56 protein-coding genes, 1 tRNA gene and 5 pseudogenes (1 of these 62 running past the window's edge) are annotated in these 55028 nt (G+C 69.2%); 33 read left to right on the top strand and 29 right to left on the bottom strand.

What is annotated here, in order from left to right; all coding sequences use genetic code 11:
* The 3 genes in view from ACFP2V_RS02460 to ACFP2V_RS02450 are tightly spaced (at most 45 nt apart) and all read left to right on the top strand, a layout consistent with a single transcriptional unit that may run on beyond the window.
* Positions 1 to 141: the final stretch of a peroxiredoxin-like family protein gene (locus tag ACFP2V_RS02460; protein ID WP_381204682.1), read on the top strand. 468 nt of this gene lie to the left of the window's left edge; the window shows 141 of its 609 coding nt (coding positions 469-609); its start codon lies off the left edge, out of view; the stop codon is at positions 139 to 141.
* 45 nt (positions 142 to 186) lie between these two features.
* A complete protein-coding gene (locus ACFP2V_RS02455) occupies positions 187 to 516 on the top strand; it encodes a 3-oxoacyl-[acyl-carrier-protein] synthase III C-terminal domain-containing protein (protein ID WP_381204680.1) in 330 nt (109 codons plus the stop codon).
* 22 nt (positions 517 to 538) lie between these two features.
* Positions 539 to 904 (top strand): nuclear transport factor 2 family protein, encoded by a 366-nt coding sequence (locus tag ACFP2V_RS02450; RefSeq protein ID WP_381204678.1) that lies wholly within the window; start codon positions 539 to 541, stop codon positions 902 to 904.
* Here the strand turns inward: ACFP2V_RS02450 and ACFP2V_RS02445 are convergent.
* Entirely contained in the window at positions 883 to 1137 is a 255-nt protein-coding gene (locus ACFP2V_RS02445) for a hypothetical protein (protein ID WP_381204676.1), read from the bottom strand. The genes ACFP2V_RS02450 and ACFP2V_RS02445 overlap by 22 nt on opposite strands.
* 367 nt (positions 1138 to 1504) lie before the next feature.
* On the opposite strand from ACFP2V_RS02445, the gene ACFP2V_RS02440 reads away from it, so the two are divergent.
* Positions 1505 to 1927 carry a 4'-phosphopantetheinyl transferase family protein gene (locus tag ACFP2V_RS02440; protein WP_381204674.1) on the top strand — a complete coding sequence of 141 codons (423 nt, stop codon included), beginning with the start codon at positions 1505 to 1507 and terminating at the stop codon, positions 1925 to 1927.
* A gap of 177 nt (positions 1928 to 2104) precedes the next feature.
* Here ACFP2V_RS02440 and ACFP2V_RS02435 read toward each other — a convergent pair whose 3' ends face one another.
* The 4 genes and pseudogenes from ACFP2V_RS02435 to ACFP2V_RS02415 all read right to left on the bottom strand — a co-directional run bounded on the left by ACFP2V_RS02435 (position 2105) and on the right by ACFP2V_RS02415 (position 5775).
* The gene (locus tag ACFP2V_RS02435; protein ID WP_381204672.1) at positions 2105 to 2686 is read right to left on the bottom strand and encodes a hypothetical protein; all 582 of its coding nucleotides are present in this window, start codon (positions 2684 to 2686) and stop codon (positions 2105 to 2107) included.
* 308 nt (positions 2687 to 2994) lie between these two features.
* Positions 2995 to 4129: pseudogene (locus ACFP2V_RS38670) on the bottom strand (IS630 family transposase).
* Positions 4130 to 4279: 150 nt separating this feature from the next.
* Positions 4280 to 5113 (bottom strand): PIG-L family deacetylase, encoded by an 834-nt coding sequence (locus ACFP2V_RS02420; protein WP_381204666.1) that lies wholly within the window; start codon positions 5111 to 5113, stop codon positions 4280 to 4282.
* Positions 5114 to 5403: 290 nt separating this feature from the next.
* Positions 5404 to 5775: a hypothetical protein gene (locus ACFP2V_RS02415; protein ID WP_381204663.1), complete on the bottom strand. Its 372-nt coding sequence runs from the start codon at positions 5773 to 5775 to the stop codon at positions 5404 to 5406.
* Between the two features lie 328 nt (positions 5776 to 6103).
* On the opposite strand from ACFP2V_RS02415, the pseudogene ACFP2V_RS02410 reads away from it, so the two are divergent.
* The 4 genes and pseudogenes from ACFP2V_RS02410 to ACFP2V_RS02395 form a co-directional block, all read left to right on the top strand.
* Positions 6104 to 6370, top strand: a pseudogene (locus ACFP2V_RS02410) (transposase); the annotation flags it as partial.
* A gap of 97 nt (positions 6371 to 6467) precedes the next feature.
* The gene (locus ACFP2V_RS02405) at positions 6468 to 7418 is read left to right on the top strand and encodes an IS3 family transposase (protein WP_381204661.1); all 951 of its coding nucleotides are present in this window, start codon (positions 6468 to 6470) and stop codon (positions 7416 to 7418) included.
* 242 nt (positions 7419 to 7660) lie between these two features.
* The gene (locus ACFP2V_RS02400; RefSeq protein WP_381204659.1) at positions 7661 to 8746 is read left to right on the top strand and encodes a glycosyltransferase family 2 protein; all 1086 of its coding nucleotides are present in this window, start codon (positions 7661 to 7663) and stop codon (positions 8744 to 8746) included.
* A gap of 204 nt (positions 8747 to 8950) precedes the next feature.
* Positions 8951 to 9079 carry a hypothetical protein gene (locus ACFP2V_RS02395; RefSeq protein ID WP_381204657.1) on the top strand — a complete coding sequence of 43 codons (129 nt, stop codon included), beginning with the start codon at positions 8951 to 8953 and terminating at the stop codon, positions 9077 to 9079.
* 209 nt (positions 9080 to 9288) lie between these two features.
* Here ACFP2V_RS02395 and ACFP2V_RS02390 read toward each other — a convergent pair whose 3' ends face one another.
* Both ACFP2V_RS02390 and ACFP2V_RS02385 read right to left on the bottom strand, forming a co-directional pair.
* Positions 9289 to 9711 carry a PIN domain nuclease gene (locus ACFP2V_RS02390; RefSeq protein WP_381204655.1) on the bottom strand — a complete coding sequence of 141 codons (423 nt, stop codon included), beginning with the start codon at positions 9709 to 9711 and terminating at the stop codon, positions 9289 to 9291.
* Positions 9708 to 9923 carry a type II toxin-antitoxin system VapB family antitoxin gene (locus tag ACFP2V_RS02385; protein ID WP_381204653.1) on the bottom strand — a complete coding sequence of 72 codons (216 nt, stop codon included), beginning with the start codon at positions 9921 to 9923 and terminating at the stop codon, positions 9708 to 9710. Before ACFP2V_RS02385 ends, ACFP2V_RS02390 begins: the two co-directional genes overlap by 4 nt.
* Positions 9924 to 9986: 63 nt before the next feature.
* On the opposite strand from ACFP2V_RS02385, the pseudogene ACFP2V_RS02380 reads away from it, so the two are divergent.
* The 4 genes and pseudogenes from ACFP2V_RS02380 to ACFP2V_RS02365 form a co-directional block, all read left to right on the top strand.
* A pseudogene (locus ACFP2V_RS02380) lies at positions 9987 to 10283 on the top strand (N-6 DNA methylase); the annotation flags it as partial.
* Between the two features lie 192 nt (positions 10284 to 10475).
* Entirely contained in the window at positions 10476 to 11324 is an 849-nt protein-coding gene (locus ACFP2V_RS02375; protein ID WP_381204692.1) for a restriction endonuclease subunit S, read from the top strand.
* Positions 11325 to 11369: 45 nt separating this feature from the next.
* Positions 11370 to 11594, top strand: coding sequence for a hypothetical protein (locus tag ACFP2V_RS02370; RefSeq protein ID WP_381204651.1), 225 nt, complete (start codon positions 11370 to 11372; stop codon positions 11592 to 11594).
* 620 nt (positions 11595 to 12214) lie between these two features.
* Positions 12215 to 13186: a DUF3500 domain-containing protein gene (locus ACFP2V_RS02365; RefSeq protein ID WP_381204649.1), complete on the top strand. Its 972-nt coding sequence runs from the start codon at positions 12215 to 12217 to the stop codon at positions 13184 to 13186.
* A 273-nt stretch (positions 13187 to 13459) separates the two neighbouring features.
* Here ACFP2V_RS02365 and ACFP2V_RS02360 read toward each other — a convergent pair whose 3' ends face one another.
* The 5 genes from ACFP2V_RS02360 to ACFP2V_RS02340 all read right to left on the bottom strand — a co-directional run bounded on the left by ACFP2V_RS02360 (position 13460) and on the right by ACFP2V_RS02340 (position 19049).
* On the bottom strand, positions 13460 to 14653 hold the full coding sequence (locus ACFP2V_RS02360) for an ABC transporter permease (protein WP_381204647.1): 1194 nt from the start codon (positions 14651 to 14653) through the stop codon (positions 13460 to 13462).
* Between the two features lie 95 nt (positions 14654 to 14748).
* On the bottom strand, positions 14749 to 15471 hold the full coding sequence (locus ACFP2V_RS02355) for an ABC transporter ATP-binding protein (protein ID WP_190012268.1): 723 nt from the start codon (positions 15469 to 15471) through the stop codon (positions 14749 to 14751).
* A complete protein-coding gene (locus ACFP2V_RS02350; RefSeq protein WP_381204644.1) occupies positions 15468 to 17003 on the bottom strand; it encodes a peptidoglycan-binding protein in 1536 nt (511 codons plus the stop codon). Before ACFP2V_RS02350 ends, ACFP2V_RS02355 begins: the two co-directional genes overlap by 4 nt.
* Positions 17000 to 17950, bottom strand: coding sequence for a hypothetical protein (locus ACFP2V_RS02345; RefSeq protein WP_381204642.1), 951 nt, complete (start codon positions 17948 to 17950; stop codon positions 17000 to 17002). Before ACFP2V_RS02345 ends, ACFP2V_RS02350 begins: the two co-directional genes overlap by 4 nt.
* A 157-nt stretch (positions 17951 to 18107) precedes the next feature.
* Entirely contained in the window at positions 18108 to 19049 is a 942-nt protein-coding gene (locus ACFP2V_RS02340; protein ID WP_381204640.1) for a DUF3152 domain-containing protein, read from the bottom strand.
* Positions 19050 to 19213: 164 nt separating this feature from the next.
* On the opposite strand from ACFP2V_RS02340, the gene ACFP2V_RS02335 reads away from it, so the two are divergent.
* The 4 genes and pseudogenes from ACFP2V_RS02335 to ACFP2V_RS02320 form a co-directional block, all read left to right on the top strand.
* The gene (locus ACFP2V_RS02335; protein WP_381204638.1) at positions 19214 to 19900 is read left to right on the top strand and encodes a response regulator; all 687 of its coding nucleotides are present in this window, start codon (positions 19214 to 19216) and stop codon (positions 19898 to 19900) included.
* Positions 19897 to 21441 (top strand): ATP-binding protein, encoded by a 1545-nt coding sequence (locus tag ACFP2V_RS02330; RefSeq protein ID WP_381204635.1) that lies wholly within the window; start codon positions 19897 to 19899, stop codon positions 21439 to 21441. The genes ACFP2V_RS02335 and ACFP2V_RS02330 overlap by 4 nt, the downstream gene beginning before the upstream one ends.
* Positions 21438 to 22025, top strand: coding sequence for a hypothetical protein (locus tag ACFP2V_RS02325; protein WP_381204633.1), 588 nt, complete (start codon positions 21438 to 21440; stop codon positions 22023 to 22025). Before ACFP2V_RS02330 ends, ACFP2V_RS02325 begins: the two co-directional genes overlap by 4 nt.
* 196 nt (positions 22026 to 22221) lie before the next feature.
* Positions 22222 to 22524: pseudogene (locus tag ACFP2V_RS02320) on the top strand (tyrosine-type recombinase/integrase); the annotation flags it as partial.
* An 892-nt stretch (positions 22525 to 23416) separates the two neighbouring features.
* On the opposite strand, the gene ACFP2V_RS02315 reads toward ACFP2V_RS02320, so the two are convergent.
* The 4 genes from ACFP2V_RS02315 to ACFP2V_RS02300 all read right to left on the bottom strand — a co-directional run bounded on the left by ACFP2V_RS02315 (position 23417) and on the right by ACFP2V_RS02300 (position 24590).
* A complete protein-coding gene (locus tag ACFP2V_RS02315) occupies positions 23417 to 23575 on the bottom strand; it encodes a hypothetical protein (RefSeq protein WP_381204690.1) in 159 nt (52 codons plus the stop codon).
* A gap of 168 nt (positions 23576 to 23743) precedes the next feature.
* Complete coding sequence (locus ACFP2V_RS02310; RefSeq protein ID WP_381204688.1) at positions 23744 to 24073, bottom strand: DDE-type integrase/transposase/recombinase; 330 nt, start codon at positions 24071 to 24073, stop codon at positions 23744 to 23746.
* Complete coding sequence (locus ACFP2V_RS02305) at positions 24025 to 24288, bottom strand: hypothetical protein (RefSeq protein ID WP_381204631.1); 264 nt, start codon at positions 24286 to 24288, stop codon at positions 24025 to 24027. The genes ACFP2V_RS02310 and ACFP2V_RS02305 overlap by 49 nt, the downstream gene beginning before the upstream one ends.
* Positions 24285 to 24590, bottom strand: coding sequence for a transposase (locus ACFP2V_RS02300; RefSeq protein ID WP_381204629.1), 306 nt, complete (start codon positions 24588 to 24590; stop codon positions 24285 to 24287). The genes ACFP2V_RS02305 and ACFP2V_RS02300 overlap by 4 nt, the downstream gene beginning before the upstream one ends.
* 722 nt (positions 24591 to 25312) lie before the next feature.
* Here ACFP2V_RS02300 and snpA point away from each other — a divergent pair.
* The 5 genes and pseudogenes from snpA to ACFP2V_RS02275 all read left to right on the top strand — a co-directional run bounded on the left by snpA (position 25313) and on the right by ACFP2V_RS02275 (position 28368).
* Positions 25313 to 26077 (top strand): snapalysin, encoded by a 765-nt coding sequence (snpA, locus tag ACFP2V_RS02295; protein WP_381204627.1) that lies wholly within the window; start codon positions 25313 to 25315, stop codon positions 26075 to 26077.
* Positions 26078 to 26206: 129 nt separating this feature from the next.
* Entirely contained in the window at positions 26207 to 26545 is a 339-nt protein-coding gene (locus ACFP2V_RS02290; protein WP_381204625.1) for a transposase, read from the top strand.
* 230 nt (positions 26546 to 26775) lie between these two features.
* Positions 26776 to 26916: pseudogene (locus ACFP2V_RS02285) on the top strand (transcriptional regulator); the annotation flags it as partial.
* A gap of 94 nt (positions 26917 to 27010) precedes the next feature.
* Entirely contained in the window at positions 27011 to 27202 is a 192-nt protein-coding gene (locus ACFP2V_RS02280) for an excisionase family DNA-binding protein (RefSeq protein ID WP_381204623.1), read from the top strand.
* Complete coding sequence (locus ACFP2V_RS02275) at positions 27202 to 28368, top strand: tyrosine-type recombinase/integrase (protein ID WP_381204621.1); 1167 nt, start codon at positions 27202 to 27204, stop codon at positions 28366 to 28368. Before ACFP2V_RS02280 ends, ACFP2V_RS02275 begins: the two co-directional genes overlap by 1 nt.
* A 79-nt stretch (positions 28369 to 28447) precedes the next feature.
* On the opposite strand, the gene ACFP2V_RS02270 is transcribed toward ACFP2V_RS02275, so the two are convergent.
* Positions 28448 to 28521: transfer RNA gene (locus tag ACFP2V_RS02270), tRNA-Gly, on the bottom strand.
* A gap of 527 nt (positions 28522 to 29048) precedes the next feature.
* Between ACFP2V_RS02270 and dcd the strand changes: the two genes are divergently transcribed.
* Entirely contained in the window at positions 29049 to 29624 is a 576-nt protein-coding gene (gene dcd, locus ACFP2V_RS02265; RefSeq protein WP_381204619.1) for a dCTP deaminase, read from the top strand.
* 5 nt (positions 29625 to 29629) lie between these two features.
* Positions 29630 to 30157 (top strand): phosphoribosyltransferase, encoded by a 528-nt coding sequence (locus tag ACFP2V_RS02260; RefSeq protein WP_381204617.1) that lies wholly within the window; start codon positions 29630 to 29632, stop codon positions 30155 to 30157.
* Positions 30158 to 30209: 52 nt separating this feature from the next.
* Here ACFP2V_RS02260 and ACFP2V_RS02255 read toward each other — a convergent pair whose 3' ends face one another.
* From ACFP2V_RS02255 to ACFP2V_RS02245, 3 genes are all read right to left on the bottom strand, one after another.
* Entirely contained in the window at positions 30210 to 30833 is a 624-nt protein-coding gene (locus tag ACFP2V_RS02255; protein WP_381204615.1) for a LysE family translocator, read from the bottom strand.
* 115 nt (positions 30834 to 30948) lie between these two features.
* Positions 30949 to 32013, bottom strand: coding sequence for a Yip1 family protein (locus ACFP2V_RS02250; RefSeq protein ID WP_381204613.1), 1065 nt, complete (start codon positions 32011 to 32013; stop codon positions 30949 to 30951).
* A 205-nt stretch (positions 32014 to 32218) separates the two neighbouring features.
* Entirely contained in the window at positions 32219 to 34525 is a 2307-nt protein-coding gene (locus ACFP2V_RS02245) for a (Fe-S)-binding protein (RefSeq protein ID WP_381204611.1), read from the bottom strand.
* A gap of 606 nt (positions 34526 to 35131) precedes the next feature.
* Here ACFP2V_RS02245 and dnaK point away from each other — a divergent pair.
* The 5 genes from dnaK to ACFP2V_RS02220 all read left to right on the top strand — a co-directional run bounded on the left by dnaK (position 35132) and on the right by ACFP2V_RS02220 (position 41082).
* Positions 35132 to 36985, top strand: coding sequence for a molecular chaperone DnaK (gene dnaK / locus ACFP2V_RS02240; protein ID WP_381204609.1), 1854 nt, complete (start codon positions 35132 to 35134; stop codon positions 36983 to 36985).
* On the top strand, positions 36982 to 37653 hold the full coding sequence (gene grpE, locus ACFP2V_RS02235; protein ID WP_381204606.1) for a nucleotide exchange factor GrpE: 672 nt from the start codon (positions 36982 to 36984) through the stop codon (positions 37651 to 37653). Before dnaK ends, grpE begins: the two co-directional genes overlap by 4 nt.
* Positions 37654 to 37743: 90 nt before the next feature.
* Positions 37744 to 38937, top strand: a complete 1194-nt coding sequence (gene dnaJ, locus ACFP2V_RS02230; RefSeq protein WP_381204604.1) for a molecular chaperone DnaJ — start codon at positions 37744 to 37746, stop codon at positions 38935 to 38937.
* Between the two features lie 5 nt (positions 38938 to 38942).
* Positions 38943 to 39395 carry a heat shock protein transcriptional repressor HspR gene (locus ACFP2V_RS02225; protein ID WP_381204602.1) on the top strand — a complete coding sequence of 151 codons (453 nt, stop codon included), beginning with the start codon at positions 38943 to 38945 and terminating at the stop codon, positions 39393 to 39395.
* Positions 39396 to 39975: 580 nt separating this feature from the next.
* Positions 39976 to 41082, top strand: a complete 1107-nt coding sequence (locus tag ACFP2V_RS02220) for a sugar ABC transporter substrate-binding protein (RefSeq protein WP_381204600.1) — start codon at positions 39976 to 39978, stop codon at positions 41080 to 41082.
* Positions 41083 to 41252: 170 nt separating this feature from the next.
* Here ACFP2V_RS02220 and ACFP2V_RS02215 read toward each other — a convergent pair whose 3' ends face one another.
* From ACFP2V_RS02215 to ACFP2V_RS02190, 6 genes are all read right to left on the bottom strand, one after another.
* The gene (locus ACFP2V_RS02215; protein ID WP_381204598.1) at positions 41253 to 42464 is read right to left on the bottom strand and encodes a DUF418 domain-containing protein; all 1212 of its coding nucleotides are present in this window, start codon (positions 42462 to 42464) and stop codon (positions 41253 to 41255) included.
* Positions 42431 to 43315 (bottom strand): hypothetical protein, encoded by an 885-nt coding sequence (locus ACFP2V_RS02210; protein ID WP_381204596.1) that lies wholly within the window; start codon positions 43313 to 43315, stop codon positions 42431 to 42433. Before ACFP2V_RS02210 ends, ACFP2V_RS02215 begins: the two co-directional genes overlap by 34 nt.
* 8 nt (positions 43316 to 43323) lie before the next feature.
* A complete protein-coding gene (locus ACFP2V_RS02205; protein WP_381204594.1) occupies positions 43324 to 44241 on the bottom strand; it encodes an ABC transporter ATP-binding protein in 918 nt (305 codons plus the stop codon).
* A complete protein-coding gene (locus ACFP2V_RS02200; RefSeq protein WP_381204592.1) occupies positions 44234 to 44500 on the bottom strand; it encodes a hypothetical protein in 267 nt (88 codons plus the stop codon). The genes ACFP2V_RS02205 and ACFP2V_RS02200 overlap by 8 nt, the downstream gene beginning before the upstream one ends.
* Positions 44501 to 44563: 63 nt before the next feature.
* Entirely contained in the window at positions 44564 to 44989 is a 426-nt protein-coding gene (locus ACFP2V_RS02195) for a hypothetical protein (protein ID WP_381204590.1), read from the bottom strand.
* Positions 44990 to 45059: 70 nt separating this feature from the next.
* Positions 45060 to 45482, bottom strand: a complete 423-nt coding sequence (locus ACFP2V_RS02190; RefSeq protein WP_381204588.1) for a helix-turn-helix domain-containing protein — start codon at positions 45480 to 45482, stop codon at positions 45060 to 45062.
* Positions 45483 to 45766: 284 nt separating this feature from the next.
* On the opposite strand from ACFP2V_RS02190, the gene ACFP2V_RS02185 reads away from it, so the two are divergent.
* A complete protein-coding gene (locus ACFP2V_RS02185) occupies positions 45767 to 46807 on the top strand; it encodes a helix-turn-helix transcriptional regulator (protein WP_381204686.1) in 1041 nt (346 codons plus the stop codon).
* Here the strand turns inward: ACFP2V_RS02185 and ACFP2V_RS02180 are convergent.
* Both ACFP2V_RS02180 and ACFP2V_RS02175 read right to left on the bottom strand, forming a co-directional pair.
* Positions 46770 to 47774 carry a helix-turn-helix transcriptional regulator gene (locus ACFP2V_RS02180; protein ID WP_381204585.1) on the bottom strand — a complete coding sequence of 335 codons (1005 nt, stop codon included), beginning with the start codon at positions 47772 to 47774 and terminating at the stop codon, positions 46770 to 46772. The genes ACFP2V_RS02185 and ACFP2V_RS02180 overlap by 38 nt on opposite strands.
* A 9-nt stretch (positions 47775 to 47783) precedes the next feature.
* On the bottom strand, positions 47784 to 48761 hold the full coding sequence (locus tag ACFP2V_RS02175; RefSeq protein ID WP_381204583.1) for a helix-turn-helix transcriptional regulator: 978 nt from the start codon (positions 48759 to 48761) through the stop codon (positions 47784 to 47786).
* A gap of 138 nt (positions 48762 to 48899) precedes the next feature.
* Here ACFP2V_RS02175 and ACFP2V_RS02170 point away from each other — a divergent pair, with 138 nt between their 5' ends.
* From ACFP2V_RS02170 to ACFP2V_RS02155, 4 genes are all read left to right on the top strand, one after another.
* Complete coding sequence (locus ACFP2V_RS02170; protein ID WP_381204581.1) at positions 48900 to 49106, top strand: hypothetical protein; 207 nt, start codon at positions 48900 to 48902, stop codon at positions 49104 to 49106.
* A gap of 3 nt (positions 49107 to 49109) precedes the next feature.
* Positions 49110 to 49445 carry a hypothetical protein gene (locus tag ACFP2V_RS02165; RefSeq protein WP_381204579.1) on the top strand — a complete coding sequence of 112 codons (336 nt, stop codon included), beginning with the start codon at positions 49110 to 49112 and terminating at the stop codon, positions 49443 to 49445.
* Between the two features lie 681 nt (positions 49446 to 50126).
* Positions 50127 to 52724, top strand: coding sequence for an ATP-dependent chaperone ClpB (gene clpB / locus ACFP2V_RS02160; protein WP_381204576.1), 2598 nt, complete (start codon positions 50127 to 50129; stop codon positions 52722 to 52724).
* A 173-nt stretch (positions 52725 to 52897) separates the two neighbouring features.
* Positions 52898 to 53431 (top strand): YbjN domain-containing protein, encoded by a 534-nt coding sequence (locus ACFP2V_RS02155; protein ID WP_381204574.1) that lies wholly within the window; start codon positions 52898 to 52900, stop codon positions 53429 to 53431.
* 124 nt (positions 53432 to 53555) lie between these two features.
* On the opposite strand, the gene ACFP2V_RS02150 is transcribed toward ACFP2V_RS02155, so the two are convergent.
* Positions 53556 to 54752: a serine hydrolase domain-containing protein gene (locus tag ACFP2V_RS02150; RefSeq protein WP_381204572.1), complete on the bottom strand. Its 1197-nt coding sequence runs from the start codon at positions 54750 to 54752 to the stop codon at positions 53556 to 53558.
* Positions 54753 to 55028 lie beyond the last annotated feature (276 nt).

Genomic DNA, 55028 nt, shown 5'->3' with positions numbered 1-55028 from the left:
CTCATCGCGCCTGACGGCCGCGTCCTCGCCGCCAAGTACGGCGAACACGTCTACGACCAGTGGTCGGTCGACGAACTGCTGGAGCTGGCGGCCCGTATGGATACGCAGACGATCGGCCGAACAGCCGATGGCGAACGCTAGGAGCCGATCAGCGCCAGGGGCCGGCCGAGTTCGGCGGTCGACGAAATGCTGGTCGGCCTGGTCGCGGCCCGCCTGGAGCAGCTGTGCACCGACACCTACACCCGTACCGGACTGCGGCCGGAAGACTTCGGCCACCTGGTGCTGGCCAACCTCGGCCTGCCGGTGCTACGCAACTACGCGGCGGTCGCCGGCATTCCGTTCACCCGGGTGCCCACCGGGAATGTCGCCCGCTTCGGGCACTGCTTCGCCTACGACCAGCTGATCACGCTGGCGACCCTGGCCGAGAGCGAGGAGATCACCGCGGGTGAACGCGCCCTCGTCCTGGGCGTCGGCGCCAACCATCTGTTCAGCTCGACCGTCCTGCGCAGGCTGTGACGGGGAGAGGAGAAACCTGACGATGCCGTGGACCGAACCGGAGGCGGTGGCCTTCGTCGAGCACCACATCGAGGTGTGGAACAAGCACGACCTGGAGGAGATCCTCCAGCTGTACACCGAGGACGTCGAGCTGGTCTCCCCGTTCGCCGGACAGGTGGTCGGCAGCGACGTGGTGCGCGGCCGGGAGGGGCTGCGCGAGTACTTCGGCACCGCACTGGCCAAGAACCCCGACCTGCAATTCGAGATCGTCGACGTGCTGCGCTGCGTGGAGAGCGTCACGATCTACATGCGCAGCGTCGGCGGCCGCATGGTGGCCGAGGTGCTGTTCGTCGACGACGAGGGACTGATCAGCAAAGTACTGGCGCACTACACCTGTGCTGCGCCTTGACCACCGTCACCCTGTCCGAGCCCGCCTACGCGGTCGGTGAGCCGGTGCCTGTCGAGCAGGTGGCCGGCCAGGCCGCGCTGGCCGAGCGGCTGCGCGCGCACGGGTTCGCCACCTGCTCGGTCGCAGACCGGCCGCCGTCCGAGCTGGCCGCGGACGCGGTGACCGGCCTGCTGCTCCGCCACGGCCTGACCGGCGGTGACATCGACGCCGTGCTGTACGGCACCTGCAGCCACCGCGGCGAACCGGCCGGCGACCGGGGCGTGCGCGGCATGCTCGACGGGCTCGGGCTGGCCGCAGCCCGGCTGTACGGAGTGTGGCTGGGCGAGTCGGGAGGTACTGCGGCACTCCTCGGCGGGACAGCGCCTGCTGAACGAGGGGGAGCGGGGGCGGGTCGCGCGCTTCCACCGAGAAGGAGCGCGCCGGGACTTCGTCGCTGCGCACGTTCTGGTCCGGCTCTGCGCAGGGCAGCTGCTCGGTATCGCCCCGGCCGGGGTCGCCTTCGCCCAGTACTGCCCGACATGCCGCGGAACCGATCACGGCCGGCCGCTGCTCACCGACCGACCGGACGTGTACCTGAGCCTGTCGCATACCGACGGTTTCGTGGCTGCTGCCGCCGGTCACGTCCCGGTGGGCATCGACGTGGAACGGCGTGCGCGTGGCCGCGGCACCGACGTCATGCAACGCGTGCTCACCGCTGCCGAGGTCGACCTGGTGACCGCACATTCGGACCCGGACCATGCCTTCCTCCGCCAGTGGGTCCGCAAGGAGGCATTGATCAAGGTAGGCCGCACGGAGCTGGACTCACTCGGCCTGCTCGATCTCTCGGCGCTCCCACTGGACGCGGAGGGCATACCGCTGCGCTTCGAAGACCTGTACGTCATGGACCTCATGGACGGTCGCCGAGACGCCTTGGTCACGGTGGTGAGCACCACACCGGCTCGTCTGGTGCCGGGAATCACGGAGCACCCTCGGCAATACATAAGCCCCAGGCTGCTGACCTGGGGCTTCGAGAAGAGCGGGTGACGAGAATCGAACTCGCGCTCCCAGCTTGGGAAGCTGCGGTCATGTGGGCCGAATCAGCCCCTGAACTGGGCGAACGGTGGGGTCGCGGCCTCGGCGGTGATACCTGGCTTCACCGTGATTTGCCGCTGTTCCCCGCCCGTTCCGGTGCGGTTGTGGTGCGGGGCTGACTGGCCACAGCTACTCGTCGACGCCCAGATCGGCGCGCATGGACTGCTTCAGTGCCCCCAGGTAAGGCCAGACCTCGTCGTGGAGTTCACTCTCCAGCGTCGCCAGTTCCTCCGCGTATGTGGAGGGTGCCGCTCCGTACTTCCTGAGCTTGCCGTACGCGGCGTTCAAACGCTTCTTTGCCGTGCCGGAGGCGCGCAACACCGCGTCCGGAACAACCATCTGGGATTCCGCGTAGCTGTCCCGATAAGCCAGCCTGCCCGCCTCCAGATTCTTCAGGGACGTGTCAACGTCCTCGCTGCGTTGAAGCGCGTAGAGATAGTTGGTCATCGCCGTCAGGTACTGGCGTGAGGCAGTGTTCAGCGTGATGTAGCAGGTGCGCCGCCGTTCAAAGCCCTCGCGCTGCCATTGTCTGGCCTGCTCCGCCCGGAGCAACTCCTCGGCATGACCGCGTTCCTCGCGCCGCTGTTCAGCGGCGGCCTGGAGCTCCATGCGCTTGGTGCGGTCCGCGCGGTTCTGTGTCAGCAGCGCGGCTCCCAGCGTTCCCGCCACGCCTACCATGGCGATCAACAACCCCGCCCAACTGGCGTCCATAATGCTCCCTTCGGGAAGTCGGAAGGACTCGCCCCACGGCAGGCACTCCCCCCGGTACGCCTCTGCGGAATCCTCGGACTTCTCCGGGCTGTTGCCGGGAGCCCTGAAGCAGGGTCTCGCCCATCGTGCCGGAGCACACGAACCCTGCATGATCCGAATGAAAGACCCTAACTGCCATTCATAGCAGGCCCGTTGCCAGCGTCTGCGGCTATGGTCTCAAGCGTGCGGTCGGCTTCCAGGGGTTCCAGCTCTGGAGGGAATGGTTGCATCCCCGGCCTGTCCGGGGGGTCCGGAAACACGTCCGGGACCTACTGAGGTTTCCGGCTCGGTGTCGGGTGGCGGCCTCTGATCGTGAGTCCGGTCCCGGTCGGGCAACCGTCGATCAGGGCCGGCCGGTACCGGATCTGTCGCAGGCCACGGCGGACGGTGCGAACGAGGTGATCGGCGCCGGTGAAGGCGGTGTCGGCCGGCAGTCCGCGTCGCAGTAGTGACCAGAGGCCTTCCACAGGATTGAGGTCCGGCGCGTATGCAGGGAGCCGGTAGACGGTCAGCCAGTCGTGTTCGGCCTCGAACCGGCCCATTCCGGCAGTGAGGCGGGTGTTCGAGTTGTCCCACAGCAGCACGACCGGCCCCCCCCCGAGCTGGAGGTGGGCGCACACCGCCAGGTCGCGGTGGTCGGTCCAGCCGAAGCTCTTGCGCTCGTGCTTGAAGCGTCGGTGATCCTTGGGCCGCCAGACCGGCCGGGCGCGTTCACCGGGCTTGTAGCAGGCCCTCGCGGCGATCGACAGCCGGCGCCAGGAGCGGCCCCGCACCCGGATCGGCGGTGTGCGACCACGCCGGCCCCCGGGGGTGCCCCCGGGCGGAGCCCGGGGGAGTCCGGGGGAGTCCGGGCACACGACGGCGTCATCGAGAACCCGGCCTCGTCCTCGAAGACCAGCCAGGCCCCGAGCGCCGCCGCGGTGCTTCCGCGTGCGGCCACACGTCCTTCTTCCCCAGCTCCACCGCCGCCTGGTCACGCTCCAGGGCGTGGCGGGCCGGCGCCTGCCAGGACCGGCCGTGGCGATGCAGCAACCGCCACACTCCCGGCACCGAGCAGGTGAGGTGGAAGCGACGACCGATCGCCGTCCTGATCCGCTCCAACGTCCAGCGCTGGTCCGGCCGGCCGTGCGCGGCCGACCCCTTGGCCGGCTCTTCCTCGAGGACCGCGAACTGCGCGCCGGTAAGCCTGGGACGACCCGCCGACCCCTTCGAGGCCAGGCCCTGCGGGCCGTCCTCGCGCCAGGTTCGGCGCCGGCGCTGCACCGGGCGCTCACTCACCCGCAGGTCCGCAGCGATCACCGAGGTCTTCTCGTCCCGCGCGAAGCGCTCCGCCGCCCGCGACCGGATCCGCTCACGGTCCTGCCGCCGCCCGGAGGCCAGTCCACCACCTTGTGCGTACCGCATCCTCCCGGCCTACCACCGACAGCCCCCGACACCAAGCCGGAAAGTCCAGTAGGTGACGTCTCGGCCTTGCCCGCGCGCCCGCGCCGTGCGCGGGCCTTGATTGCGCCGTGCGGCCGCTGAGCTTTCCCGGCCGCCGGTCGGACGGGTGGATCAGCGCAGTCCGGCGAAGAGATCGTTCTCGGGTACGGCGGCGCCGGTGGCGTCCTTGACACGTACGAAGGTCTCCGTGCCCATCAACTCACCGAACTTCTCCTTGCCCATCTTGAGGAAGAAGATGTTCTCGCCCTGACTGGCGTGCGCGGCCAGCGCATCGAACTTCTGACTGCTGAACGCGGTGGTGTCCACCCACGTGGTGATCTCATCGTCGGGGAGGCCGATCTCGGCCATCGCGGCGGCCTCGGCAGGATCCGGCTCCGGCATGTCCTCATGAAACTCGCGCATGATCTCGCCGAACCGCTGCATCCCCGAGCGGGGCATCGTGGTCCAGTACACCTTCGGTGTCAGCGTGGTCATCTCCAGCGCCGCCATCGTGATGCGGTGGGCCTGGATGTGGTCGGGGTGACCGTAGAAGCCGTTCTCGTCGTAGGTGACGACCACATCGGGTCGGTAGTGCCGCATGAGTTCCGCAAGCCGGGCGGCGCCTTCCTCGACGGGGGTCTGCCAGAAGGATCCGGGGGCGTCATTGCTCGGCCAGCCCATCATCCCGGAGTCGGCGTAGTCCAGCATCTCCAGCTCGCTGACCTTCAGGACGTCACAGCTCGCCTCGAGTTCTTGACGGCGCATCAAGGCGACGGCCGCCGGATCATGCCCGGGATCGCCCGGCTTGACACCCCCCGGCCCGTCACCGCAACCGCCGTCGGTACACGTCACGAGAACCGTGCGGATGCCTTCCGCCGCGTACCGCGCGAGGACCCCTCCGGTTGCGGTGGCCTCGTCGTCGGGGTGGGCGTGTACTGCCATGAGCGTCAGGGGCCGGTCAGTCATGAAACAGTCCTCCTGCAGAGATACGTCTTGGTCCAAGCAGCGCGGCGGGCGTACCGCGATTCTGGGGCCCGGTTCCTGGTGGGGCGGACGACCTTGTGGTCTCCGGGTCCCCCGCCCGCGCGGCGCCGGCGCCTCGATCGATGCAACAGCGCCGCCCCGACCGGCTGTTCCCGGCACGGCCGCTTGGCCCACACGTCGGCGTTTCAACGCGAACGAGATACAGACGCGACCCGCGCATCTCAGCGCCACGTCGGATCCGGCTTCCATCCGGCACCGGCGTATGTGCTGCATCACCGCATCCTGCGGGGCCGATCGTCTTGGCTCGGGGCAGGCGAGACAGCACGCCGGCAGAGGGTGTGGTCGGGCATCGTGGTGGCATCGGCGGGCAGGTCGGCCAGGCGGCGCAGCCGCCACACCAGCACGTCACTGATCGAGTCGGCGGTGCCCAGCTCCCGCCGTTCGGCAGCCTCCGCCGGATCGTGGCCGGCGCTCTCCGTGTCGGTGAGGGTGGTTGCGAGGGCCTGCCGGCCTGGCTCAGTCAGGCGCCGGATCCGGCGGGCGACCGATTCCGCCACGTAGCCGGAAGCGTTGCCCGTGAGCTTGCGGAGCTCCGTCACCTGGTTGCCGGGCAGGGTGACGGTGATGCGAGTCGTCGAGGACATACGGCAAGCATGCTGGAGTATGCGCAGGGTGGGTCGTGAGGCCCTTACGCCTGGCGCAGGGATCGCGTCCCGCCAGGTGGTGCAGCCGATCGAGTACTCGGAATGCGCAGGTCATCGCCGCATCGATGCGGTTCAGGGCCACCCATGGCGCTGACGGCAGGCCAGCCGTGCGCGGTGCGGGAGCCGGGTCCCATGAGGTGGCTGACGCGCGGTTCACCGGAACGCGTCGAGCAAGGTCGCTTACACCACGAGGCGGGGCGCGACCACCACCCCAGGGCAATGACAACTTCGCCTGGGTGCAGTACGTCCTCGGTGAGTTTCCCCCAGGATGCGAAAAGAGATGACAGCGGGTCAGATGGATCGCGTGAGAGGAGATCTCACGATGCCTGCCCCCAGGAAATACCCGCTGGAGTTGCGTGAGCGTGCGGTGCGGAGGCACCGCACGGTCGAGCCGAAGCCCGTGATCCGCCATATGGCCGAGGAACTCTGGGTGCATCCCGAGGTCCTGCGCGGCTGGATCCGGCAGGCCGAGGCGGATGCCGGCGAGTGGGGCGACCTGCTCACCACCGAGGAGGAGGGGGAACTGGCCCGGCTGCGGCGCGAAGTGCGGGAATTACGCCGGGCGAACGAGGTCCTGCGGACGGCCTCGGCTTTTTTCGCCGCACAGCTCGACCCGACCCGACCCGGCCCAGGTGAGAGCGCTCATCGACGAGCACCCGCATCTGGGGGTCGAGCCCGTACTCCGGGAACTGCACATCCCCTCCTCCACCTCCTACCGCCGGCGCCAGGCCGGGACCGAGCCATGCGAACGGTGCTGCCAGGACACCGAGTTGACCGGGCAGATTCGGCAGATTCGGCAGATCCACACCGACTCCGGCGGCATCCACGGCTCACCCCGCGTGCACGCCGTGCTGAAGCGCGGAGGCGTCCGCGTCGGCCGCTGGAGGTGCCCCCGCTTGCGGGGGAGCATCGAGCGGCCGATGCGACAGGCCGGCCTGGCCGGGATCAGCCCCCGCCGGGGCATGGGCTTCACCCGCCGCGATCCAAACGCCGACCTTGCCCCGGACCTGGTGCAACGCGACTTCACCGCCCCCGCGCCGAACCGGCTGCGGTTGACCGACCTGACCATGATCTCCACTGGGGAGGGACCGCTGTGGCTGTCGGCGATCCGGGACGCCTTCTCCCGCCGGGTCGTGGCCTGGGAGACCTCCGCCCGCGCCGACGCCGACCTGGTCCTCACCACCCTCGAATACGCCCTGGCCAGCCGCGAGGTCGGGCCGGGACGACTGATCCATCATGCCGACCACGGCTGTCAATACACGAGCGTCAAGCTCACGACGCGCCTGGTCAGAGCGGGAATCCAGACGTCCATGGGCGCGGTCGGGGACTCGTTCGACAATGCCCTGGCGGAGAACCTGTGGATGCTGGTCAAGACCGAGTGCCTTCGCGGCCGCGTCTTCGCGACCCGGGCTGAGGTGAACCTCGCGCTCTTCGAGTACCTCGACGGTTTCTACACCCCCCGCCGCATCCAGAAGCGGCTCGGCTACCTCAGCCCGATCGAGTTCGAGGAGAAGCACTACGCCGGCCAGGCAACGGCCGAACCGGTGAACCTGAAACCGCATCACCCCGCCCTGATCAGCTAGTCAGTACCTCCCGCACAGCGGGGGAACCTCAGATCGACTCGGCACAGGAGGGAAGGTCCACTGCGGTCATCGCGTCGGCCGACAACAGCCTCCAGGACCGGCTCCGCAGTGAACTCGACAGCATCAACCTCACCTCCGTGCCTGTTCTGCAGCCGCATGAGACTAAAGGCATGAACCGGCCACCGTATCCTTTTCCGGGCCCCCGCCGATTCCATCTCAGAATGACTCCACAGAAGGCACCCATGGGGAAGCATCGAAGACCGGGCCTGGAGCCCGCCGAGATCCGCAACGTGATCGCCCTGGTCCCGGCCCACAACGAGGCCGACGCCATCGCGGACTCCGTCCAGGGGCTGTACGGGCAGACCGTGCCCCCGCAGCGGGTCATCGTGGTCGCGGACAACTGCACCGACGCCACCGTGGCCATCGCGGACTCCCTGGGGGCCGAGGTCTTCGAGTCCCGGGGCAACCGGCACAAGAAGGCCGGAGGGCTGAACCAGGCCCTGGCCGGCCTGCTGCCCGATCTGCACGACGACGACGTGGTCCTCGTGACGGACGCGGACAGTGCCCTGGATCCCGGCTTCGTGGCCTGTGGGGTGGAGCACCTCGCGAAGGGTTACGGGGGAGTGGGCGGCACCTTCCGGGGAGGACCCGGCGGAGGCTTCGTGGGCCACCTCCAGCGCAACGAGTACGCCCGCTACTCGCGGGACGTGAAGCGCCTGGGCGGCAAGTGCCTGGTGCTCACCGGCACGGCGGCCATGTTCCGGGTACAGGTGCTGCGGCAGATCTCCCAGGCCCGCCTGAAGGGCCGTCTCCCGGCCGGGGACGGGCTCGGGGGCATCTACGACACCTCGGTGCTCACCGAGGACAACGAGCTGACCTTCGCGGTGCTGCATCTGGGCTATCAGGTGCTCTCGCCGGAGGGCTGCACGCTCACCACCGAGGTCATGCTGACCTGGAAGGCCCTGTGGGACCAGCGACTGCGCTGGAAGCGGGGAGCGGTGGAGAACTGCGTCCAGTACTGCCTGACGCGCATCACGTGGCGCTACTGGGGCCGTCAGCTCCTGAGCATGGCCGGCCTCCTCGTGACCGCCGTGTACATGGTGGCCATCGCCTACTCCCTGGCCTCGGACTCGTTCCACGTGCACGAGTTCTGGCTCTGGGTCTCGCTCGTCTTCGTGATCGAGCGGGTTGTGACCGTACGGGAGCGCGGCTGGAAGCGGATGCTGCTCGCCGTGTCCATGTACGAGCTGCTCTTCGACTTCCTGCTCCAGGCCTGCCACGCCAAGGCGTACCTGGACTCCGTGTTCCGCCGTGAGCGCGCCTGGTAGCAGGTCGCTTCAGAAACTGTCAGAGATCATTTCGGAGGGACCCTTGTACAACAACCCTGCAGCGACTGTGGGCGGTGGGGCGTTGGCCTCTACCGGTGTCGGACTGATGACCAGCGTGTGGCTGGGCCTGACGGCCTTCGCCCTGGTGGCCCTGGGAACCGCTGTGATGCGGATCGTGCCCCGGGGCCGGAGCCGCTCCTGATCGTGATCCGCGAGACGACCGTGGTGGCCCTCCTGCTCCTGGGAGTGGCCACCCTGGCCGCCTGCCACGGCTCCGAGCACGCGCCGGACTCGAAGGACACGGTGGCCGTCCAGAGCCCGGAGGGGCGATGAACAGCCGAGCACCACCTGCAAGCGGCTATAGCAGCGGACAGAAAGCAGCCCGTCCACGAGCGACTACGGCATCGACTTCTCGCGCAGCTCTGGGAACGGGGAGCACCTTCGCGCGTGCGCCGATTCCCGGTCCCAGCCCCCAGCTCCCGGCCACCACAAGCCGGTGGCCGGGGCTTCCACGGAACAGCCGAACGCTCGGCCCCCTGGGTTCATTTGCCGGGTTCTGGCCCGTACCACTGGAGTGCCTGGCCTGTGACGGCGGCGATGCATTCGAAGTCCCGGTCGCGGTGGAGGAGGGTCAGTCCCTGCAACTCGGCCGTGGCGGCCACCACGAGGTCGACGGCTCCGGCACTGCGGTGCTGTCCGTGCTGGGTGAGGATGCCCTGGACCTGCCAGGCGCGGTCGTAGGCGCGGTCGTCGATCGGCACCCAGCCGAAGAGCATGCGCAGGTCCTCGATGCCTTGTGCACGGTCGGCGGTGGAACGCGCGCTGGAGAAGAACTCCAGCTCGGTGATGGGGCATGTGGCGATGAGCCCGGCTGCCGCCGCCTGGTCCCATCCGTATTGCTCGGCGTCGCCGCGCAACAGCCGGGCGAGTGCGCTGGTGTCGATCAGGAACTGAGCGGCGTTCACCGACGGTAGTTCCCCTTGTCTTCAAGGAGATCGAGATCGAAGGAGCCCTCGGCCGCCGCCGCCCGCAGACGGGTAAGGGCCAGAGCCCGCCGCCGGTTCTCCAGCACCTCGCGCAGCGCGGTGTTCACCGTCTCCTTCTTGGTGCTGGTGCCGAGGGCCTTGGCCACGTCGGCGACCAGCTGATCATCGAGGTCTATTACGGTGCGAGTCATTGATGCACCTCCGTAGATATATTGAGTGTCATCAAGTATATACGAGGACGTCACTCCTGCTGGATGGTGACCGTGGCCGGGCGCTGGTGCTCCCGTGCCCAGCTCTCGAGAAAGGAGACCACGCGCACCGGGCACTGGCCCTACGGCGCCCCTCCTCTGGGTAACGACAACCTGGCCTACCCGCAGTACGTCCTGTCCGTCCTGGCCGAGGGCGGACGCGCCGCACTTGTGATGCCGAACAAGGCGGGCAACTCGGGGAACGCGGCGGAGCGGGCGATTCGCCGTGCGCTGGTGGAGCAGGGCGTGGTGGAGTGCGTTGTCGCGCTGCCCGACAGACTTTTCTCGGGCACTTCGGTGCCGGTGTGTGTGGTTGCTGCGGCACCCCGCCGATGCCGGAGAGCACGTCCTGTTTCTGGACGCACGCGGCTTGGGCACTGTGCAGAGCGGCGGGCGACGTGTGCTCGCGTACGACGACGTCAGCTCCGTCATCGACTCTTACACCCGGCTTTTCGTCCGGGAGACGGCCCCGTCCGACCGCACGACCCCCCTCCGGTGACCGTGCCCGGCGCACGCGTCGACAGGGAGTCCTTGCGCCGTATCGGCTACTCGCTCAATCCGATCGATCACATCGGCGGGTTGCCGGTTCTGGACAGCGGCCCGTCCGGCATCGCGGAAGCGGAAGTCTGGGCCGAGGTTTCATGGCTGGCGGAGCACTGCAGGTACCTGGACGAGCGCACCGCCGACCTGCGGGCCGTGCTCGAGACCGACCGGGTGTGTCAGGCGCCCCGCCGCGAAGCCGTCCTCGCGGAACTGTGTGACATCCAAACCGGCCCGTCTCACGCGCTGCTGGCACCGAAGGATCGAATTCCGCACGGTGAGGTGCCGGTCGTCTTTCCCAGGCACCTGCGGGACGGAGAGGTGAGTGACAGCGGCGACGAGCGCGTCTCGTCCGAACTCGCCGACCGGTTGGGGCGCTACCGACTCAAGGCGGGCGACATCGTTTGCGTCCGCGCAGGCGCCATGGGGCCGCCGGCCCTGGTAGGGAGGGACCGGACGGGATGGCTCATGAGCTCGAACGTGATCAGGCTCCGCTGCCGAGAGGATGCCCCTGTCCTCCCCGGCTATCTGCTCGCCGTTCTGAGCCGTCCGGAGGCCATCGGCTGGGTCAGGGACCGCGCGGCTGCCACCGCTGCCCCGTTCATCACCAAGGCCGTACTGGAGAGCCAGAAAGTCCTGCTGCCGCCCTTCGACGTGCAGCAGGAGATCGTCGAGTCGCTGGTGCTCCTGCGGGAGCGGTCTACCGCCCACCGAGAACTGGCAGCAGCCATCACCCGGACCCGAGCGCTGCTCGTCGAACAGCTCACGGGCTCCCGTACCTCCACCATTCCTCCGACCGCGTGACCCGGCCAACCCAGCCCGCAGAGGCAGTGAAAGGAAGTCCCGGCCATGACCACCTCCGGCACCTCGTGCCCCTCCTCCTCCAGAGCCTGGGCGCGCTGGCTGCTGATCATCGTTCTTTTCTCCACGTTGATCGCTGCGTGTGTCGCCGCGTCGAAGTACGTGACCGGCACGGGAATCGCTGACGCGATCCTGTTCGCGGGGGCTGCGTTCGGTGCGACAGCAGGGCTCTGCTTCGCCGCGGTGGGAGCGGTCACAGCACTGCGGAACTAGAGGGAGAAAAGGCCGGCCGGTGTGTGAGCGCGTGCGCCGGCAGCTCAGGGGAACGATGGTGCGGGCCTACCGGTCGTGCGGGAAGGCCGCGCCGGTCCAACATCATCCCGACGAGGAGCGGCAACGGGAGGTCGCCGGGCTCGACGACGACAACAAAGAACCCCCGGGTTTGTGACCTGGGGGTTTCGCGTGGAGCGGGTGACGAGAATCGAACTCGCGCTCTCAGCTTGGGAAGTGATGGCGCTTGCGTAGCCACACAGCTGCTGACCTGTGTGGTTCCAATGTGTCGACACGGGCGCGCGAGCCTGATCGCACCGCTGTTGACCGTGATTGTCCGCCCTTACGGGCACGCTGTGGGCACAGGCTCCGAAGAGTAACGGTCAGAACGTGTGCGCGAACGTCCACTACCCCTGGCTCGGCTCGTTCGGACGTCCTTCCCTGACGCCCTTCCGCTTGTGCAGACGGCTGCCCGAACCCATGACCGGGTGATGGATCACCCACAGATTGCTCTCAGGGAGGTGGGAGAGAGTCCGTGGTATGCCTGCCGTTTGTGGGACCCGCCGGGGCGCGGTGCGTGTGCTGATCGTCGATGACGAGCCCGAGCTCGCCGAGTTGCTGTCGTGGGCCGTCACCGAGGCGGCCTCAGCGGCGAGCAGAAGGCCTCGACCCAGTTCACCGTCCACTCCACCGAGTGGCGCCTGTGGAGCAACGTCGACGCCTACGACCGCCAGGGCGTCTCCCTCGCCGATCTGAGCGACGACCAGAAGGCTCTCGGAACCGCCCTGCTGAAGGCGGCACTGAGCGCCGACGGCCTGGAGACGACGGAGAAGATCCGCAGGATCAACCAGGCGGCCGGCGAGGCCATCGGCAACACGAACGCCTTCAACGAGGACGCCTTTTACTGGACGGTGTTGGACACCCCGTCCGACACCGAGCCCTGGGGCTTCCAGTTCGACGGCCACCACCTGGTCATCAACTACTTCGTTCTGGGCGACCAGGTCGTGATGAGCCCCTGCTTCTGGGGCTCGGAGCCGACCTCGATGGACATCGACGGCGAGACGGTCACGGTCTGCCATGAGGAGGTCGCGGCGAGCCTGGCCTTCGTCAGCTCCCTCACGGAGGCCCAACGGAAGGCCGCCATCGCCTCCTCGACCAAGTCGAACGAGTCCATGAAGGCGGGCGCGTTCTCCGACAACACGGTCCAGGCGTACGAGGGCCTGCGCTGCAACAAGCTCACCGCCGCGCAGAAGAAGAAGCTCCTCGGCATCGTCGAAGCCTTCGTGGGCCGTGCAAAGTCCGACGCCGCCGAGGTGAGGATGGCCGAAGTCGGCAAGCACCTCGCCGACACCTACGTCACCTGGGCCGGAGGCATCGAGGGCGACTCGGCCTTCTACGTCCGTGTGCACAGCCCCGTCGTGTGGGTCGAGGTCGACTGCCAGGGCCCCGGCCCTCTCGCCGGCGCCTATGGAGCCTCTCAGGGCGACGGCCCGACCCAGAAGCACGTCCACTCCGTCATCCGCACCCCCAACGGCAACGACTACGGAAAAGAGCTCCTCAGGCAGCACTACCTGACCTCGCCCCACCACCGCTGAGGCGCACAGGTGCTCTCCGTCATGACGCAGGGCCGCACCCACTCGGGTGCGGCTCTGCGGATGTTCGCGGCCGATCCGCCGCGGGAACGGCAGGCTGAGGGCTCGCATATGTGAGAGTCGCGATGAGCGCGGCGAACCCACAGGTCAGGGGCGCCCGTCGGTGCCGGGAGCGGTGAAGCCGTCGTGTGGGTGAAGAACTCATGCCTTCCACGTGCCCGAACTTCCCGGAGGCGCGCACAGGCTTTTCCTGCCCGGCCTCCCCGCGAGGCACGACTACGAGCGCAGGGCGTCGACCGGTTCCATGCGGGAGGCCCGCAGTGACGGGTAGAGGCCGGCCAGGAGTCCTACCAGGGCTCCGGCGACCGGGGCTCCGAGGGCGAGGCGGACGTCCAGGACCGGTGTCCACTCCTTGACGGCGGAGACGATCACCACGACGACCATGCCCAGGGCGGCGCCCACGACACCGCCGAGAAGTCCGATCGTCGTCGACTCCACCAGGAACTGGCCGGCGACCTGACGCCGCGAGGCCCCGAGGGCGCGGCGCAGTCCGATCTCCCCGATCCGCTCGATGACCGTCACCAGCGTCACATTGGCGATACCGATGGCCCCGACCACCAGCGAGACCAGCCCGAGGACCAGGAACAGGCCGTTGACGTCGCCCTGCACTCCCTTGCGGGCCTCGGCCGGATCGGTCGGTGCCGTCACGGTCAGGGAAGCCTCGGCGCCGGGGGCCAGCGCGATCGGCGCCTGGCGGGCGACCTGGCCGGCCGCGCCGAGCGCGGTGTTGATCAGCACCCGGGTCACGGTCCCCAGCCCCATCCGGTCCGCGGCCGTCGTGGGCGGCAGGATCACCGCGGTGGCGAGCTGCTGTTCCCGCTCCACTCCGCCGAGTATCCCGATCACCGTGTACGCCTGGCCCTTCAGGAAGACCGCGGGAGCGTTCTCCACCGAGCTGATGCCGAGGAGCCGTGCCGCCTGGTCGCCGAGGACCGCCACCCGGTCGTGCCGGGCGATGTCCCCGTCGTCGAGGAAGCGTCCGGTGGTCATCCCGCCCCGTACCGCGGCCGGCAGCGTGGGGGACGCGGCGACGACCGCCATGGTCTGACCGCTGACCTCGCCGGGAGCGACCACGTCGTTGGCACGCACCTCGACGCCCGCGGTCTCCTGGGAGGCGGCGATCGCCGCCACCGACTCGACCCCGGCCAGCCGGCGCACCGCGTCGACCCCCGACCAGTCCACGAGCGGACCGGAGCCGGCCGAGGCCACGGAGGACACCCCCACCGTGACCGAGGTGGCGGTCAGGGCGTCGAACCGGCCCACGATCTGGTTGCCTGCCGTGGACGAGACCCCGATGGTGATGACCAGGGTGGTGATGCCCAGGACGGTGCCCAGCGTGGTCAGGGCGGAGCGCATCGGGCGGGCGAGCACCCCCGCCAGCGCTTCGGACCACAGGTCCCTGAAGTCCATCCAGGGGCGCTCGACGGTCCCCCCGGCCCGTGCTCTTCCCCCGGCCCGTGCCGTGCCCGTGGAAGCCGCGGCTTGCGGGACGCGTTTCCGGGACCTCATCGGTGCTCCTCGGTGAGCCGTCCGTCGCTGATCCTCACCCGCCTGTGGGCACGCCCGCTGACCGCCTCCTCGTGCGTGATCACCACCAGGGTCATGCCCTGCTCGCCGAGCCGGCCGAAGAGGTCCAGCACCGACTCGGTGTTCTCGCTGTCGAGGTTGCCGGTGGGCTCGTCGCAGAGCAGCAGGGCGGGTTCGCTCATCAGCGCCCGGGCGATCGCCACCCGCTGTCTCTCACCGCCGGAGAGCCGGTCAGGCCGGAAGCCGGCCCGGTGCGCCAGACCCACCCGTCGCAGTGCCTGCTCGGCCCTGGTACGGCGGCCGGCCCGGCCGCGCCCGGGGCGCGGCCGGCGGTAGGTCTCGGCCAGCATGACGTTCTCCTCCACGGTCCGGTACGGCAGCAGGTGGAAGGACTGGAAGACGAACCCGATCCGGCTGCCACGCAACGAGGTGCGCTCCAGGTCGCCGAGCGCGTTGGTCTCCACTCCGTCGAGCCAGTAGGTGCCCGAGGTGGGGCGGTCCAGCAGCCCCAGGGTGTTGAGCAGCGTCGACTTGCCGGAACCGGACGGGCCGACGATCGACAGGTGCTCGCCGCGCCGAACGGTCAGGTTCACCTCGCGCAGGGCGTGCACCGGCGGTTCGGAGTCGAAGGTCCGGTCCACGGCGATCAGCTGGATGACCGTGTCCGCGTCGGGCACGACGGAGAACGGCGGACCGCTCATCGCCCGACCACCACCTGGTCGCCGGACTTCAAGGCGGCACCGGACGACGGGGTGACCTCCACCTGACCGCCCGCGGAGAGCCCGGCCTCGACGGGGACGTCCACCACCTCGCCGCCGCGCACGACCTGCACCCGGGCCTTCCCGTCGGCGGACGTGTGCAGCGCGGCGACGGGCACCGTCAGCACCTTGCCCTCCGACGAGCCCACCTCGATGGTGACCTTCGCGGATTCGGCGGCTTTCTCGGCCAGCGTTCCCGCCGGCACGGAGATCTGCACCGGTACGGGAGCCGAGCTGTCGCCGCTCCCGCCGTCCGAGGTCCCCTGCTGCTTGTCGGTGTCGGCCGGAGCGTCCTTCGGTACGTCGTCGCCGAGTGCCACCACTTCGCCGTCCGCCTCCGTGCCGTCGGTGGTCTCCACCCGGGCCCGCATGCCCTTGTGGAGCAGCTCGGCGTCGTCGGCCGGGGCCACGGCCCGTACCACGACCTTGGAGCTGGTCACCGTGGCGACCGGTCCGGAGGGGGTGTCCCCCGTCTTCACGGACACCTTGTCCAGCCGGGCCGGTAGTTCCGGCAGGAAGACCACCTCACCGGCGGGGACCTTGGTCCCATAACCGGCCTGGAAGGCGGAGAGCGCGGCGTTGGCCGCGTCCAACTGTTGCTGTGCCGACTTGAGCTGCAGCTCAGCGGCGTCCCCGCCGGTGCCCGAGCCGTCTTCGGAGCCGCTGCCGGATTCCCCGGAGCCGCTGCCGGATTTCCCGGAGCCGCCGCCGGATTCCCCGGAACCGCCGCCGGGCTCCTCGGAGCCTCCGGTCCCCCCGGACCCACCGCCCGGGTTCCGTGCCGCGAGGAGGTCCTGCTGCGCGGTGGTCACCGCCGCTTCGAGCGTCCCCAGTTGCTGCTTGTCGGCGACGGTGGGCTCCATGGCGCGGTAGCCCTTGCTCTCGTACCAGCGGCTCACCGCCGCAGCGTCCGACTGCCCGTATGTCCCGCTCGTCGAACCGGGGTTGAAGCCCAGCCGGGTCAGCGCCCGCTGGAGCTGCTCGACATCGTCCCCGGAGGCGCCGGGACCCAGTGTCCGGTACATCGGCACGGTGCCCCGCAGCACCAGGACCGGCCGCCCGCTCACCTGCATCAGCACATCGCCCTCCTTCACCTCCGCCCCGGCCGCCGGTGCCTTGGTGACCCGCTGGGTGACGCTGTCGCCGGCCCCCGCATCGCCGGACCCGGAGTCTGGAGAGCCGACGGGTCCGGCCAGGGTCACGCTCTGCGGCGAGGCGAACTCCACCGAGCCCTGGGCCACCACGCTCGCGGTGAGCGAGCGCCGCTCGACCGTGACGGTGACGGGACCGGCTTCCGGCGGCCGGTGCGCGGCGGCGGCGTCCGCGGGCGACTGCATCCGCGATCCGGCGAACCAGCCGCCCGCTCCGACCAGCGCCACCGCGGTGACGACGACCGTCAGCTGTCCGGAACGGGTGCCGACCAGCCTGCGGAACCGCCCGGGACGGGTGCCGGCCGGTTTGGGATGCTGCCTCACCCGGCACCGCCACCGCTGGTCGGGGCCTTCAGGAACTTCGGGAAGTAGGCGGCCCGGAACTCCTTGCCGCACTCCAGGTCCCGCATCGCCAGCTCGATGTCCGTGGTGAGCAGCGGGAGGGCCTCCTCCTTGCTCAGGGATTCCCGGGCCTTCCCGCTCTCGTCGACGGCGCCACTGGCGCCGGCCGGAGTGGAACTGAACGCCTGGAGCTTGACCATCTCCCCGATGCCGGTCGGCTGCGTGGTCGTGACGGAGATGCCTTCCTTCCTCAGGCACGAGGCGTACGACTGCGCCAGCGCGACCAGCTTCGGATCACCGTTGAGCGCCTGCGCGTTGGCCTGGTTCCGGTTCGCGGTCGCGGTGTCCCGTTCCTGGGCCGACGCGGAGCCGTAGACCTTCTTGTCGGCCTCACCCTGACAGCCGGTCCAGTTCTTCTCACCGGTCTTCGGGTCGGGGATGGCGCCCAACGCCTCGTTGTACGCGGCCTTCTGCTCGGGAGTGAGCGTGTCCACGTAGTCCGCGTTGGGCATCCGGTCCGAGTCCTGCCGGGCGGCCGCACTGCCCGACGCGCCGGCGTCGCCGGGGTAGACGATGCCCGCGTAGATGCCGAAGCCGTACTTCTGCCGGTACTTCTTCGTCAGCTCGTAGTCCGCCCCGTCAGTGCTCCAGGAGGCGGCGGGATCTTCGGGGGCCACGGGGGTGTAGGTGAATCCCTGCTTCTTCATGCAGGCCGCGATCGCGTTCTCCAAGAGGTACTGCTTCTTGAGATCGGCGTTCGCGTCGGCGGGAATGTCGAGCTGCCCCGACGAGCCGTCCGTGGTCTTCTCACCGTCCGACGCGTGGGACTCCGAGCCGGTGTCGGTGTCGGTGCCACAAGCCGCCAGCAGCGGCAGCAAACTGACCGCCGCCGCCGCGGCCAGTCTTCGGACAGTGCGGGATCGAGTCATCTACTTCCATCCGATCGGAAGGGAGGGGGATTCCGCCTGCGGACGCAGGAGAACGCGGAGTTCACAGTGGTGCCGGCAGTTCATGGCCCTGGGGCCGGTACATGACCGAGCTGTAACGGCCGTTCGCCGTGACGGCCGGCCTCGGGACCGGCGCCGGTCATACGGGCGGCCCGGTGACGAAGTCACCGTTCTCGTCGTAGGGCCAGGCGTTGGCGACGCACCCGTGCAGGCCCTTGATCTGCTGCATCATCACGGGGGCCAGTTGCCCGGCGCCCCCGCAGGTCACGTGCGAGTGGCCGAGGAAGTGCCCCACCTCGTGGTTGATGATCAGCGCCCGGTAGTCATGGATCGGCCCGTCGAAGGTGGGCGAGCCCTCGACCCAGCGCTTGAGGTTCACCACCACCCCTCCGGGAACCTCGCAGTTGTACTCGCCTCCGGTGTCCTGCTGGATGCCGGCCCAGCACAGGGCGTCCGCCGTCGCCGGTGTCGCGATCTTTATCGTGATGTCGTGCGGCGATCCCGCGCCCACCAGCTGGAACGCGTTGTCCGGGTCATGGGTCCAGCCCCGCGGGGCGGCGAGTATCCCGGCGATCTCGTTCGCCGCCTGGGACGGCGAGATGTCGAGGCCGGTCTCGACCTCCACGACGTAGCGCACCGGGCGGGAGCCGCTGCCCACCTTCTCCCCACTGGCCTGCGCGGTGACGAACGTCCCGCTGCCCGTCGGGGGAACGTCGATCTCGGTCCGGCTCGCGGAGGGGGAGGGGGAGGGGGAGGGGGAGGAAGGGGGCGGTGTGGGAGTAGGGGAGGGGGAGGAAGGGGGCGGTGTGGGAGTAGGGGTGACGTGCGTGCTCCGCGGGTGCGGCGCACCGCCCGACGCGTCGCTCCGCCCGCCTTCCAGCAAGTACGCCGCCGAACCCAGCAGGCCGGCGGTCACCAGCAGGCCGGTCAGCAGGCTCTGGCCCCGGCGGCGCGGCCGTTCCCGGCGATGGGCGGACCGGCGTCGGCGACCGGCGCGGCGACCGGCGCGGTGACCGGCGCGGTGACCGGTCGTGGTGCTGCCGGTGGCGGGTGCGGATTGCCGCTGTCGTGCCGAATGCATGGCAGCTCAATCTGGTGATCCCAGATGATCCCCATGAGCCGGTGCCGTCACGGAAAGATAACGACGCCCCGCGTTCCCCGGCCCATGTGATCGTTGTGTAACGGCGGTCGGAGAGGGACCTTCCTCGGGACGGTCACCTCATCCGGTCTGCTTACACTGCCGAAATGCCACGGGTCCTGATCGTCGAAGACGACCTAGATGTCCGCAGGGCCGTCCAACTGGGTCTGCGGCACCAGGGGCATGAGGTCTTCGCCGTGGAAACGGGGGAGGAGGGGCTGGAACAGCTCCACCCCTTCCGGCCGGACGTCGTCGTACTCGATCTCATGCTGCCCGGCATGTCCGGCCTGGACGTGTGCCGCCGGATCAGGGACCGCGACCAGGTGCCGATCATCATGGTGACGGCCCGGGGGGACGACGTCGACGTGGTCGTGGGACTGGAGACCGGTGCGGACGACTACGTGGTGAAGCCCGTGCAGGCCCGGGTGCTCGACGCACGGATACGGGCCGTACTGCGCAGACAGGACGCGTCGCTGCCGGACGGCACCCGTCCCCGGGCGGAGACGCACGGCGAGCTGGTCGTCGACCGCGCCGGGCTCGTGGTGACGCACCGCGGCGAACCCGTCACCCTCGCCCCCTCCGAACTGCGGCTGCTGCTGACCCTGTCGGCCTCGCCCGGCCAGGTGTTCAGCCGCCAGCAGCTGCTGGAAGCGGTCTGGGAACACAGCTACCACGGCGACATACGGCTCGTGGACGCCTGTGTGAAGCGACTGCGCAACAAGCTCGGCGAGGGCAGGAATCCCCGTTACGTGCAGACCGTACGCGGATTCGGTTACCGCTTCGGCACCTCATGAGCGACCGGACGTCCGCCGCCGTACCGGGTGCCGGCCCCCGGTGGTTCCTCCGGGCGGCACTGGCGCGCATCCCGCTCCCCCTGCGCGGCCTGCGCCCCCGCCTGCTGACGTCCTTCGTCCTGGTGGCCATGGCCAGCTCCCTGGGCACCGGGGCCCTCGCCTTCCGCGAGGCGCGCACGGGGGTGCTCCAGCAGAGCCAGGACTCCGTCATCAACCAGTTCCGTACGAGCGTCGACGCCGTCGCGCCCTCCATCCCCCTTGCCCCGGACCAGTCGGACCTCCAGTTTGCGGTGGACCAGGTGCTGCGCGCGAACCGTTCGTCGGGCTGGCGGATCATGGCCACGTACGGCGGCCACCGCGCCTATGCGCCGAGCGCCGGTTTCGTCGAGCTGAGCCCCGAAATGCTCCGGTCCGTCCGGGACCGACGTGTCGCGGTGTTCCAGCGGATGAACGTCGACGGGCGTCCTCGTCTCGTCGTCGGCATGCCCGTCACGTACACCTCGGGCGAGGGCACGGAGCCCAGGCTCTCCGGACTCGTGATGTATCTGGAGGTCCCGCAGACCACCGAGGAGGGGTACGTCGAGGCCATGGTCAGCGGCATCGAGCGGGCCACCCTGGTGGCCCTGTGCCTCGCCGTCGTCCTGGCGCTGCTCGCCGCGAGCGGCGTACTGCGACCCGTACGGGCGCTGCGCCGGGCGACGCGCCGGATGGCCGCGGGGCATCTCGACGTCCGGCTGGACGTCACCGGCTCCGACGAACTGGCCGACCTCTCCCAGTCCTTCAACGAGACGGCGGCCGAACTGGAGCGAACCGTACGGGAGCTGCGTCGCCTGGAGGCCCAGGGACGCCGCTTCGTGGCGGACGTCTCCCACGAACTGCGCACGCCGCTGGCGGCGATGTCGGCGGTCACCGACGTGCTGGACCTGGAGGGGGAAGGGGAGACCGGTGAGGCGCTGCGGCTCATCAGCGAGGGAACGAACCGGCTGAGCGGATTGGTGAACGACCTGATGGAGATCTCCCGTTTCGACGCGGGGGCGGCCGAACTCAACCGGGACGAGATCGACCTGGCCGAGTCCGTACGGCGCACCGTCGCCTCCCGGTGGCGGCAGGAGCAGGTGGAGACCCGGCTGCCCGGACCGGGTGAGCTCCGCGCGCGCGTCGATCCGCGCAGACTCGACGTGGTGACGGCCAATCTGATCGGCAACGCGCTGCGGCACGGAGAGCCGCCCGTGCGGCTGACCATGGGGGCACGGGTGGACGGGGCGGGCATGGCGTGGGCCGTCATCGAGGTGACCGACAACGGACCGGGGATCGCCGAGGAGGCCATGCCGCACCTCTTCGAGCGGTTCTACAAGGCGAGCACCTCACGGGCCAGGAGCGAGAGCAGCGGGCTGGGTCTGGCCATCACGGCGGAGAACGTGCGCCTGCACGGGGGGCGCATCCGGGCGGCGAACCTGCCCCGGGGCGGCGCGGTGTTCACGGTCGAACTCCCGCTGCGCCGCGACGACACCGACACCGAGGCCGACGGGGGCACCCGGTGAGGGGCTCGCGGACGGCAGCGCTGCTGTCCGGGCTCACGGCCGTGGCCGCGGTCGCGCTCACGGCGTGCGGAGTCCCCCCGTCCGGTGTCATCGAGACCGGTGCGCCGGCGAGCGGCATGTTCTCCCCCAGTGCGACACCACCCTCGACGCCCGCCACCATCTCCCTCTTCTTCCTGCGCGACGGGGAGCTGACGCCCTATCCCCGCCGGATCGACGACGCCGGGGACCTCGAGGCCGTCGTACTCATGCTGTTCGAGGTGTCGGCCGCGAACGAGGCCGCGACGGCCACCACGGAGCTGCCCCGCCTGACGGACGCGCCGCGAGTGACGATCGACGGCGGCATCCTCTTCGTCAAACTCCCCGGTGAGACGGCTCCGCTGAGCCGTCGGGCCATGCTCCAGCTGACGTGCACGGTGAACCACGCGGAAGCCGCCGGCGGCACCGTGCCCCGTTCCGCCATGTCCCTCAGCCTCCATGTGCTCGGGGACGGATGGACGAGGACGGAGTCGGACCACGCGTGCCCTGTCGTGCCCCAGCCACGGGCGCAACCGGAAGCACCGACCCCGCAGGAGCCCTCCGGCTGACCACCGGCCCCGCCCAGGACCGGAGTCCGCCTTCCGGCCACGGCCACCCGCCTGACCGCGCGGTGGCAGGCCGGCCACGCCGCCCTGCCGGCCCGCCGGAGCACCACGCCGGCCGGGCAGCAGTGGGACGCCACACCCCGACCCCACGCGGACACCGAGGAACACGAGCCGGTTCGCCACCACCCTCGAACCCGCTCGCACCCCGTTCCGGCGGAAGTGGCGGCGGGCTCGTGCGGTTGCCGGTCTCCCGGACGGCTTCCGCTTCTACGACCTTCGTCACACCGGACACACCCTGTCGACCCGCTCAGGTGCCACCCTCCGGGACACGATGGTGCGGGCCGGCCAGTCCTCCGAGAAAGCGGCGCTGATCTACCAGCACTCCGACGAGGAGCGGCAGCGGGAGGTCGCCGCCGGGCTGGACGACCTCGTGCGCGCCGGGCGTGCGAACCGCCACACCGACGACCGTGCGCACCACAGGGGGGAGCCGTCGGCGGGCTGACGGTGCGGTTGTGGTGCGGCACCCGCTCACCGGTCTGGACAACAAAGAACCCCCGGGTCACTGACCTGGGGGTTTCACTTGGAGCGGGTGACGAGAATCGAACTCGCGCTCTCAGCTCGGGAAGCTCGGGTCATCCATGGCTGGTTGCCGAGCGGACCTGCGGCGGAGCAGCCACGGGGCCTGACTGGCTGTCGGCCTGGTCCCCGTCATTCCCCGTGGTTCCCCGCACGATCTGGCACGTGTCTGGCACGCCCCGAGATCCTGCGCCGGGGCCTCTTGGTGCGAACCACGGGTGCGACGGTCGCTGACCGTCGTTGCGCCGGTCGGACAGACAGGTAGGGCTACTGCTGGTCGTTTGTGGTCGCAGCGGTTGCTGTACCTCGCTGCTGTACAGGTCTAGCAAGACTCATCCAGGAGCAACATCGAACGGCCGTCGTCCGATTCAAACTCGTACGCGTTATACACCGGCTCGATCGGCCAATCCGGGCCTTTGACGACCCCTCCCGGACCTTCGTAGCGCTGCTCTGCGCGCGCCCAGGTAACGGCGCGCTGGTCAACGGGGACGTCTTGGAGCCTCGTACTCGCCCCGGGCCTGACGGCCATCAATGATGCTGAGGTGGCCAATCGCCGAGCTACCCGAACGTCCAGAGGACCACGCTTCAGCTGCCACCGAGCTCCGGCGTGCTGGTCGATCACACCAGGCTCAACTACGGGTACCCACTGTTCGCGCGGATCAGCTGGTTCCATCGATGTGAGGAACTGCTGAAACGACTCGCTACGACGCGGCTTGCGAGGCATGGTCCTATTCTGAGTGCTCAGCCGACAGCGAGCCAATCTGCCCAGCCCCCCACGTGGGCTTGTTCCGCTTTGACGGACACCATCGGTGTGGTGGTCAGGCCGCGAGGACGGTTTCGTACTCGGCGGGACTGCGGTGACCGAGGCTGCTGTGCAGCCTTCGCAAGGTGTACCGACTTTCGATCCACTCACAGATCGCAGTGTGGGCGGCTGCCCGGCCGGGCCACGGCCGATCGCCGAGTACTTCCCGCTTCAGTGTGGCGAAGAAGGACTCCGCGAGCGGGTTGTCCCAGCACTGACCGTGCGGCCGACCGACAGACGGGCGCCGAACTCGCGGGCGACATCAGCGAATTCGCGACGGGTGCACGGGCAGTCGCGGTCCGAGTGGAACACCACCGCACTGGCCGGGCGCCGGGTCTGGCAGTCAGCCCGCAGCGCGTCGGCGACCAGTTGGGTCCCGCAGATGGTCGGCGGTGGCCCAGCCGACGACGCGGCGGGAGGCGATGTCGATGACGGTGGCCAGGTGGAGCCGGCCCTCCTCGGTCGGGGTGTAGGTGATGTCGCCGCACCAGCGCTGGCCGACCGCGGCCGGGTCCGGCCGGAAGTCCCGCAGGACCAGGCCGGGACGGGTGGCCGCGTGCGGGTCCGGAATCGTGGTGCGGTGGCGGCGTCTGCGGTGCCGGCCGGTCAGCCCGGCCTGCCGCATCAGCCGCGCGATGTGACGCCGGCCACACCGCTCACCATCGCGTCGCAGGACGGCGTGAATACGCGGAGCCCATAAGCACCGCGCGAGGTGGCGTGAACCTCGGCGATCTTTTCGGTCAGCTCCGCGTCGCGGACCGCCCGGGGGCCGGGCCTGCCGGTGCGGCGGGCGTAGAAGGCGGCACGGGAGACCTTCAGCAGCTCACACGCCCGTTTGACGCTGTGTCCTGCCTGCTTCTCCGCCTCGATGAACAGGTGCACGCTCACCGGGTCTCCGTCGCGAAGAAAGCCGTGGCCCGCTTGAGGATCTCCACGTCCTCCCGCAGCCGGCGGTTCTCCCGCCGCAGCCGGGCCGGCTCCTCGCGCTCACCGCTGGTCAGGCCCTCCCGCTCGCCCGAGTCGACCTCGGCCTGCCTGACCCAGTCCCGCACCGCGGTCTCGGTCAGGTCGAAGTCCCTGGCGACTTGACCGATCGAGCGGTCACCGCGCTGGCACAGCTCGACGATCTCGGCCTTGAACTCCGGCGTGAACGAGCGGCGGGGGCGCGGCTTCTTCCCCCTGCTCTCCATGACGGACATCACCCTTCCGGGGCCGAAGCCCTTGATCTCCGGTGTCCGTCAAAGCGGATCAAGCCCAGACGACAGCCCGGCCCGCGTAGTCCCGAAGCCACTGAGTGCGGCGGACACGCTGCTGGAGGTGGGCGAGGAACCGAGCGACCTCTCCTCCAGCCGCTCGCCGGGCTGCACGGCGGGCCCGGCTTCCCTCCTGATCAGGACTGAGCGGTGGCGGCTCGGCGGTGAGGGGTGCCGCCCAACGTCAACATCGAGGATGACTCCCTGGGGCGACTCGGGGCCGGTGGAGCACAGAAGGGACAGAAGGGCATATTTCATGATGTCGGTCACAGCGCTCCATCAATCAACCGGCGTACTTAGTAGACGCGACGTGGCTAATATCTGGGGATTTGTCCGTTTTGGCCCATGTGGGGACCCTGTCGCATGTCCCGGAATTCCGCCCGGTCGGCCCGTACGCCCGCTGCCCTGTGGTGTAAGGCTTCTGACGCTGCGACAGCTTCTCCTCCTGCCGCCACGGGCGGAACCGGGGACCCGTGCACTGCCCTGACGAGGTCCCGGGGCCTACGAGACGACGTAGTGGCGGGACCCTTTGCGCTCCCTGTCGAGCCGTTCTAAGAATGGCGACTCACAGGATGTCGCCGCAGTGCGGAATCGGTGTTCACGCGGAGTCGACCGCGCACCGGGTGCTGGCGTCACCAAGTGAGTAGGAGCCCCCCCATATGAAGTTGTCCCGAACGTCCGCGAGGTTCCTCGCCCTCGCTCTCGGCCTGGGTCTGGCCTCCAGCGCGCTGGGAGCGGCGGTGCCGGCGAGCGCCCAGACGGCGGCCACCCCGTCCGCTGCCTCTGGTGCCTCCGTGGCACGGTACGCCGGGTCGGTCAAGGAGGCCGCGAACAACAAGGCGTTCTCCGAGGCCGTGCTCAAGTCCATCGCCGAGAAGCGCGCCGCCCAGCCGAACGCGCAGGCAGTGACTGTCTACTACAACGCCTCCCAGGCACCGAGCTTCCGTTCGCAGATATCGAGCGCGGCCTCCATCTGGAACAGCTCCGTGTCCAACGTCAAGCTCCAGGAGACGTCGGGCGGTGCCGACTTCTCCTACCGCGAGGGCAACGACCCGCGGGGTTCCCACGCCTACACCAGCAGCCTCGGCAAGGGCTACATCTTCCTCGACTACGCCCAGAACCAGCAGCACGACTCGGTCCGCATCGCCACCCACGAGACCGGGCACGTGCTGGGCCTGCCGGACAACTACAGCGGGCCGTGCAGTGAGCTGATGTCAGGCGCCGGCGGCGGCTCGTCCTGCACCAACCTCTACCCGAACGTCACCGAGCGCTCGCGTGTCGACCAGTTGTGGGCCACCGGACTCGCGCAGGCCCCGGTCACGGTGGACCGGCCCGCTGACTCCCTGAGCGCTGCACCGCCGGTACGGACTGTGGCGCCGAGCCACGGTCCATGGCATCCGCTCCACAGCACGTCCCGGAGTTGATTGCGTTCCCAGGCGGGAGGCGGCTCGCTGTCGAGGACTGCTTCAGTCGCATGCTCAAGACGGTCGTCTGAGCACTCTTGCAGGCCGGCCGACAGGTGCTGGTGCTTTGTGTGAAGTTGTCCCGGTTCGATGGGCTGCCTTTCGCTTCGGGGCACTGAGTCCCGCAAGGAGGAGTTCATCGGGCCGAGGACGCGTCCGGCCTACCCGCCGGAGTTCCGTCGCCAGACGGTCGAGCTGGTTCGGGTAGGCCGGTCGCCGGAGGCGCCGGCGAAGGAGTTCGAGCCGTCCGCCCAGACCATCCCCACCCGGGCCGACCAGGGCCGGGTGGGCACCGGGGAACGCCCCGGCCTGACCCGCGACGAGAAGGAAGAACTCGCCCAGCCGCGCCGCGAGGTCAAGCAGCTGCGCGAGGAGAAGGAGATCCTCCGTACGGCCACGGTTTTCTTCGTCCGGGAGACCAGCCGGTGATCTGCCACCGGCTGATCGACGAGGACACGGCACACCACGACGTCTCCCTCACGGCCCGGCGGCCGGATGTGTCATGACAGGGCTACCACGCCTGGAAGAACCACGCCCCTCCCGTCGGCAGCGCGAGGCCGCCGAGCTCACGGAGAAGATCCGCGGGCACCACGAGCGCTCCCATCGGACCTACAGGGCCCCGCGCCTCCCCGCGGACCTGCGCGAGAGCGACGGCCTGTCCGCTGTCCCGGATGGAGGGCGGCGACACCGTGCCGACGCTCCCGCTGCTGCAACGCCTGGCCAAGGCCCTGGACGGCACCTTGAACCTGGCCATCGACGAGGGCGACTCCCGCGTCACCTTCACCCCCCACGCCGCCTGAAACCGAACCGCCAAAAAGCCCCGGACCATGATCGGTCCGGGGCCTTTTGGCTGGTGCCCCCGGCAGGATTCGAACCTGCGACACCCGCTTCACCGTGGACCAGGTCGCCGAACGCCTCGGTACGGGTGCCCGCTTCGCGCGGCGGCTCATCGAGGAGAGGCGCATCCGGTACGTGAAGGTCGGCCGACACGTCCGCATCCCCGAGAGCGCCGTACGCGACTACCTCGCCGCCCACACCGTGGAACCGGTGAGGCTCCGCCGCGCCGGACTGCGGAGGGCTGCCTGATGGCCAACAAGAAGGGAAGACGTCGGCGCTTCGGTGCGGTGCGGCAGTACCGGTCTGGACGGTGGACGGCTTCATACCTCGGGCCCGACGGTGAGCGCATCCGTGCGGACGAGACCTTCGCGACCAAGAAGGACGCCGAGATCTGGCTGTCCCAGGTCGAGGCGGACCTCAGCTGCGGGGACTGGCGCGCCCCTGATGCCGGGGCCGTCAACTTCCGCGTCTACGCCGAGAAGTGGGTCGAGGAGCGGGAGTTGGCTGTTCGGACCGAGGATCTGTACCGGCACCTGCTCCGCCTGCACATCCTCCCGGCGTTCGGCGGGCTCGACCTGGACGAGATCACGGCTCCGCGCGTGCGTGAGTGGCGCGCCGAACGGCTCCGCGCCACCAAGGCCAAGACCACCGTTGCCAAGGCGTACCGCCTCCTCAGGGGCATTCTCGAGACGGCCGTCGACGACGACCTGATCACGCGCAACCCGTGCCGGATCAAGGGGGCGGGCAAGGAGTCGGCGGCGGAACGGCGCATCGCCACCGTCGCCCAGGTCGACGCGCTCGCCGACGCGATCGGTATCCGCTGGCGGCTCATGGTCTACCTCGGCGCCTACGGTCCGATGCGGCCGGAGGAGCTGGCCGGCCTCCGCCGTCGGGACGTCGACGTCGACAACCTCGTGATCCGCGTGCGGGTCGCCGAGCCGGAGCGAACCAACGGCAAGCGGGCACCCGGGCCGACCAAGTCCGACGCGGGCGCTCGCGTGGTCGTCCTCCCGGTCTTCCTCCGGAAGGAGGTGAAGCGGCACCTCGACTGGTTCGCCGAGAAGGGCCCGGACGGGTTGGTCTTCGTGGGGGAGAAGGGCGCGGCCTTCCGGCGTACGATCTTCGGGCGGAAGTGGCGGCGGGCTCGCGAGGTCGCCGGTCTCCCGGACGGCTTCCGCTTCTACGACCTTCGTCACACCGGACACACCCTGTCGACCCGCTCAGGTGCCACCCTCCGGGACACGATGGTGCGGGCCGGCCAGTCCTCCGAGAAAGCGGCGCTGATCTACCAGCACTCCGACGAAGAGCGGCAACGGGAGGTCGCCGCCGGGCTGGACGACCTCGTGCGGGTCGAACGTGCGAAGCACCACAACGACGACCGTGCGCACCACAAGGAGGAGCCGTCGGCGAGCTAATGGTGCGGTTGTGGTGCGGCACCCGCTCACCGGTCTAGACAGCAAAGAACCCCCGGGTCTCTGACCTGGGGGTTTCACTTGGAGCGGGTGACGAGAATCGAACTCGCGCTCTCAGCTTGGGAAGCTGATGTTCTACCATTAAACTACACCCGCGTGTGATCCAGGCCACCAGAGCGGACCAGTGGCCGGATGCTCGGTCACTCTACCCCATGGCAGGTCCCCGGTGTTTCAGGCCCCGGGGGCCTGATGGCGTTCAAGGTGCGGAAGTGGGTACGGGGGGCCGGAGTTGGGGCGTACGGTGTGGTGTGGTGAGGGGCCGGGCGGGGTCGGAGTGCCGCCTGGAGGGTCGTCTCTTTGATCCCGTAATGTGCCTTTTGGCGTCAGGGCAGGAAGCCAGACGCGGCTCTTGGGGAAGGGACTCTTGGACTTGATGGAGCGCACCGTCGTCCGCTGTGCCGATGGGCACGTGTTTACCGCCGCCTCGTTCCCGATGCAGCAGGCCGAGCGACTCGGCCCCGGCCGACTCTTGCGGTGTCCGCGCTGTGCGCGGCTTCGCAGCGTCGTGCCGGTCGCTTACCAGAAGCGGTAGCGAGGGCACGGGGGACCGGCAGGGGCAACAGGGCGTGGGCGCGTGGGACGGCGATTGTGGCCGGTCCGCGCGCCTTGCGTATCCTCGGGGCGTGCTTCTCTCAGACAGGGACATCCGGGCCGAGATCGATGCCGGGCGGGTACGGGTCGATCCCTACGACGAATCCATGGTGCAGCCGTCCAGTGTCGACGTGCGCCTCGACCGCTACTTCCGGGTGTTCGAGAACCACCGGTACCCACACATCGACCCGTCCGTCGAGCAGGCGGAGCTGACCCGGCTCGTGGAGCCGGAGGGGGACGAACCGTTCATCCTGCATCCGGGCGAGTTCGTCCTGGCCAGTACGTACGAGGTCATCTCGTTGCCCGACGATCTCGCGTCGCGGTTGGAGGGGAAGAGTTCGCTGGGGCGGCTCGGGCTGGTCACGCACTCGACCGCCGGGTTCATCGACCCCGGGTTCTCCGGGCACGTGACCCTGGAGCTGTCGAACCTCGCCACCCTGCCGATCAAGCTCTGGCCCGGCATGAAGATCGGCCAGCTGTGCCTGTTCCGGCTCAGCTCGCCGTCCGAGGCCCCGTACGGCAGTGAGCGGTACGGCTCCCGGTACCAGGGACAGCGCGGGCCCACGGCCTCCCGGTCCTACCTGAACTTCCACCGGACGCAGGTGTGAGTGACGTGAGCGGCGCGAGTGGCGCGAGCGACCTGCGGGAGAACCTGTCCTACGAACAGTTCGGTGTGGCCGTCCGTGAGCTTGCACAGGCCATCGTGGACGACGGGTACCGGCCGGACATCGTGCTGAGCATCGCGCGTGGCGGTGTCTTCGTCGCCGGCGGGCTCGCCTACGCCCTCGACTGCAAGAACCTCCACCTGGTGAACGTCGAGTTCTACACCGGAGTGGGCACCACCTTCGAGATGCCGGTCATGCTCGCCCCCGTGCCCAACGTCATCGACTTCACCGACAAGAAGGTGCTGATCGCCGACGACGTCGCCGACACCGGCAAGACGCTCAAGCTCGTCCGCGACTTCTGCCTCGACGCCGTCGCCGAGGTGCGCAGCGCCGTCGTCTACGAGAAGACGCAGTCGTTGGTGAAGTGCGAGTACGTCTGGAAGCGGACCGACGACTGGATCAACTTCCCGTGGAGTGTGCTGCCTCCGGTGCGCAAGGCGGGCGAGCCGGTCGCGCCTTCGAAAGAGGCGCTGTAGACCGGCTCGCCCACCTGCCTGCCTGCGCCGGGGCCGTACGGGCGGCGACCGGTCAGGGGTGCGTCGCGGCGACCTTGACGCCGAAACCGATCAGAACGACGCCGGTCACGCGGTCCATGGCCCGCCGCACCACGGGCCGCTCGAAGAGCGCGCGGGCCTTCGCCAGCACCATCACGTAGCCACCGAGCCAGATGAGGGTGAGCGCGGTGTGCAGGAGGACGAGGACGGCCATTCCCGCGTGGGGTGACATGCCGGTGGGCGCGAGCGTCGGCAGCAGACCGGTGTAGAAGACGGCGACCTTCGGATTGAAGACGTTGCTGACCAGACCGGTCCGCCACGGGTTCCCCTTCGGCGCGGGGTCGGCGGTAGCCGACGGCGTACCCGTACGGGCCCGCCGACCGGCCAGCAGCGACTGTGCGCCGAGGAAGATCAGGTAGGCGGCTCCGGCCAGTTTGACGACCGTGTAGGCCGTGGCGGACGCGGCCAGCACGGCCGCCAGTCCCGCCACGGTGAGGACGCCCCAGGTGAGCAGCCCTGCGGTGATACCGCCGACCGTCCGCAGTCCGTCCCGCCAGCCGCAGGCCATGGCTCGCTTCGTCACGACAGCCATGTCCGGGCCGGGAACCATGGTCAGGACAGCGAGCACACCCGCTGCGGCGAGAAGCTGTACGAGCATGGGCGCATCATCCCACGCGACCGATCGGCCCTCCCCGAATACGCCATGTGCCCGGGCTGGTCGAAGAAGGGGGCTCCCGGATCGGGAACCCCCTTCACATGTTCCGTCCCGTGGCTCAGAACGTGCCCAGCTTCACGATCGACAGCAGGGCGATCAGCTGGATCGCGGACGCGCCCAGGGCCTTCGGCCAGGGCAGGTCGTGGGAGCGGCTGACCATCAGGGTGAGCAGCGCGCCGGCCGCGATCCAGGTGGCCCAGCCGAGGAGCTGGACGAACGTGGCGTCGCCGCTCGCGAACATCGCGAAGACCAGCCGGGGTGCGTCAGTGATGGACGTGATCAGCATGGACAGGCCGACCGTGGGCTGCCAGGCGCCGTTGCCGCCGAGCTGGCGGGCCAGGGTGTGGGTGACCACGCCCAGGACGAAGAAGCTGATCACCATCGCCACGGCCGTCGTCAGGACGATCGGGACGGCGTTGGCCAGGGTGGCGCCGATCGCCTCCTCGCGGGCGCCCTCGAAGCCGAAGACCGCGAGCAGGCCGTAGAGGAGCGTGACGATGAGGGCGGGGACCCACATCGTGTAGTCGCGCATCCTCAGGAACGTCTGGTCGGGGGCGGTGACGATGCCCTTCAGCAGGGCCTTCCAGCGCAGGGGCGGGCCGACGGGTCCCGGGGCAGCCGCGCCGTCGTGGTACGTACCGCCCTGCTGGTAGGGGTCCTCGCTGACCGAGAAGGCCTGGGTGTGGCCCGGGTTGTTGGCGGCGTACGGGTCGTACCCCGCCTGCGGGCCGCCCGGGTGCGGGCCGCCGTCGCCGAAGTACTCCGGCTCGCCGTGGCCGCCGCCGTGACCGTGCTGACCGCCGTAGCCGCCACCGGGGCGACCGGGGCCGCGGTTCACTTGCGGCCACGGGCTGCCGCCGCCGTTGCCACCCCCGCCGTTGCCGCCCCCGCCGTACGGCGGCTGCTGTGGGTACGGCTGCGGTGCCTGCGGGGAGCCGTACGACGGTCCCTGCGGCGTCTGCTGCCCGTACGGAGGGTGTTGCGGTTGCGCGTGAGGAGCGCCGTTGTTGTCCCGGCCGCGTCCGATCCTGAATCCAGCCACGTCATCGAACGTACCTGGTCCCGGGGAGCGGTGGGCCGGGCCCGGGGTCTCGGGGCCGCCTTTGCGGCCGAGCTGTGACATCCCCTAAGGGGCAGTCAGCTCCGCTCTCCGTCCTGGGTAGGGTTCGGTCCTACGCAGGACGGACCGGTCGTCGGCACGCTGCTCGTGTGGTCCTACGGGGGCATGACGAAGGGGCCGCCCTCCTGGACGGCCCCTTCGTGCCTTCGTGCCTTCGTGCCTTCGTGCCTTCGTGCCTTCGTGCCTTCGTGCCTTTGCGCTTACGTGCCTACTTCACCGGCTCCGGCTCCGGGGCGTTCTCCGCCTCCGACTCGCCCGCCGGGTCGAGCGGCGTCTTGACCGACTCCAGCAGCAGCTGGGCGACGTCGACGACCTGGATGGACTCCTTGGGCTTGACGCCCACGGCGGAGCCGCTTTCGGCCGCAGCCTTCTTGCCGTTGACCGAGTCGGTCAGCATGACCAGGCAGAACGGGCAGGCGGTGGAGACGATGTCGGGGTTCAGGGCGAGGGCCTCGTCGACGCGTTCGTCGTTGATGCGCTTGCCGATCCGCTCCTCCATCCACATCCGCGCACCGCCGGCGCCGCAGCAGAAGCCGCGCTCCTTGTGGCGGTGCATCTCCTCGTTGCGCAGGCCCGGGACGCTGGCGATGATCTCGCGCGGCGGCGTGTAGATCTTGTTGTGCCGGCCCAGGTAGCACGGGTCGTGGTAGGTGATGAGGCCCTCGACCGGGGTGACCGGGATCAGCTTGCCCTCGTCGATGAGGTGCTGGAGCAGCTGGGTGTGGTGGATGACCTCGTAGTCGCCGCCGAGCTGCGGGTACTCGTTGCCGAGGGTGTTGAGGCAGTGCGGGCAGGTGGCGACGATCTTCTTCGCCGCCTTGGGCTTCTTCGACTCCTCGGTGACGTTGCCCTCGTCGTCCGTCTCCTCGCCGAAGGCCGTGTTCAGCGACATGACGTTCTCCATGCCGAGCTCCTGGAACAGGGGCTCGTTGCCCAGGCGGCGGGCGGAGTCGCCGGTGCACTTCTCGTCGCCGCCCATGATCGCGAACTTGACGCCCGCGATGTGCAGCAGTTCGGCGAAGGCCTTGGTGGTCTTCTTGGCGCGGTCCTCGAGGGCGCCGGCGCAGCCGACCCAGTACAGGTACTCGACCTCGGACAGGTCCTCGATGTCCTGGCCGACGACCGGGATCTCGAAGTCGACCTCCTTGGTCCACTGAAGGCGCTGCTTCTTGGCCAGCCCCCAGGGGTTGCCCTTCTTCTCCAGGTTCTTGAGCATCGTGCCCGCCTCGGACGGGAAGGAGCTCTCGATCATCACCTGGTAGCGGCGCATGTCGACGATGTGGTCGATGTGCTCGATGTCGACCGGGCACTGCTCGACGCAGGCGCCGCAGGTGGTGCAGGACCACAGGACGTCCGGGTCGATGACGCCGCCCTCTTCGAGGGTGTCGATCAGCGGGCGCTCGGCCTCGGCCAGCGCGGCGGCGGGCACGTCCTTCAGGGCCTCGGCCGAAGCCTTCTCCTCGCCCTCCGTCGTCTTGCCGCCGCCGGCCAGCAGGTAGGGGGCCTTGGCGTGCGCGTGGTCGCGCAGCGACATGATCAGCAGCTTGGGGGAGAGCGGCTTGCCGGTGTTCCAGGCGGGGCACTGCGACTGGCAGCGCCCGCACTCGGTGCAGGTGGAGAAGTCGAGCAGGCCCTTCCAGGAGAACTGCTCGACCTGGGAGACGCCGAAGACGTCGTCGTCACCGGGGTCGGTGAAGTCGATCGGCTTGCCGCCCGAGGTCATCGGCTGCAGGGCGCCCAGGGCGGTGTCGCCGTCGGCCTCGCGCTTGAACCAGATGTTCGGGAAGGCGAGGAAGCGGTGCCAGGCCACACCCATGTTGGTGTTGAGCGACACCGTGATCATCCAGATCATGGTGGTGCTCAGCTTGATCATCGCGAAGAGGTAGACCAGGGTCTGCAGCGTCGCGACGGACAGGCCCTTGAAGGCCAGGACCAGCGGGTACGACGCGAAGTACGCGGCCTCGTAGCCGTCCACGTGGTGCAGCGCGCCCTCGAGGCCGCGCAGTACGTAGATGGCGAGGCCGATGATGAGGATGACGTACTCGACGAAGTAGGCCTGGCCCATCTTCGAGCCCGTGAACCGCGACTTGCGGCCGGGCCGCGAGGGCAGGCTCAGCAGGCGGATGACCATCAGCGTCAGGATGCCGAGGGTCGTCATCGAGCCGATGAACTCGATGTACATCTCGTACGGAAGGAAGCCGCCGAGCACCGGAAGCGTCCAGTCGGCCCGGAACAGCTGGCCGTAGGCGGTGACGATGGTCGGCGGCAGCGTCAGGAAGCCGACGGCCACGAACCAGTGGGCGATGCCGACGACACCCCACCTGTTCATGCGCGTGTGACCGAGGAACTCCCGCACCAGGGTCACGCTGCGCTGGTAGGGATTGTCGGTCCGGGCACCGGCCGGGACCGGCTGGCCCAGCTTGAAGTACCGGACGAACTGGCCGATCGCGCGTGCGAGCAGGGCAACGCCGACCACGGTCAGGACCAGCGACACGATGATCGCGGCGAGTTGCATGGGGGCTCCTCGGGCCTGCGAGGGTTTGGTCGGGGGCTCCTGCCACGGAATTCCCGACATTACTAATCAGTAACTTATGCAGTCCGTTTGAGACTACCCCTAACCCCAGCCGCACTGTAGCCGGGCGCGGGGTGATCTGAGTCGCTGAGGCTTGCCTTGGGAGGCACCCCGGGCGCGGCCGCGTGACGATCGTCAAAACGGGGCATACGCCACTAACTTATATCTGTGACGCACACTTGTATCCGTATACCGCTGTCCTGACACCACTGCCCTGGCGGCCCGCGGGTACCTGCGCGCGGCGCCTCGGCGGTCTTCGCGCGAGGCTTCCGCGCGCCGTCGTCGCCCCCGCCGCCCCCCGCCGCGTGGTCGCCGATGCCGTCACCGGCGTGACCGCCGAGGCGGTCGCGACGTCGCCGCCGATGCCGCCGGGGACCCGCCTCCGGCGGGTGACTCCCGCCTCGTCCCCGCGCGGAGCCGCAGGTCAGCGCCTGGTTGCGCGTAAGGAGCGGATAAGAGTTGAGTCCGGCCGACTCAGCTCTATTGACCCGGCGCCGGACGTCAGGCATGCTTGAGTCTGTTCCACTCAAGTCAGCTGGAGGAATCGAAATGGCACGTGCGGTCGGCATCGACCTGGGCACGACTAACTCCGTCGTCAGCGTTCTGGAGGGCGGCGAGCCCACCGTCATCACCAACGCCGAGGGCGCCAGGACCACGCCTTCCGTCGTCGCCTTCGCGAAGAACGGCGAGGTGCTGGTCGGTGAGGTGGCCAAGCGTCAGGCCGTGACCAACGTCGACAGGACCATCCGGTCGGTCAAGCGCCACATGGGCACCGACTGGAAGATCAACCTGGACGGCAAGGACTTCAACCCGCAGCAGATGAGCGCCTTCGTGCTCCAGAAGCTGAAGCGGGACGCCGAGGCGTACCTGGGCGAGAAGGTGACCGACGCGGTCATCACCGTCCCGGCGTACTTCAACGACGCGGAGCGCCAGGCGACCAAGGAGGCCGGCGAGATCGCCGGCCTGAACGTGCTGCGCATCGTCAACGAGCCGACGGCCGCCGCCCTGGCGTACGGCCTCGACAAGGACGAGCAGGTCATCCTGGTCTTCGACCTCGGCGGCGGTACGTTCGACGTCTCGCTGCTCGAGATCGGTGACGGCGTCGTCGAGGTGAAGGCCACCAACGGTGACAACAACCTCGGTGGTGACGACTGGGACCAGCGCGTCGTCGACTACCTGGTCAAGCAGTTCCAGTCCGGCCACGGCGTGGACCTCGGCAAGGACAAGATGGCGCTCCAGCGCCTCCGTGAGGCCGCCGAGAAGGCCAAGATCGAGCTGTCCTCGTCCACCGAGACCACGATCAACCTCCCCTACATCACCGCTTCCGCCGAGGGTCCCCTGCACCTCGACCAGAAGCTGACCCGCGCCCAGTTCCAGCAGCTGACCGCAGACCTGCTGGAGCGCTGCAAGACGCCGTTCAACAACGTCGTCAAGGACGCCGGCATCGCGCTGTCCGAGATCGACCACGTCGTTCTCGTCGGTGGCTCCACCCGCATGCCCGCCGTCGCCGAGCTCGTCAAGGAGATGACCGGCGGCAAGGAGGCCAACAAGGGTGTGAACCCGGACGAGGTCGTCTCGATCGGCGCCGCGCTCCAGGCCGGTGTGCTCAAGGGCGAGGTCAAGGACGTCCTGCTGCTCGACGTCACCCCGCTGTCCCTCGGTATCGAGACCAAGGGCGGCATCATGACCAAGCTGATCGAGCGCAACACCACGATCCCGACGAAGCGCTCCGAGATCTTCACGACGGCCGAGGACAACCAGCCGTCGGTGCAGATCCAGGTCTACCAGGGCGAGCGCGAGATCGCCGCGTACAACAAGAAGCTCGGCATGTTCGAGCTGACCGGTCTGCCGCCGGCGCCGCGTGGCGTCCCGCAGATCGAGGTCTCCTTCGACATCGACGCCAACGGCATCATGCACGTCACGGCGAAGGACCTCGGCACCGGCAAGGAGCAGAAGATGACCGTCACCGGCGGCTCCTCGCTCCCGAAGGACGAGGTCGACCGCATGCGTGAGGAGGCCGAGCGGTACGCGGAGGAGGACCACAAGCGCCGCGAGGCCGCCGAGTCCCGCAACCAGGGCGAGCAGCTCGTCTACCAGACCGAGAAGTTCCTCGCGGACAACGAGGACAAGGTCCCCGGCGAGATCAAGACCGAGGTCGAGGGCGCCGTCGCCGAGCTGAAGGAGAAGCTGAAGGGCGACGACAGCGCCGAGATCCGCACCGCCACGGAGAAGGTCGCGGCCGTCTCCCAGAAGCTGGGCCAGGCCATGTACGCCGACGCGCAGGCCTCCCAGGCCGCGGGCGGCGGGGCCGGAGCCGGTGCGGGTGCCGGTGACGCCAAGGCGGACGACGACGTGGTCGACGCCGAGATCGTGGACGACGAACGTAAGGACGGTGCGGCGTGACCGAGGAGACCCCGGGCTTCGACGAACAGTCGCAGCAGCCCGACGTCCCCTCAGGCGTTCCGGCCGACGACGCCGAGCCGAAGGCCGCCACCCCCTCCGCGGAGGAGGCGGCGGCCCCGGCCGGGGACTCGGGGCCCGATGCCGGGCTGGTGGCCCAGCTGGACCAGGTGCGTACGGCGCTCAGTGAGCGCACCGCGGACCTCCAGCGGCTCCAGGCCGAGTACCAGAACTACCGCCGCCGGGTCGAGCGCGACCGGATCGCGGTCAAGGAGGTCGCCGCGGTGAACCTCATGACCGAGCTCCTGCCCGTGCTCGACGACATCGGCCGCGCGCGGGAGCACGGCGAGCTGGTCGGCGGGTTCAAGTCCGTCGCCGAGTCGCTGGAGTCGACCGTGGCGAAGATGGGCCTGCAGTTGTTCGGCAAGGAGGGCGAGCCCTTCGACCCGACGATCCACGAGGCCCTGATGCACTCCTACGCCCCGGACGTCACCGAGACGACGTGCGTGGCGATCCTGCAGCCCGGGTACCGCATCGGCGAGCGCATCATCCGCCCCGCGCGGGTGGCGGTGGCCGAGCCGCAGCCGGGTGCCCAGCCGGGCAAGCAGGCCGAGGAGGGCACCGAGGCGGCGGCGGACGACAAGGAGACAGGTGGCCCTCAGGAGGGCTGACGCCTTCGCCGGCGTCCGCACGCCGGCGAAGGCGGGCAGGACGAGCAGGTCAGGAAAGGCCGGCAGGGCAGGAGAGGAGGGACGTCGGGGATGAGTACCAAGGACTTCATCGAGAAGGACTACTACAAGGTCCTCGGCGTCCCTCAGGACGCCACCGAGGCCGAGATCAAGAAGGCGTACCGGAAGCTCGCCCGCGAGTACCACCCGGACGCCAACAAGGGCAACGCCAAGGCGGAGGAGCGGTTCAAGGAGATCTCCGAGGCGAACGACGTCCTCGGCGACCCCAAGAAGCGCAAGGAGTACGACGAGGCCCGCTCGCTCTTCGGCAACGGCGGTTTCCGCGCGGGGCCGGGAGCGGGCGGTGCCGGATCGTTCAACTTCGACCTGGGTGACCTCTTCGGGGGCGGCCAGGGCGGTCAGGGCGGCGGTCAGGCCGGTGCCGGCGGCTTCGGCGGCGGGATCGGCGACGTCTTCGGCGGTCTGTTCAACCGCGGCGGCACGGGCACCACGCGTACCCAGCCCCGGCGCGGCCAGGACATCGAGTCCGAGGTCACCCTGAGCTTCACCGAGGCGATCGAGGGGGCGACGGTCCCGCTGAGGATGTCCTCCCAGCAGGCGTGCAAGGCCTGCTCGGGCACCGGCGACAAGAACGGCACACCGCGCGTGTGCCCGACCTGCGTCGGCACCGGACAGGTCGCCCGGGGCAGCGGCGGCGGCTTCTCGCTCACCGACCCGTGCCCCGACTGCAAGGGCCGCGGCCTGATCGCGGAGGACCCCTGCGACATCTGCAAGGGCAGCGGCCGGGCCAAGTCCTCGCGGACGATGCAGGTGCGCATCCCCGCGGGGGTCAGCGACGGCCAGCGGATCCGGCTGCGCGGCAAGGGCGCTCCGGGCGAGCGCGGCGGCCCGGCGGGTGACCTCTACGTGGTCGTGCACGTCGGCAGTCATCCGGTGTTCGGCCGCAAGGACGACAATCTCACCGTCACCGTCCCGGTCACCTACTCGGAGGCGGCGCTCGGCGGCGAGATCCGTGTCCCGACGCTCGGCGGTCCGCCGGTCACGCTGAAGCTGCCCCCGGGGACGCCCAACGGGCGGACCATGCGGGCACGCGGCAAGGGAGCGGTCCGCAAGGACGGCTCGCGCGGTGATCTGCTGGTCACCGTCGAGGTGAGTGTTCCCAAGGACCTGTCGGGGAAGGCTCGTGACGCACTGGAGGCGTATCGCGAGGCGACCGCGGATGAGGATCCGCGGGCGGAGCTGTTCCAGGCCGCGAAGGGAGCTTGAGGGCGATGGACGGTCGTCGACGCAATCCGTACGAACTGACGCAGGACACCCCGGTCTACGTCATTTCGGTGGCAGCCCAGCTCTCCGGGCTGCACCCGCAGACGCTGCGTCAGTACGACCGTCTGGGGCTCGTCTCGCCGGACCGCACCGCGGGCCGGGGCCGCCGCTACTCGGCCCGTGACATCGAGCTGCTCCGTCAGGTGCAGCAGTTGTCGCAGACCGAGGGCATCAACCTGGCCGGCATCAAGCGCATCATCGAACTGGAGAACCAGGTCGCCGCGCTCCAGGCCCGGGTGGCGGACCTGGAGGGTGCCCTGGACGGCGTGGCGGCGACCATGCGCCAGCGCGAGGCGGCGGTGCACGCGTCGTACCGCCGGGACCTGGTGCCGTACCAGGAGGTCCAGCAGACCAGCGCGTTGGTGGTGTGGCGACCCAAGCGCCAGCAGCAGCCCGACTGACGGCCGGCGCGGTGCACACGGCCCTCGCGGCCCTCGCTGCCCTCACGGCCCGCGCCTGAGCGCCGTCGGTCGGGGGCCGGACAGCCGCTGGCCGTCGACGGCATCCGGTGCCCGATATCCGGTGACCGGTGGCCGGATATCGACGACCGGCATCCGGCCACCGGCGGCCGGCGTGAAAGCGTCGGCGCGGTGCGGTGACGCTGTGACGAGAGTGGTCCCGTGTGACAGCCCCGGCCTGACGGGGACGTTCCGTTTGACGCGAAAGTGAAGTGCCCCGAAGGCCTGGAGGGTCCGTCGAACCTCCAGGCCTCGCCTGTGCGCGCACTGTTGACGGCTTGTCAGTCAAAGCCCCGTGCGCCCCCGCGTACGCCCCGCGCACGGCTGTGAGCAGCACGTGTGTGCGCATGTAGGTGATCTGTGCGAGTCTTTCGCCGAGCCCACACGACTTCAGCGCACGGTGCTGTGTTCATCTCGTTAAGTAGTTGGTCTTGACGCCAGTAGTCGCTGGAGCGTTGGCTTTTCAGTCACATGGGCCGCAATGTTGTGCCCACGTCCAAAACGCACTGAAGTGAGCCCTCGCATGCGTCGTATCGCCATATCGGTTGCCGTCACCTCGATGTCCGTCATGCTCGCCGGTTGCGGCGCACTCAACGCGACGGGGAGCAGCGACGGAGCGAGCCCCACCAAGGGGAACGATGTCACCATCGGGCTCCTGCTGCCGGAAACGGCCAACACCAGGTACGAGCATTTCGACTACCCCATCTTCAAGAAGAAGGTGGAGGAGCTCACCAGCCACAAGGGCAAGGTCGACTACGCCAACGCCGATGCGGACGCGGGCAAGCAGTCGAGCCAGATGCAGCAGATGATCAAGGACGAGGTCGACGTCATCGTGCTGGACGCGGTCGACGCGCACGCCATCGCCGAGGACGTGACGAAGGCCAAGGACGCGGGCATCCCCGTCATCGCCTACGACCGGCTGGCCGAGGGTCCGATCGACGCGTACATCTCCTTCGACAACGAGCTGGTCGGCGAGGTCCAGGGCCGCTCCCTGCTGGAGGCGCTCGGCGGTGACGGCGGGGTCACCAGCAAGATCGTCATGATGAACGGCTCGCCGACCGACCCGAACGCCAAGCAGTTCAAGGCTGGGGCGCTCTCGGAGCTCCAGGACGCGGTGACCATCGCCAAGACCTACGACACCAAGGACTGGAAGCCGGAGAACGCCGAGGCCAACATGGCCGAGGCGATCACCGCGATCGGCGTCGGCAACATCGCCGCGGTCTACTCCGCCAACGACGGCATGGCGAGCGGCGTCATCAAGGCGCTGAAGGCCGCCGGGGTGACCGAGATGCCCCCGATCACCGGCCAGGACGCCGAACTCGCCGCCGTGCAGCGGATCCTCCTGGGCGACCAGTTCATGAGCGTCTACAAGTCCTACCCGACCGAGGCGGACAACGCCGCGGAGATCGCGGTGGCGCGGATCCAGGGCAAGGCCATCCAGTTCGACGCGCTGACCGGCGACCGCGTCGACAGCCCCACCGACAAGGACATTCCGGCGAAGCTCGTGCCCGTGGTCGCCCTGACCAAGGAGAACATCGCGGACACGGTCGTCGCCGACGGGATCTACAAGCTCTCGGACATCTGCACGGCCGCCTACAAGGAGGCGTGCGACAAGGCCGGGCTGAAGTAACCTTCCCGCCCGGGCCGCCGGGCCGTGGAACGTCCTGCCGGGGAGCGCGGATCACCGCGCTCCCCGGCAGCGCTGTTTCCGCAGGCTCCCGCACCACCGGTCTGCGGCCGGTGGTGCGGGAGGGCCGTCGGTGTTCGGCCACCCCGCACCACCGGGAGCCCGCGGATCCCTCACCGGTCGGCACGTCTTCGTGGCGGGCCCGCCAGGGTGACGGTCCGGAGCAACCACTCGGCGGGGCCGTGCCGGAACCGCCGCGACCATGCTGTGCTGATCGCGAGTTGAAGGCCGTACACGGCGCACACGAGCACCATCAGTGCGGCAGTGCCCATGCGCCCGTAGAGAGAGAAACCGTACGCGGTCGCGAGGACGGTCAGGATCACGGACTGCGTCAGGTAGTTCGTCAGCGCCAGCCGGCCTGCTGGGGCGAGCCACTGCCGGATTCCGTCTCCCCGTGACGAGCGGAGCAGGAGCAGCAGCAGGCAGGCGTAGGCGCACGTCAGGGCGGGAGCCGTCAGTATGCCCACGCCAAGTCCCAGGTACTGCCATCGCTCACCGAGCGGCCCCAGCGAGGCGGAGGCGAAGAAGAACGCTCCCGGTCCCCCGATGAGCAGCCCGACGGTGGCGCACCGGATCAGCTGGGAACGGGATGTGCCGTCGCGCGCGAGCAGGGCCCGCTTGCCTGCGGCCAGCCCGAGAAGGAAGGCGGCAAGAACCCCCGGGGCCATGATGAGGACACCGAGGACGGCATCCGGGAATCGGTCCAGATTCGCCTGGAGGACCGTTCCCGCATCGCCGCGGTACGCGCTCACGGCTTCTGCGATCTTCCCTCGGTCGACGCCGCTCCCATGGGGGTCGAAGGCCGCGAGTGCGCCCAGACACGTCAGGACGACACCGAAGATCCCGTAGATCCAGGCGGCGGTCTTCACCGCGGTGGCCGGTGTGATCCGCCGGGCGCACAGGAGGACCAGTCCGAGGAGGCCGTAGGTCATGAGGATGTCGCCGTTGTACAACAGCACGGCGTGCACCAGGCCCAGCGACAGCAGGCCCAGTGACCGGCGCAGGAAACGTGGTGTGAAGTTCGCGTTCTCCCGGTCGGCCGAGGCCATCTGGAGCGTGAAGCTGTAGCCGAACAGGAACGAGAACAACAGGTAGAACTTGGTGGTGGCCAGTGCCGTCACCAGCCACATGGCGAAACTGTCCACAAAGGCCGCGCCGGGCTCGCGAACCCCTTCCGACGCATAGGGATCCATGATCTGCGTGCTGTTGACCATGAGGATGCCCAACAGCGCCAATCCCCGGAGTGCGTCGACGCCGGGCAGGCGCCGGGCGGACACCGAGGTGCTCGGGCTCATGAGGCCGCCCGCCGCCGGTAGCCCAGCCATCCACAGCACGCGAGAACGGTCGCGTAGAAGCAGAATGTGCTCAGACCTGTCAGGGGGGCCAGGTCACTGCCGATCAGCGCCCTGGTGAACCCGTCCGGTTGCTCCGCGCCGTTCATCGCCGCCCGGGCGGCTGCGAACGGGAGCCAGGACCGGACCTCGTCGGCACCTGTGACGGATGCGACGGCCAGGCCGAATATTCGCTCGAGGAGAAGCGGCCACAGGATGATGGAGAGAACCGCCACCAGTCGGCTTCGGACCAGCGAGGCCAGGCCTCCGGCCAGTATCGGCAGGAACGTCATGACGATCAGGTACCTCAGCAGAGGGCCAAAGGCCGCCGGCCAGTCGGGCTGTGGAAGCCCTCGCACGGTGAGGGCGGTCGAGCCTGCGGCGATGCCGAGGCCGAGGGCAACGGTGGAACCGGTCAGCGTGCCCAGCGCTCCCACGAGGAGTTTGGCCGCATACGACAGACCACGGCTGCCCACCGTCAACCAGGCCGTGCGCGCCGTCCGGTGCCTGAACTCCGAGGCGATCGGGCCAGTTCCGAATACGAACACCAAGAACCAAGCGCTGAGGGGGAGTTGCATGGCGATTGCGTTGAACTGCAGTGTGTCGACCAGCCGGGCGACCTCGACAAAGGGCTGCCCTCCCCTCTCCGACTCGGCTGCCTCCATCGGGAGCAGCACGCCGTTGAGCAGAGCCAGAACGGTCAGCGACCCCAGCACGGCCCAGGTTGAGCGCAGGCCCTTCAACCTCAGCCATTCGAAGTTCACAGCCCGTTTGAGCGCGGTCCCGGCCAGGGGGACGACCGGGACCGCGCGATCATGGGTGGCGGTATCCGCCTCGTTGGTCACCAGGGAACTCATCGGCTCTCGTATTCCTGATCGGCAACGGAAAGGTAGAACTCCTCCAACGAGGTCGCCCGCTCGTCCAGCCAGTGCAACGGCACCGAGTGTTCGGCCGCCAGGTCTCCGACCCGGAATCTCGACAGTCCTGTGATGCGGGCGGTACCGGGACCGGTGACGACGAGGGTCCCGCCCCGCTGCTCGACCAGGTGCGTCAACTTGTCCAGCGCGGGGCTCTCCACGCCGACTCGCCCGTGAGCGATTTTGGAGAGATCTGCCATGGACGTGTCGGCGACGACTCGGCCTCTCGCGAGGACGACGACATCGTCAGCCGACTGCTCCATCTCGGCCAGCTGATGGCTCGACACCAGAACGGCGCGACCGTCGTCGGCGAAGGCCCGGAGGAAGCCACGCAGCCAACGCACGGAGTGAGGGTCGAGTCCGTTGGTCGGCTCGTCGAGGATCAGGACGCGGGGATCGCCCAGGAGCGCCTGTGCGATCGCCACGCGCTGCCCCATGCCGAGGGAAAGACGCCCGAGGCGCAGCCCGGCGGCCTCCTGCATGCCGACCCGGCTCAGGCTCTCGTCCCCACGTTCAACCGGAACGCCGATGCCGGCGGCCACCATTCTCAAGTGCGTCCGCACCGAGTGCTCGGGGTGTCCGGCGACGCCGCCGAGAACTGCGCCGACCACCTCGGCCGGAGCGCGCCACTGCGCGAGGGAGCGCCCCATGAACAGCGTTTCACCCTCCCCCGGCAACAGGCCGAGCATCATCCGGATGGCCGTGGTCTTTCCCGCCCCGTTGGCCCCGAGGAATCCGGTCACCCGGTGCGGAGACAACTGCAGGGAAACATCGGAAAGTACTCGGCGGCCGCGGAAGTTTTTGGTCAGGCCCCGGGCGGTTGCCAAAGGTGACGGGGCTGCCGGATCAGCCATGGTTCAACCAGAAGAGACATCCGGACACGATGAGCAGGGTGAACGAAAACAGAGCGCCGATGCCGAGCTTTTCTCGCCGTGCCAGACACCAGAGACTCATGCCCACGGGCGGTATCCAGCCGCAGTAGTAGAGAACCCAGCCGACCGTTCTCGCGCTCTCGGTGTGAATGAAAGCAAACGAAATGAAAGAAGCGCAGACGAATAACGCTGCCATTCCCCACATGTTGTCCGCGACTGCCTGTCCGAGCGGCTTCTTCATACGTTCTTCCTCTCATGGAGCGGGGTTCCTCCCCGAGGCCGGGAGGAACCCCGCTTCGTTCGATCAGATGACCTGTTGGACCAGCCAGGCGATCAGCTCAGTGATGATGTAGTTCGGCGACGCCTTGATGGCCCACTTGAAAGGATTGAGGTTCGAAAGGCTGTTGACCCACCTGTCGAAGGCGGCCTTCCCCTTCTTCGCGGCCTCCACGGCTGCCTTGAACAGCGGCTTGCTCTTCTTGAGCAGCGTCTTGAGCGCGCCGAGCTTGCCCTGCGCGACCACCTCGCCCTCCGCACGGGCCGCGGCCTCGGAGCTGAGCTCGACCTCGGGGTACACCTCCACCGTGGCCGACGACGCTGCGGCACTGTGCGACGACGCGACAGTGGCAACGGTCCGATGAGCAGAAACGGCCGAGGCTGCGGGTGCAGCCACACCCAGAGCCACAGCGGCCACCACCGAAGCAGCGATCATGCGTGTCTTCTTGTGCATAGTCCCTCCCCTTAATTCCATGGGGGCGCCCCTGGTGGGGCGCCCGGCCGGCCTGTCCGGCCGACGGGAATCAAGGTGCCGTACGGGAGACTGCTCTGCCCATTGGACCTTGGGGTATAGCCCTTACGGGCACTTCTCCAAGAGGCATGACTTCGCTGTGCAGGTTGGAGAGCAAGGCTGCTTCGAGTCGCGTTTGAATGCCCAGTTTTCGCATCAGGCTTGTCAGATGTGCTTTCACGGTGCGTTCCGCTATGCCGAGCCGCCTGGCGATTACGCGATTGGATGGACCATCAGCGAGAAGTGCGAGGACCTGTCGCTCTCGGTCCGTCAGCTGATCGAAATCGAAATCCTGTGAGACGCGGAGACGGTTTGTCGCATCCTGGGTCGTCCCGGCGTCGCTCGGTGCGACGATGCTCTTCGTTCTGTTGTCCTCCTCGGGAGGAATCGCGAGACCTGCTTTGTCGATCGACTCGTTGGCGTCCCACCTGGTCACAGTGGTTTTCCCCTTCCCCGTGGTGCGTCGGTGCGGCGACTGTCACCGTGGTCGCGGCAGCGTCAGGCGCCCGACGGAATCCCTGAGCGATCATCGACAATCGCATCAATGCGTGCCCGGATGCCACCCTCATCTTGTTGCAATGAGGCATGCAGAGGGGATTGATATACGGTGATTAAAGTGATGAAAAGGGGCGGATGTGCGGCCGAGCCGTGTTGCGGAGCAGGGTGTGTCCGCGCATAGTTGCGCATCGGAAAGTGGCTGAACCGGGGGTGGGACGGGCGATGGCCGGGCGCGGGACGGACGAGCATCCGCATGGTGCTGACCGGCTGTGCGACATCGGGGATCGCGTGTACTCCCGGGCCGTACGGCGCGGGCGGGTGCCGCGCCGGGACGCGGAGCCGGTGCCCTGTCTGCTGGACCTGGCCCTGCTGCACCCGGATCCCGACGACATGGACTGGCTGGTGCCGACCGCCCCGCAGGAGGTCATGACCCGGCTGCTGCGCGGGATGTACGACGAGGTCAGCGCGAGCCAGCGCCGGGTCGGTTCGGCCGTCGAGGCCTTCGAGTGGTACGCCGGCCTCGGCCGCCAGGGGCCCGCCTCCCCCTCGGCCACGGAGGGCCCGGCGATCCGGGTGCTGGACGGCGTGGCCCGTATCCAGGCCGCGATGGACGAGGCGACGCAGGCGTGCACCACGGAGGTGCTGACGGTCCAGCCCGGCGGCATCCGGCGCGAGGCGGAGCTGTCGGAGGGCCTGCACCGGGCGACGGCGCTGCGCGGACGCGGGGTGCGGATGCGGGACCTCTACACGCATGTGGCCCGGCACGGCCAGGGACTGCACACGTACCTGGAGCTGATGGGCGACGCGGTGGAGGCACGCACCCTGGACGAGGTGACCGAGCGGCTGATCCTCTTCGACCGCACGGTCGCCTTCATCCCCGCCAACGCCGAGCGCTCGATGGCCCTGGAGCTGCGGCACCCGGCGCTGGTGGAGTATCTGGGCACGGTCTTCGAGCGGCTGTGGCGGCTCGCCCTCCCCCTGGCCGCCCCGCTCCCCGACACCGGCATCGAGGGCATCTCGCACCGGGAGCGGTCCATCGCGGCGCTGCTCGCGGAGGGCCACCAGGATGCGGTGATCGCGGAGCGCCTCGGCATCAGTGTGCGCACCTGCCGGGCCCACATCGCCCGCCTGTCGGAGACGCTGGGCGCGGCCAGCCGTACCCAACTGGGCGTCAAAATGGCCCAGGCCGGCCTGGACGGCCCGCCGCGATCGGCGGCGGCCTCCGTCACGGTTCCTGATCGAGGATCCCGGACTGCCCGATGAGGTAACCGAGCTGAGCCCGGCTCCCGCTGCCCAGGGTCGTGGCGAGCTTGGCGATGTGCACGCGAGCGGTGCGGACGTTCATGCCGAGACGGTCGGCCATGACGGCGTCGGTGTGCCCTTCGACGAGGAGGCGGGCGAGGGCGCGTTGGCGGGGCGTGACGCCGTCCAGCGTGGGCTGCCGGACCGCCTGGGGGTACATCGGCGTGGCGAGCCGCCAGAACCGGTCGAAGGCGGTGGCCAGGTAGTTGACGATCGTCGGGTGCCGGATCTCCAGCGCGACGCGGCCGTCACTGTCGGAGGGGACGAAGGCGACGGTCCGGTCGACGATGATGAGACGGTCGGTCACTTCGTCGAGAGTGCGGGCCTCCGCGTCACCCCTCAACTGCTCGTATCGCGCGATGACCATCAACACGTGGCGCTGGCTGTGCGGGTACAGGGTGCGGATACGGCCACCGCGATCGAGGAAGGCCTGGTCGCGTTCCAGGGCGAGGGCCTGAGCCGCCACTCCGCGCTCGGAGCTGTAGTGGTTCCTGTGCGGCTGGACGCACAGGAGTTCACCGGTCCCTTCCGACAGGGCTTCGAAGAGCGCCCTGTTGATCCGCTCCGAGCCGCTGAGAACCCGGATCGCCGGGGTGTCCGTCCCCGTCGCGAGGGGCCCGCCGATTCGCATGAGCGGCTGGAATGTCTCGGCCAACCGCTCCTCGCGCCGCCGTTCGTCCGCGATCCGCGCCTCGCAGGCCCGCAGCATCCGGTGAAGGGCGACGGTCGGTTCGGTGGGCTCCAGGCGGTTCGGGTCCTCGACGGCCGGATGGAGCAGCCCGAAATCGACCAGGCAGGGAGCCGTGCGAGTCTCCTGCGCACGGACGTGCCCCTCGTGCAGGGAACGGGCGTACAACTCCGTCCCCGCCCCGCACAGTTCCTCCGCTCCGTGGTCGTGCGTCTTGGCCGTCACGTGTGGCTCGCTCATCCCCGGTTCTCAGTTCTCCCGTTCGAGGATCCCCGACTGGGCGATAAGGTAGCCCAGTTGGGCGCGGCTGCCACTGCCGAGGGCGGAGGCCAGCTTGGCTATGTGGGCGCGGCAGGTGCGGACGTTCATGCCCAGGCGCCGGGCGATGGCCTCGTCGACGTGGCCCTCCACGAGGAGCTTGGCGATGGAGTGCTGGATGTCCGTGAGGCCGTCCGAGGCCGGTTCGTACGGGGCACCCATGCTCAGGGGGACCGCACGGGTCCACATGAACTCGAAGACCTTGATCAGGTAGCGGACGAGGCCGGGGTGGCGCAGTTCCAAGGCGACCTGACGGTCGTCACGGGTGGGGATGAAGGCCACGGTCTCGTCGCAGATGATGAGCCGCTCCACGAGCTCGTCGATGGTGCGGTACTCCACCCTGCTGGTGTCGAACCGTGCCACGTACGCCAGCGTCTCGGGGCTGTGGCGGGCGGTGTGCTGGTAGAGGGTCCGGATGCGCACCCCCCGCTCGGTCAGCTGCTGGTCGCGCTCCAGCCCTTGGGCGAGGGTGTGTTCCAGCCGACGGCCGCCCGGCTGGACGGTGAGCATCTCGGACCGGCACTGCGCGGTGGCCAGATCGAGGGCGGCGTTGATCCGGCCGAAGCCCTCCAGCACCGTGATCGAGTGGGTGGTCATCGTCGTCTGGGCGCTGAGGGCCATGAACGGCTCGAAGGCGTCGGCCAGTTCGATCGACATCCGCCTGCGCTCGGTGATCTCCCGTTCCAGCGGGTTGAGCCGGTGGGCCAGGGCCACCGCCGGGGAGAGGGGGCGCAGCCAGGTGGGGTCGTCCGGATCGGGGTGCAGCAGGGCGAGCTCCATCAGGCAGGGAGCGGGCTCCACGTCCGTGCGGGTGATGCGGCCCGCGCGCAGGGCGTCGGCATAGAGACGGCTGCCGGCCTCGCACAGTTCGGTGACCGCATGGGGATGTGCCTCATTGGTCCGATTCATTGTCAAATCTCCACCCCACAGGGTCCTGAACATGCAGGAACATGATGCACCGATTGTGTGGCCACGACGTGTCCGAATGAGCCATCGTCGTACGTGACGGGGGAAAAGGGTGATCTTCGAGTGAGGACGAAGCCGACTATGCGCAAGAGAACGCTTCACTCGGTGCTTGTCGCCGCGTTTTCCGCCGTCGTGGCCTTCGGGGCACTGAGCGGCCTGGCCGGCACGGAGGGTGACGTCCGGGCGGACAGCAGCTGGGGACCGGTGGTGGGCGCCAAGTCCGTGAACGGGGACAGTAGCTGGGGTGTGGCCGCTCCCGTGGTCACGAACGACAGCAGTTGGGGCTGAGTGATGACCGCGCCTCCCGACGACCGATCCTTCCGCCGTGAGATGGCCACCGCCTACCGGTCCGGGTGGCACTTCATCGACCTGGTCACCGCTCTCCCCCACAGCGGTGACTCCCTGATGGTGACCGTGTTCGGTGAACCGGTCGTCGTCACGCGCGAGGAGGACCAGGACGTACGGGCGTACCGGTGCCTGCGAAGGCCCCGTGGGGCGCCGCAACCCGTGCGGTGCGCCATCCGGTACGGAATGATCTTTGTGAACCTGGATCAACGGGACCATGAGCAGGTGGAGTCCGACTCTCCCGCTCCCCGGACCATCTCGGCCACCCCCCGCAGTGCCTGACGCGATTCCCCCGTCGTAAAAGATCGCGCAGGCGCTTCCCCCGGCAGTGGCGTCACCGTGACCTGAACACGGTGACGCCACTGCATTTTTCGGGGACATTTCCGGGTATGGCCAGGATCGGGTGATGGCCGGAACCGGTCGTCGGACGCTACGGATCTTCACCGCTGCCTCACCGCCGGATCACCCCTGCCTCCTCGCGCGTGTGAGCGTGATGGCCATGACCTCCCGCGCCGGATCCGGTACCGGCGGCGCCCGCCCGTGGCGCCCCGGCCGCACCTTCGCCGTGCGCCCCGGCCGGCCCGCGCGGCGCGCCGCTCCTCAGTGTCACCCACGACCGGCGTCGTCGTTCCCGGCGTGCGCGCCCGCCGCGTGCCTTTCGTGTCCGCACCGCGCTCTCACCCCCGGCACCGCCCCTTCGCGTCCGCCTCGTGCCGTGACGCTCGCCGTGCTCCGTTTTCGTCGTGTGCGTGCCGGTGGCCGATGTGCGCGGCCGGTGGCCGCGCCGGAAGCTGGAATGCCCGGGAACCCGGGAGTGCGGGAGCCCGGGAACTCGACCGCTCCGGCCCTCCCGTCCTCACCTTGAGTGGAATAGACTCAAGTTTGTGTACGCTGGCCGAGTCAGCCAAGCCGAGTCAGCCCTGAAGGCCGCTGAACGGTGATCGCAAGGAGGAGAGCGCGAACGTGGACGCCGAGCTGACCAACCGGAGCCGGGACGCGATCAACGCAGCCGGCAATCGGGCCCTGACCGGGGGACACCCCGACCTCACCCCCGCCCATCTGCTGCTCGCCCTGCTCGAAGGGCAGGACAACGAGAACATCACCGACCTGCTCGCCGCGGTCGAAGCCGACCAGGCGGCCGTACGCGCGGGGGCCGAGCGCGTCCTCGCCGGGCTGCCGAGCGTCACGGGGTCCACCGTCGCCCCGCCCCAGCCCAACCGTGAGCTGCTCGCCGTCATCGCGGACGCCGAGGCCCGCGCCCGTGACCTGGGCGACGAGTACCTCTCCACCGAGCACCTGCTCCTCGGCATCGCCGCGAAGGGCGGCGATGCCGGCGAGGTGCTGGCCGGGCAGGGCGCCACCGCGAAGAAGCTGCAGGACGCCTTCCAGCAGACGAGAGGAGCGCGCCGCGTGACGACGGCCGACCCCGAGGGCCAGTACAAGGCCCTGGAGAAGTTCGGGACCGACCTCACGGAAGCCGCCCGCGAGGGCAGGCTCGACCCGGTGATCGGCCGGGACCAGGAGATCCGGCGGGTCGTGCAGGTGCTGTCCCGCCGCACCAAGAACAACCCCGTGCTCATCGGCGAGCCCGGCGTCGGCAAGACCGCCGTCGTCGAGGGCCTCGCCCAGCGGATCGTCAAGGGGGACGTGCCCGAGTCGCTGAAGGACAAGCGGCTGGTCGCGCTCGACCTGGGGGCGATGGTCGCCGGGGCCAAGTACCGCGGCGAGTTCGAGGAGCGGCTGAAGACCGTCCTCGCCGAGATCAAGGACTCCGACGGGCAGATCATCACCTTCATCGACGAGCTGCACACGGTCGTCGGCGCCGGCGCGGGCGGCGACTCCGCCATGGACGCCGGCAACATGCTCAAGCCGATGCTCGCCCGCGGTGAGCTGCGCATGGTCGGCGCCACCACCCTCGACGAGTACCGCGAGCGGATCGAGAAGGACCCGGCGCTGGAGCGGCGCTTCCAGCAGGTCCTGGTCGCCGAGCCGTCGGTCGAGGACTCCATCGCCATCCTGCGCGGCCTGAAGGGCCGCTACGAGGCGCACCACAAGGTGCAGATCGCCGACAGCGCGCTGGTGGCGGCGGCGACCCTCTCGGACCGCTACATCACCTCCCGCTTCCTGCCCGACAAGGCCATCGACCTGGTCGACGAGGCGGCTTCCCGGCTCCGCATGGAGATCGACTCCTCGCCCGTCGAGATCGACGAACTCCAGCGCGCGGTGGACCGGTTGAAGATGGAGGAACTGGCGATCGGCAAGGAGACCGACGCCGCCTCCCTCGAGCGCCTGGAGAAGCTGCGCCGCGACCTCGCCGACAAGGAGGAGGAGCTGCGCGGCCTCAACGCCCGCTGGGAGAAGGAGAAGCAGTCCCTGAACCGGGTCGGCGAGCTGAAGGAGAAGCTCGACGACCTGCGCGGCCAGGCCGAACGCGCCCAGCGCGAGGGCGACTTCGACACCGCGTCCAAGCTGCTCTACGGCGAGATCCCCGGCCTGGAACGCGACCTGGAGGCCGCCTCCGAGGCCGAGGAGGAGGTCGCCAAGGACACCATGGTCAAGGAGGAGGTCGGCTCCGACGACATCGCGGACGTCGTCGCCTCCTGGACCGGCATCCCCGCCGGCCGCCTGCTGGAGGGCGAGACGCAGAAGCTGCTGCGCATGGAGGACGAGCTGGGCAAGCGGCTCATCGGCCAGAGTGAAGCCGTCCGGGCGGTGTCGGACGCCGTACGCCGCAGCCGTGCCGGAATCGCGGACCCGGACCGCCCCACCGGCTCCTTCCTCTTCCTCGGCCCCACCGGCGTCGGCAAGACCGAACTGGCCAAGGCGCTCGCCGACTTCCTCTTCGACGACGAGCGGGCGATGGTCCGCATCGACATGTCGGAGTACGGCGAGAAGCACAGCGTGGCCCGCCTGGTCGGCGCCCCGCCCGGCTACATCGGGTACGAGGAGGGCGGCCAGCTCACCGAGTCCGTGCGCCGCCGCCCGTACAGCGTGGTGCTGCTCGACGAGGTGGAGAAGGCGCACCCCGAGGTCTTCGACATCCTGCTCCAGGTCCTCGACGACGGCCGGCTCACCGACGGACAGGGCCGTACGGTCGACTTCCGCAACACGATCCTGGTGCTGACGTCCAACCTGGGCAGCCAGTTCCTGGTCGACCCGCTGACCACCGAGGAGCAGAAGAAGGAACAGGTCCTGGAGGTCGTACGGGCCTCCTTCAAGCCGGAGTTCGTCAACCGGCTCGACGACCTGGTCGTCTTCTCGGCGCTGACCAAGCCCGAGCTGGAGCGCATCGCCGCACTGCAGCTCGACCGGCTGGGCCGGCGCCTCGCCGAACGCCGGCTCACCCTGGACGTCACTCCCGAGGCGCTGGCCTGGCTGGCGGACGAGGGCATGGACCCGGCCTACGGCGCCCGCCCGCTGCGCCGCCTGGTGCAGACCGCCATCGGCGACCGGCTCGCCAAGGAGATCCTGTCCGGCGAGATCAAGGACGGCGACACGGTCCGCGTGGACCGCGCGGGCGAGGGCCTCCTGGTGGGCCCGGCCACGGGCAAGGCGCTGTAATACCCCCTAGGGGTACGGTCTCCATGGTCATCGGAATGTGATCATGGAGACCGGCGCGTGGGGATACCCCTCGGCCAGGCAGGTTGCCTGGCACGTGCCAAGAGAGAGAGGGTGGGACGTACGTCTGGTCCCATCCACGGCCGGACGCCAGACGACCGCAGGAGTGTCCCAGCATGTCCATCGACCCGTCCTCGATTCCCAGCTTCGGGGGCCAGCAGCCGGAGCCGCAGCCCCAGGGCCCCGCGGGCCCCGTCGTCCCGGATCAGGACCTCGTGAAGCAGCTCCTCGACCAGATGGAGCTCAAGTACGTCGTCGACGACGAGGGTGACCTCGCGGCGCCGTGGGAGCAGTTCCGTACCTACTTCATGTTCCGTGGGGAGGGTGACCAGCAGATCTTCTCCGTGCGGACCTTCTACGACCGGCCGCACGGGATCGAGGAGAAGCAGCAGCTCCTCGAGTCGATCGACGACTGGAACCGCCGCACCCTGTGGCCCAAGGTCTACACCCACACCCATGACGACGGCACCGTCCGTCTGATCGGTGAGGCCCAGATGCTGATCGGCACGGGCGTCAGCCTGGAGCACTTCGTCTCGTCGACGGTCAGCTGGGTGCGGGCCGCGATCGAGTTCGACAAGTGGCTCGTCGAGCAGCTCGGCCTGGAGCAGGAGATCAACGAGGCGGAGAAGCCCGAGGACGACGAGGAGTAGAAGCCCTCCGCTTCCCGCCGCGTACACGCGTACACATGAAGGAGCCCGGCCCGGAACCGACCCCAGAGGTCGTCCCGGAGTCGGGCTCCTTCGGCTTCTCCACAGGCCCGCCGCCCGAGCCTTCTCACGCGGGGCGGCAGAGGGCGTGGTCGACGAGATCGCGCAGCGCGTTCTCCTGGCGGTCCGCCGTGTCCGGATCTCCCGGCCGGCTGTGCGTGGAGACAATGATGCTGCGACGGCCGTCCGTCGTGGTGGCGGCCCGGACGAGATAACCGAAGCCGCTTCCTCCGTGGCCGAGGTAACCGCCGCCGCAGGACAAGGGCGTGAAGAACAGTCCCAGGCCGCTCCGGGTGCCCGCGGGGTGATCACTGTCCCGGGGCATCGGGACGGTGGTCCGCATGGCGGCGAGGGTGGCGGGTTCCAGCAGCCGTCCGCGATTCAGGGCGGTGAAGAAGTGGTTGAGGTCACGGGCCGTGCCGGTCATCGCTCCGTCGGCCCCGAGGTCGAAGGGACGGTAGGGGATCGTGGTGTCGACCATCGGACCGTCCGGGGCGAACTGTTGGTAGTTGGCCGCGTGTGGCTGAGGCAGGAAGGGCCGGGTGCCGGGGATGTCCGTGTGACGCAGCCCGAGAGGGCGCAGGACGCGGTCGCGGACCTCCTGCTCCCAGGAGCGGCCGGTGACCTTCTCGATGACCATCCCGGCGAGTACGTAGTTCGTGTTGGAGTACTCCCAGTCCGTTCCCGGCGGGAAGGCGGGCTCGTGGCGCATGGCCAGGGCGACCAGCTGCGCGGGCCGGTAGGCGTGCCACCGATGGGCGTAGTACGTTTCGGCGCTGTGGTCGGGGAACACGTCGGCCGTGTAGTCGTACAGTCCGCTGGTGTGCTGCAGCAGGTCGCGGAGCGTGATGGTACGGCCGTCGTTTCCGGCGCCGGTCACCACGCCGGGCAGCAATTGCTCCACCGTCCGGTCGAGCGTCAGCCGCTCCTCGTCCACCAGTTGCAGCACGACGGTCGCGACGAACGTCTTGGTGACACTGCCCAGACGCAGATGGCCGTCCTCGGGAACCGGGCGGCCACTGACCAGGTCGCCCACACCCGAGCGGGCGGTGACGGCCCCGCGAGGGGTCTCCAGGCGGACCGACACCCCCGTGACCCCGGCATCGCGCAGCGCGTCGGCGTCCTGCTGCACGGACCGCTCCACGGCGGAGGGACGGGGTGGGACGGAAGGACGGGGTGCGGCCGGCGAGGCCGCAGCGGAGGGGGAGACCGACACGGCCAGCGCCAGAACGGCGGCGGACAGCGACAAGCGACGAAGAGACATGGCCCGAGGCTAGGAACGACCCGCCCCACAACCCATCCGGCCCACCCCCCGCCGTCCCGGGTGCCACCGGGATGGACACGCGCCCGGGTGGCGTCTGCGGAGCCTGTCCCAGCTGGTCTCACAGCCGTACCGCCGGGCTCGATGACACGGCGCTGTCCGCCGTATCCTGACCCCACACGGGAAGGAGCCGTCCATGAGCGTCGACGCGATTATGCAGACCGAGTTCCCCGAGGGGTACACGGTCCTGTTCGGAGCTGACGGAAAGGTGATCATGAC

It is taken from the genome of Streptomyces incanus (assembly GCF_042656345.1).
Taxonomy (GTDB): domain Bacteria; phylum Actinomycetota; class Actinomycetes; order Streptomycetales; family Streptomycetaceae; genus Streptomyces; species Streptomyces incanus.
Note: the sequence above shows the minus strand (reverse complement) of the source record. Positions and strands in the feature narration are given on the sequence as shown.

Excerpts from the sequence above, each read along its gene's own strand:
- ACFP2V_RS02450 (WP_381204678.1), top strand. The coding sequence starts at position 539 with ATGCCGTGGACCGAACCGGAGGCGGTGGCCTTCGTCGAGCACCACATC.
- ACFP2V_RS02250 (WP_381204613.1), bottom strand. The coding sequence starts at position 32,013 with ATGTCACAGCTCGGCCGCAAAGGCGGCCCCGAGACCCCGGGCCCGGCC.
- ACFP2V_RS02345 (WP_381204642.1), bottom strand. The coding sequence starts at position 17,950 with ATGACTCGATCCCGCACTGTCCGAAGACTGGCCGCGGCGGCGGCGGTC.
- ACFP2V_RS02400 (WP_381204659.1), top strand. The coding sequence starts at position 7,661 with ATGGGGAAGCATCGAAGACCGGGCCTGGAGCCCGCCGAGATCCGCAAC.
- ACFP2V_RS02245 (WP_381204611.1), bottom strand. The coding sequence starts at position 34,525 with ATGCAACTCGCCGCGATCATCGTGTCGCTGGTCCTGACCGTGGTCGGC.
- ACFP2V_RS02275 (WP_381204621.1), top strand. The coding sequence starts at position 27,202 with ATGGCCAACAAGAAGGGAAGACGTCGGCGCTTCGGTGCGGTGCGGCAG.
- ACFP2V_RS02180 (WP_381204585.1), bottom strand. The coding sequence starts at position 47,774 with ATGAGCGAGCCACACGTGACGGCCAAGACGCACGACCACGGAGCGGAG.
- ACFP2V_RS02165 (WP_381204579.1), top strand. The coding sequence starts at position 49,110 with ATGACCGCGCCTCCCGACGACCGATCCTTCCGCCGTGAGATGGCCACC.
- ACFP2V_RS02185 (WP_381204686.1), top strand. The coding sequence starts at position 45,767 with ATGGCCGGGCGCGGGACGGACGAGCATCCGCATGGTGCTGACCGGCTG.
- ACFP2V_RS02205 (WP_381204594.1), bottom strand. The coding sequence starts at position 44,241 with ATGGCTGATCCGGCAGCCCCGTCACCTTTGGCAACCGCCCGGGGCCTG.
- ACFP2V_RS02300 (WP_381204629.1), bottom strand. The coding sequence starts at position 24,590 with ATGGAGAGCAGGGGGAAGAAGCCGCGCCCCCGCCGCTCGTTCACGCCG.
- ACFP2V_RS02175 (WP_381204583.1), bottom strand. The coding sequence starts at position 48,761 with ATGAATCGGACCAATGAGGCACATCCCCATGCGGTCACCGAACTGTGC.
- ACFP2V_RS02435 (WP_381204672.1), bottom strand. The coding sequence starts at position 2,686 with ATGGACGCCAGTTGGGCGGGGTTGTTGATCGCCATGGTAGGCGTGGCG.
- ACFP2V_RS02155 (WP_381204574.1), top strand. The coding sequence starts at position 52,898 with ATGTCCATCGACCCGTCCTCGATTCCCAGCTTCGGGGGCCAGCAGCCG.
- ACFP2V_RS02340 (WP_381204640.1), bottom strand. The coding sequence starts at position 19,049 with ATGCATTCGGCACGACAGCGGCAATCCGCACCCGCCACCGGCAGCACC.
- snpA (WP_381204627.1), top strand. The coding sequence starts at position 25,313 with ATGAAGTTGTCCCGAACGTCCGCGAGGTTCCTCGCCCTCGCTCTCGGC.
- ACFP2V_RS02420 (WP_381204666.1), bottom strand. The coding sequence starts at position 5,113 with ATGACTGACCGGCCCCTGACGCTCATGGCAGTACACGCCCACCCCGAC.
- ACFP2V_RS02225 (WP_381204602.1), top strand. The coding sequence starts at position 38,943 with ATGGACGGTCGTCGACGCAATCCGTACGAACTGACGCAGGACACCCCG.
- dnaK (WP_381204609.1), top strand. The coding sequence starts at position 35,132 with ATGGCACGTGCGGTCGGCATCGACCTGGGCACGACTAACTCCGTCGTC.
- ACFP2V_RS02195 (WP_381204590.1), bottom strand. The coding sequence starts at position 44,989 with ATGCACAAGAAGACACGCATGATCGCTGCTTCGGTGGTGGCCGCTGTG.
- ACFP2V_RS02220 (WP_381204600.1), top strand. The coding sequence starts at position 39,976 with ATGCGTCGTATCGCCATATCGGTTGCCGTCACCTCGATGTCCGTCATG.
- ACFP2V_RS02335 (WP_381204638.1), top strand. The coding sequence starts at position 19,214 with ATGCCACGGGTCCTGATCGTCGAAGACGACCTAGATGTCCGCAGGGCC.
- ACFP2V_RS02455 (WP_381204680.1), top strand. The coding sequence starts at position 187 with ATGCTGGTCGGCCTGGTCGCGGCCCGCCTGGAGCAGCTGTGCACCGAC.
- ACFP2V_RS02385 (WP_381204653.1), bottom strand. The coding sequence starts at position 9,923 with ATGACTCGCACCGTAATAGACCTCGATGATCAGCTGGTCGCCGACGTG.
- ACFP2V_RS02255 (WP_381204615.1), bottom strand. The coding sequence starts at position 30,833 with ATGCTCGTACAGCTTCTCGCCGCAGCGGGTGTGCTCGCTGTCCTGACC.
- ACFP2V_RS02355 (WP_190012268.1), bottom strand. The coding sequence starts at position 15,471 with ATGAGCGGTCCGCCGTTCTCCGTCGTGCCCGACGCGGACACGGTCATC.
- ACFP2V_RS02370 (WP_381204651.1), top strand. The coding sequence starts at position 11,370 with ATGACCACCTCCGGCACCTCGTGCCCCTCCTCCTCCAGAGCCTGGGCG.
- ACFP2V_RS02360 (WP_381204647.1), bottom strand. The coding sequence starts at position 14,653 with ATGGACTTCAGGGACCTGTGGTCCGAAGCGCTGGCGGGGGTGCTCGCC.
- ACFP2V_RS02215 (WP_381204598.1), bottom strand. The coding sequence starts at position 42,464 with ATGGCTGGGCTACCGGCGGCGGGCGGCCTCATGAGCCCGAGCACCTCG.
- ACFP2V_RS02290 (WP_381204625.1), top strand. The coding sequence starts at position 26,207 with ATGGGCTGCCTTTCGCTTCGGGGCACTGAGTCCCGCAAGGAGGAGTTC.
- ACFP2V_RS02200 (WP_381204592.1), bottom strand. The coding sequence starts at position 44,500 with ATGAAGAAGCCGCTCGGACAGGCAGTCGCGGACAACATGTGGGGAATG.
- dnaJ (WP_381204604.1), top strand. The coding sequence starts at position 37,744 with ATGAGTACCAAGGACTTCATCGAGAAGGACTACTACAAGGTCCTCGGC.
- ACFP2V_RS02170 (WP_381204581.1), top strand. The coding sequence starts at position 48,900 with ATGCGCAAGAGAACGCTTCACTCGGTGCTTGTCGCCGCGTTTTCCGCC.
- ACFP2V_RS02330 (WP_381204635.1), top strand. The coding sequence starts at position 19,897 with ATGAGCGACCGGACGTCCGCCGCCGTACCGGGTGCCGGCCCCCGGTGG.
- ACFP2V_RS02150 (WP_381204572.1), bottom strand. The coding sequence starts at position 54,752 with ATGTCTCTTCGTCGCTTGTCGCTGTCCGCCGCCGTTCTGGCGCTGGCC.
- ACFP2V_RS02415 (WP_381204663.1), bottom strand. The coding sequence starts at position 5,775 with ATGTCCTCGACGACTCGCATCACCGTCACCCTGCCCGGCAACCAGGTG.